51 protein-coding genes and 1 pseudogene are annotated in these 56438 nt (G+C 71.1%); 27 read left to right on the top strand and 25 right to left on the bottom strand.

Features of this window, described 5'->3' with window-relative positions; translation table 11 throughout:
- Window positions 1–40 precede the first annotated feature (40 nt).
- Window positions 41–1177 (top strand): PLP-dependent cysteine synthase family protein, encoded by a 1137-nt coding sequence (locus ACWDR4_RS26520; RefSeq protein ID WP_450412280.1) that lies wholly within the window; start codon window positions 41–43, stop codon window positions 1175–1177.
- 80 nt (window positions 1178–1257) lie between these two features.
- On the opposite strand, the gene ACWDR4_RS26515 is transcribed toward ACWDR4_RS26520, so the two are convergent.
- Complete coding sequence (locus tag ACWDR4_RS26515) at window positions 1258–2073, bottom strand: DeoR/GlpR family DNA-binding transcription regulator (RefSeq protein ID WP_450412278.1); 816 nt, start codon at window positions 2071–2073, stop codon at window positions 1258–1260.
- 379 nt (window positions 2074–2452) lie between these two features.
- Between ACWDR4_RS26515 and ACWDR4_RS26510 the strand changes: the two genes are divergently transcribed.
- Window positions 2453–4834: a hypothetical protein gene (locus ACWDR4_RS26510; RefSeq protein WP_450412277.1), complete on the top strand. Its 2382-nt coding sequence runs from the start codon at window positions 2453–2455 to the stop codon at window positions 4832–4834.
- Here ACWDR4_RS26510 and ACWDR4_RS26505 read toward each other — a convergent pair.
- The 4 genes from ACWDR4_RS26505 to ACWDR4_RS26490 form a co-directional block, all read right to left on the bottom strand.
- Entirely contained in the window at window positions 4804–7242 is a 2439-nt protein-coding gene (locus ACWDR4_RS26505; protein WP_450412368.1) for a right-handed parallel beta-helix repeat-containing protein, read from the bottom strand. The two genes, ACWDR4_RS26510 and ACWDR4_RS26505, sit on opposite strands and share 31 nt — an antisense overlap.
- 117 nt (window positions 7243–7359) lie before the next feature.
- Window positions 7360–7965, bottom strand: a complete 606-nt coding sequence (locus tag ACWDR4_RS26500; protein WP_450412276.1) for an Rv1733c family protein — start codon at window positions 7963–7965, stop codon at window positions 7360–7362.
- A gap of 159 nt (window positions 7966–8124) precedes the next feature.
- Window positions 8125–8949: an MOSC domain-containing protein gene (locus ACWDR4_RS26495; protein ID WP_450412274.1), complete on the bottom strand. Its 825-nt coding sequence runs from the start codon at window positions 8947–8949 to the stop codon at window positions 8125–8127.
- A 40-nt stretch (window positions 8950–8989) separates the two neighbouring features.
- Window positions 8990–9433, bottom strand: coding sequence for a DUF6643 family protein (locus ACWDR4_RS26490; RefSeq protein ID WP_450412272.1), 444 nt, complete (start codon window positions 9431–9433; stop codon window positions 8990–8992).
- A 290-nt stretch (window positions 9434–9723) separates the two neighbouring features.
- Here ACWDR4_RS26490 and ACWDR4_RS26485 point away from each other — a divergent pair, with 290 nt between their 5' ends.
- On the top strand, window positions 9724–11013 hold the full coding sequence (locus tag ACWDR4_RS26485; protein ID WP_450412367.1) for a TerD family protein: 1290 nt from the start codon (window positions 9724–9726) through the stop codon (window positions 11011–11013).
- A gap of 10 nt (window positions 11014–11023) precedes the next feature.
- On the opposite strand, the gene ACWDR4_RS26480 is transcribed toward ACWDR4_RS26485, so the two are convergent.
- Complete coding sequence (locus tag ACWDR4_RS26480) at window positions 11024–12190, bottom strand: glycosyltransferase (protein ID WP_450412366.1); 1167 nt, start codon at window positions 12188–12190, stop codon at window positions 11024–11026.
- 70 nt (window positions 12191–12260) lie between these two features.
- On the opposite strand from ACWDR4_RS26480, the gene ACWDR4_RS26475 reads away from it, so the two are divergent.
- Together ACWDR4_RS26475 and ACWDR4_RS26470 are read left to right on the top strand one after the other, a co-directional pair.
- The gene (locus tag ACWDR4_RS26475; protein WP_450412270.1) at window positions 12261–13046 is read left to right on the top strand and encodes a glutamate racemase; all 786 of its coding nucleotides are present in this window, start codon (window positions 12261–12263) and stop codon (window positions 13044–13046) included.
- 107 nt (window positions 13047–13153) lie between these two features.
- A complete protein-coding gene (locus ACWDR4_RS26470; protein ID WP_450412269.1) occupies window positions 13154–13705 on the top strand; it encodes a hypothetical protein in 552 nt (183 codons plus the stop codon).
- Window positions 13706–13729: 24 nt separating this feature from the next.
- Here the strand turns inward: ACWDR4_RS26470 and ACWDR4_RS26465 are convergent, their stop codons facing one another.
- Window positions 13730–14782 (bottom strand): O-antigen ligase family protein, encoded by a 1053-nt coding sequence (locus tag ACWDR4_RS26465; protein WP_450412267.1) that lies wholly within the window; start codon window positions 14780–14782, stop codon window positions 13730–13732.
- A gap of 219 nt (window positions 14783–15001) precedes the next feature.
- Between ACWDR4_RS26465 and lnt the strand changes: the two genes are divergently transcribed.
- Both lnt and ACWDR4_RS26455 read left to right on the top strand, forming a co-directional pair.
- A complete protein-coding gene (gene lnt, locus ACWDR4_RS26460) occupies window positions 15002–16612 on the top strand; it encodes an apolipoprotein N-acyltransferase (RefSeq protein WP_450412265.1) in 1611 nt (536 codons plus the stop codon).
- A 66-nt stretch (window positions 16613–16678) separates the two neighbouring features.
- Window positions 16679–17173 (top strand): NUDIX hydrolase, encoded by a 495-nt coding sequence (locus ACWDR4_RS26455; protein ID WP_450412264.1) that lies wholly within the window; start codon window positions 16679–16681, stop codon window positions 17171–17173.
- A 97-nt stretch (window positions 17174–17270) separates the two neighbouring features.
- Here ACWDR4_RS26455 and ACWDR4_RS26450 read toward each other — a convergent pair whose 3' ends face one another.
- Complete coding sequence (locus tag ACWDR4_RS26450; protein WP_450412262.1) at window positions 17271–18455, bottom strand: PucR family transcriptional regulator; 1185 nt, start codon at window positions 18453–18455, stop codon at window positions 17271–17273.
- Between the two features lie 105 nt (window positions 18456–18560).
- Window positions 18561–19826 carry an alpha-L-fucosidase gene (locus ACWDR4_RS26445; protein WP_450412260.1) on the bottom strand — a complete coding sequence of 422 codons (1266 nt, stop codon included), beginning with the start codon at window positions 19824–19826 and terminating at the stop codon, window positions 18561–18563.
- 80 nt (window positions 19827–19906) lie between these two features.
- Here ACWDR4_RS26445 and ACWDR4_RS26440 point away from each other — a divergent pair, with 80 nt between their 5' ends.
- Together ACWDR4_RS26440 and ACWDR4_RS26435 are read left to right on the top strand one after the other, a co-directional pair.
- Window positions 19907–20035, top strand: coding sequence for a hypothetical protein (locus tag ACWDR4_RS26440; protein ID WP_450412373.1), 129 nt, complete (start codon window positions 19907–19909; stop codon window positions 20033–20035).
- A gap of 122 nt (window positions 20036–20157) precedes the next feature.
- Window positions 20158–20568: an SseB family protein gene (locus ACWDR4_RS26435; RefSeq protein ID WP_450412258.1), complete on the top strand. Its 411-nt coding sequence runs from the start codon at window positions 20158–20160 to the stop codon at window positions 20566–20568.
- 12 nt (window positions 20569–20580) lie between these two features.
- Here the strand turns inward: ACWDR4_RS26435 and ACWDR4_RS26430 are convergent, their stop codons facing one another.
- The 3 genes from ACWDR4_RS26430 to ACWDR4_RS26420 are packed head-to-tail and all read right to left on the bottom strand — an operon-like array spanning window position 20581 to window position 23755.
- Window positions 20581–21951 carry an FAD-binding oxidoreductase gene (locus ACWDR4_RS26430; RefSeq protein ID WP_450412256.1) on the bottom strand — a complete coding sequence of 457 codons (1371 nt, stop codon included), beginning with the start codon at window positions 21949–21951 and terminating at the stop codon, window positions 20581–20583.
- On the bottom strand, window positions 21948–23138 hold the full coding sequence (locus ACWDR4_RS26425) for an acyl-CoA dehydrogenase family protein (RefSeq protein ID WP_450412255.1): 1191 nt from the start codon (window positions 23136–23138) through the stop codon (window positions 21948–21950). Before ACWDR4_RS26425 ends, ACWDR4_RS26430 begins: the two co-directional genes overlap by 4 nt.
- Window positions 23135–23755, bottom strand: a complete 621-nt coding sequence (locus ACWDR4_RS26420; protein WP_450412254.1) for a hypothetical protein — start codon at window positions 23753–23755, stop codon at window positions 23135–23137. Before ACWDR4_RS26420 ends, ACWDR4_RS26425 begins: the two co-directional genes overlap by 4 nt.
- Before the next feature lie 168 nt (window positions 23756–23923).
- Here ACWDR4_RS26420 and ACWDR4_RS26415 point away from each other — a divergent pair, with 168 nt between their 5' ends.
- Complete coding sequence (locus ACWDR4_RS26415) at window positions 23924–24115, top strand: hypothetical protein (RefSeq protein WP_450412253.1); 192 nt, start codon at window positions 23924–23926, stop codon at window positions 24113–24115.
- Between the two features lie 74 nt (window positions 24116–24189).
- On the opposite strand, the gene ACWDR4_RS26410 is transcribed toward ACWDR4_RS26415, so the two are convergent.
- The 6 genes from ACWDR4_RS26410 to ACWDR4_RS26385 form a co-directional block, all read right to left on the bottom strand.
- Complete coding sequence (locus ACWDR4_RS26410) at window positions 24190–25296, bottom strand: LLM class flavin-dependent oxidoreductase (RefSeq protein ID WP_450412251.1); 1107 nt, start codon at window positions 25294–25296, stop codon at window positions 24190–24192.
- A gap of 23 nt (window positions 25297–25319) precedes the next feature.
- A complete protein-coding gene (locus tag ACWDR4_RS26405) occupies window positions 25320–26291 on the bottom strand; it encodes an ABC transporter substrate-binding protein (protein WP_450412249.1) in 972 nt (323 codons plus the stop codon).
- Window positions 26288–27007 (bottom strand): ABC transporter ATP-binding protein, encoded by a 720-nt coding sequence (locus tag ACWDR4_RS26400; RefSeq protein ID WP_450412248.1) that lies wholly within the window; start codon window positions 27005–27007, stop codon window positions 26288–26290. Before ACWDR4_RS26400 ends, ACWDR4_RS26405 begins: the two co-directional genes overlap by 4 nt.
- Window positions 27008–27012: 5 nt before the next feature.
- Entirely contained in the window at window positions 27013–27891 is an 879-nt protein-coding gene (locus tag ACWDR4_RS26395; RefSeq protein WP_450412247.1) for an ABC transporter permease, read from the bottom strand.
- A 68-nt stretch (window positions 27892–27959) separates the two neighbouring features.
- Window positions 27960–28832 carry a sulfurtransferase gene (locus ACWDR4_RS26390; protein ID WP_450412246.1) on the bottom strand — a complete coding sequence of 291 codons (873 nt, stop codon included), beginning with the start codon at window positions 28830–28832 and terminating at the stop codon, window positions 27960–27962.
- Entirely contained in the window at window positions 28829–29545 is a 717-nt protein-coding gene (locus ACWDR4_RS26385; protein WP_450412244.1) for an alpha/beta hydrolase, read from the bottom strand. The genes ACWDR4_RS26390 and ACWDR4_RS26385 overlap by 4 nt, the downstream gene beginning before the upstream one ends.
- 352 nt (window positions 29546–29897) lie before the next feature.
- Between ACWDR4_RS26385 and ACWDR4_RS26380 the strand changes: the two genes are divergently transcribed.
- Window positions 29898–30746, top strand: coding sequence for a LysR family transcriptional regulator (locus ACWDR4_RS26380; protein ID WP_450412242.1), 849 nt, complete (start codon window positions 29898–29900; stop codon window positions 30744–30746).
- Window positions 30747–30804: 58 nt separating this feature from the next.
- Here the strand turns inward: ACWDR4_RS26380 and ACWDR4_RS26375 are convergent, their stop codons facing one another.
- The 5 genes from ACWDR4_RS26375 to ACWDR4_RS26355 all read right to left on the bottom strand — a co-directional run bounded on the left by ACWDR4_RS26375 (window position 30805) and on the right by ACWDR4_RS26355 (window position 35433).
- The gene (locus ACWDR4_RS26375) at window positions 30805–31203 is read right to left on the bottom strand and encodes a MarR family winged helix-turn-helix transcriptional regulator (RefSeq protein WP_450412240.1); all 399 of its coding nucleotides are present in this window, start codon (window positions 31201–31203) and stop codon (window positions 30805–30807) included.
- Window positions 31204–31266: 63 nt separating this feature from the next.
- Window positions 31267–32298 (bottom strand): LacI family DNA-binding transcriptional regulator, encoded by a 1032-nt coding sequence (locus ACWDR4_RS26370; protein ID WP_450412238.1) that lies wholly within the window; start codon window positions 32296–32298, stop codon window positions 31267–31269.
- Window positions 32295–33200, bottom strand: a complete 906-nt coding sequence (locus ACWDR4_RS26365) for a carbohydrate ABC transporter permease (protein WP_450412236.1) — start codon at window positions 33198–33200, stop codon at window positions 32295–32297. The genes ACWDR4_RS26370 and ACWDR4_RS26365 overlap by 4 nt, the downstream gene beginning before the upstream one ends.
- Window positions 33197–34120 carry a carbohydrate ABC transporter permease gene (locus ACWDR4_RS26360; protein ID WP_450412234.1) on the bottom strand — a complete coding sequence of 308 codons (924 nt, stop codon included), beginning with the start codon at window positions 34118–34120 and terminating at the stop codon, window positions 33197–33199. The genes ACWDR4_RS26365 and ACWDR4_RS26360 overlap by 4 nt, the downstream gene beginning before the upstream one ends.
- A complete protein-coding gene (locus tag ACWDR4_RS26355; RefSeq protein ID WP_450412233.1) occupies window positions 34117–35433 on the bottom strand; it encodes an ABC transporter substrate-binding protein in 1317 nt (438 codons plus the stop codon). The genes ACWDR4_RS26360 and ACWDR4_RS26355 overlap by 4 nt, the downstream gene beginning before the upstream one ends.
- A gap of 200 nt (window positions 35434–35633) precedes the next feature.
- Here ACWDR4_RS26355 and ACWDR4_RS26350 point away from each other — a divergent pair, with 200 nt between their 5' ends.
- The 13 genes from ACWDR4_RS26350 (at window position 35634) to ACWDR4_RS26290 (ending at window position 50771) form a co-directional block, all read left to right on the top strand.
- Window positions 35634–37655 (top strand): beta-galactosidase, encoded by a 2022-nt coding sequence (locus ACWDR4_RS26350; RefSeq protein ID WP_450412231.1) that lies wholly within the window; start codon window positions 35634–35636, stop codon window positions 37653–37655.
- A gap of 114 nt (window positions 37656–37769) precedes the next feature.
- The gene (locus tag ACWDR4_RS26345) at window positions 37770–39353 is read left to right on the top strand and encodes a glycoside hydrolase family 53 protein (protein ID WP_450412229.1); all 1584 of its coding nucleotides are present in this window, start codon (window positions 37770–37772) and stop codon (window positions 39351–39353) included.
- A 198-nt stretch (window positions 39354–39551) separates the two neighbouring features.
- Window positions 39552–39839 (top strand): helix-turn-helix domain-containing protein, encoded by a 288-nt coding sequence (locus tag ACWDR4_RS26340; RefSeq protein ID WP_450412227.1) that lies wholly within the window; start codon window positions 39552–39554, stop codon window positions 39837–39839.
- A 153-nt stretch (window positions 39840–39992) separates the two neighbouring features.
- On the top strand, window positions 39993–40421 hold the full coding sequence (gene crcB, locus ACWDR4_RS26335) for a fluoride efflux transporter CrcB (protein ID WP_450412226.1): 429 nt from the start codon (window positions 39993–39995) through the stop codon (window positions 40419–40421).
- A complete protein-coding gene (gene crcB / locus ACWDR4_RS26330) occupies window positions 40418–40774 on the top strand; it encodes a fluoride efflux transporter CrcB (RefSeq protein ID WP_450412224.1) in 357 nt (118 codons plus the stop codon). The genes crcB (ACWDR4_RS26335) and crcB (ACWDR4_RS26330) overlap by 4 nt, the downstream gene beginning before the upstream one ends.
- Before the next feature lie 85 nt (window positions 40775–40859).
- Window positions 40860–41693 (top strand): undecaprenyl-diphosphate phosphatase, encoded by an 834-nt coding sequence (locus tag ACWDR4_RS26325; protein WP_450412222.1) that lies wholly within the window; start codon window positions 40860–40862, stop codon window positions 41691–41693.
- 142 nt (window positions 41694–41835) lie between these two features.
- On the top strand, window positions 41836–42525 hold the full coding sequence (locus tag ACWDR4_RS26320; RefSeq protein WP_450412364.1) for a FadR/GntR family transcriptional regulator: 690 nt from the start codon (window positions 41836–41838) through the stop codon (window positions 42523–42525).
- Window positions 42522–44030, top strand: a complete 1509-nt coding sequence (locus tag ACWDR4_RS26315) for an amino acid permease (protein WP_450412221.1) — start codon at window positions 42522–42524, stop codon at window positions 44028–44030. The genes ACWDR4_RS26320 and ACWDR4_RS26315 overlap by 4 nt, the downstream gene beginning before the upstream one ends.
- Window positions 44031–44080: 50 nt before the next feature.
- Window positions 44081–45103, top strand: coding sequence for an asparaginase (locus ACWDR4_RS26310; RefSeq protein ID WP_450412362.1), 1023 nt, complete (start codon window positions 44081–44083; stop codon window positions 45101–45103).
- Window positions 45104–45239: 136 nt separating this feature from the next.
- A complete protein-coding gene (gene aspA / locus ACWDR4_RS26305) occupies window positions 45240–46670 on the top strand; it encodes an aspartate ammonia-lyase (RefSeq protein ID WP_450412220.1) in 1431 nt (476 codons plus the stop codon).
- 145 nt (window positions 46671–46815) lie between these two features.
- Window positions 46816–47748 carry a glutaminase gene (locus ACWDR4_RS26300; protein ID WP_450412218.1) on the top strand — a complete coding sequence of 311 codons (933 nt, stop codon included), beginning with the start codon at window positions 46816–46818 and terminating at the stop codon, window positions 47746–47748.
- A gap of 240 nt (window positions 47749–47988) precedes the next feature.
- Window positions 47989–49392, top strand: a complete 1404-nt coding sequence (mptB, locus tag ACWDR4_RS26295) for a polyprenol phosphomannose-dependent alpha 1,6 mannosyltransferase MptB (protein WP_450412360.1) — start codon at window positions 47989–47991, stop codon at window positions 49390–49392.
- On the top strand, window positions 49389–50771 hold the full coding sequence (locus ACWDR4_RS26290) for a glycosyltransferase 87 family protein (RefSeq protein ID WP_450412216.1): 1383 nt from the start codon (window positions 49389–49391) through the stop codon (window positions 50769–50771). The genes mptB and ACWDR4_RS26290 overlap by 4 nt, the downstream gene beginning before the upstream one ends.
- Window positions 50772–50854: 83 nt before the next feature.
- Here the strand turns inward: ACWDR4_RS26290 and ACWDR4_RS26285 are convergent.
- Window positions 50855–51691 (bottom strand): annotated as a pseudogene (locus ACWDR4_RS26285) (D-alanyl-D-alanine carboxypeptidase family protein); the annotation flags it as partial.
- A 237-nt stretch (window positions 51692–51928) separates the two neighbouring features.
- Window positions 51929–53077 carry a transcription termination factor Rho gene (rho, locus tag ACWDR4_RS26280; RefSeq protein ID WP_450412215.1) on the bottom strand — a complete coding sequence of 383 codons (1149 nt, stop codon included), beginning with the start codon at window positions 53075–53077 and terminating at the stop codon, window positions 51929–51931.
- 574 nt (window positions 53078–53651) lie between these two features.
- Here rho and ACWDR4_RS26275 point away from each other — a divergent pair.
- The 3 genes from ACWDR4_RS26275 to ACWDR4_RS26265 are packed head-to-tail and all read left to right on the top strand — an operon-like array spanning window position 53652 to window position 56392.
- Window positions 53652–54431, top strand: a complete 780-nt coding sequence (locus ACWDR4_RS26275) for an SDR family NAD(P)-dependent oxidoreductase (RefSeq protein WP_450412213.1) — start codon at window positions 53652–53654, stop codon at window positions 54429–54431.
- Between the two features lie 6 nt (window positions 54432–54437).
- Entirely contained in the window at window positions 54438–54851 is a 414-nt protein-coding gene (locus ACWDR4_RS26270; RefSeq protein WP_450412212.1) for a VOC family protein, read from the top strand.
- Window positions 54848–56392, top strand: a complete 1545-nt coding sequence (locus ACWDR4_RS26265; protein WP_450412210.1) for an MFS transporter — start codon at window positions 54848–54850, stop codon at window positions 56390–56392. Before ACWDR4_RS26270 ends, ACWDR4_RS26265 begins: the two co-directional genes overlap by 4 nt.
- Window positions 56393–56438: the final 46 nt, after the last annotated feature.

The raw sequence follows: 56438 nt of genomic DNA, 5'->3' as shown, positions 1-56438 counted from the left end.
GCAAGGACGCCGTCGGCACGCGCATCGCAAGGAGTCCGACGTGAGCATCCCCGACCCCACCGGGACCGCCGAAACCCTCGACACGCTCGATGTCGACCGCAGCGACGCCGACTACCGAGCCTGGCTCAAAGAGGCCGTCCGCAAGGTCCAGGCCGACGCCAACCGCTCGGCCGACACGCATCTGCTGCGCTTCCCGCTGCCCGAGAAGTGGGGGATCGACCTGTATCTGAAGGACGAGTCGACCCACCCCACCGGCAGCCTCAAGCACCGCCTCGCCCGCTCGCTCTTCCTGTACGGACTGTGCAATGGCTGGATCTGCCCCGGCCACCCGGTGATCGAGGCGTCCAGCGGCTCCACGGCCGTCTCCGAGGCCTACTTCGCGAAACTGATCGGCGTGCCCTTCATCGCGGTCATGCCCCGCACGACCAGCGCCGAGAAGTGCCGCCTCATCGAGTTCCACGGCGGCCGGTGCCACTTCGTGGACGACTCCCGCAAGATGTACGAGGCCTCGGCGGCCCTCGCGGCGGAGACCGGCGGCCACTACATGGACCAGTTCACCTACGCGGAACGGGCCACGGACTGGCGCGGAAACAACAACATCGCCGAATCCATCTTCCGCCAACTGGAGTTGGAACGTTTTCCGGAGCCCGCGTGGATCGTCGCCACGGCCGGCACCGGCGGCACCTCGGCGACCCTCGCCCGCTACGTCCACTACACCCAGCGCGACACCCGCATCTGCGTGGCCGACCCCGAGAACTCCTGCTTCTTCGAGGGCTGGACCACCGGCGATCCGGACGTCACCTGCGACTGCGGCTCCCGCATCGAGGGCATCGGCCGCCCCCGCATGGAACCCAGCTTCGTCCCCGGCGCGGTGGACCGCATGATGAAGGTCCCCGACGCGGCCAGCATCGCCGCGGTAAGAGTCCTGGAACAGGCAATCGGGCGCAAGGCGGGCGGATCCACGGGCACGGGCCTGTGGAGCGCCCTCAAGATCATCGCCGAGATGGTGGCAGAGGGCCAACAGGGCAGCGTGGTAACCCTGTTGTGCGACCACGGCGACCGCTACCTGGACAAGTACTACTCGGACACCTGGCTGAAGGAGCAGGGCCTGAACATCGCGCCCTACGGGTCGGCGATCGAGGCTCTACTGAAAACAGGCGTGTGGGCGACTCCCTAGGGGCGCCTTTCAGGGGCGCGGGGAACTGCGCGACAAGCCACAACGGCGCCGCACCCGCAAACCCACCCCCAAGGCACCCTTTAGGCGCCCTCACCCGCAACAACCAGCCTCCGCAAATGCTCAGAAACCTCATCCCGAGCCTCAGAAGCCAACCCCGAGTCCGTGACCAACGTATCCACCTGCTCCAACGCCGCGAACGAACTCAACCCCACCGTCCCCCACTTGGTGTGGTCGGCAACGACAACAACCCGCCGAGCGGACTGCACCAGCCGCCGGTTGGTCTCAGCCTCCGCAAGATTCGGCGTGGACAACCCCGCCTCCACCGATATCCCGTGCACGCCAAGAAACAGCACGTCGAAATGCAGCGACGCGATCGCCTGGTCGGCCACCGGCCCCACCAGCGAGTCGGACGGCGTCCGCACCCCACCGGTCAGCACCACCGTCGCAGCCCCCTGCCGCTGCCCCGACACCCGCTGCGCGGCATGGAAGACATCCGCCACCCGCACGGAGTTGGTCACCACCGTCAGATCCGCCACGTCCAGCAGCTGATGCGCCAGCGCGTACGTCGTCGTACCGCCCGACAGCGCGATCGCCGAGCCCGGCGCGACCAGCTCCGCCGCCGCCCGCGCGATGTCCTCCTTGGCCGTCAGCTCCAGGCCCGACTTGGCCTCGAACCCCGGCTCGTGGGTGCTCGCCTCGACCACTGGAACCGCACCGCCGTGGACCTTCTCCAGCACGCCCTGACGGGCCAGCGCGTCGAGGTCGCGGCGGACCGTCATGTCCGACACGCCGAGCTTGCGGGTCAGTTCGTTGACGCGAACGCCCCCGCGCCGCCGTACCTCGTCCAGGATCAGGGCGCGCCGCTGCTCCGCAAGGAGATTCTGGTTGTCATTCACGACCGCTCCACGTCCTTCCGGGGTTCCTCCGGGCCTGTCGGTCCACTCGCCCCCACCAACTCCGACACGTCCCGCACACCCGCTGGGAACCTGCTGCGCACCCGCTCCGACAAGGACATTCCTCCTGCTACCGGCCCGGCGGACGTCCCATACTCGCATGGGCCGGTACGCGTCGCGCCACTGCCCGTCACGACGCGAACATGTCACCCTGGCAACACGGGCTCCTCGCACGTCACACGGATCGGGGAGATTCCGTGACGAGAGGTGTACGGAGCCCACTCGGCGGAGATCCTCCAGTCCCGCACGGCATCGTTCCCGACCGGACGACGGCCGTCGGTGTGACACGGGGGAAGTACGAGCAACGGGGGAAGTGCGAACAGTGGAACAAGCACAGGAACGGGCCTCGAAGTCCGGGGCGAACGGCACGGCCAGACCGCCCGAGGAGACCGGGGCGACCAGCGCCATCGCCCTGGAACTGCTGGTCCACGGCGTGGGCGGCGCCACGCCCGAGAAGATGCTCAACGATCCACGGACCGTCCGCGTCACCGGCGACGACACGGCCGCCGTCTTCCGGCGCGTGGACGACGCGGACGCGGAGGACCGCCCCGTCGACCCGGACGGCGCACCGGTGCGCGAGGCGTACGTCTGGTGCAACCTCACCTCCGGCAACGGCACGCGCGCCCTGTGGCTGTTGCTGCTGCCGTTCATGGTGGTCAACCTCGCCCATTGGATGCGCCCCACCGCCCGCAACCGGCCGGGCACGGTCCGGCTGTACGGCCTGCTGGTGCGCCTCGCCGGTCTGACCCTCACCGTTCTGCTGGTCGCCGCCGCCTGCGAGGTCGCCCTCGACCTGACGGCCTGGCAGTGCGCGGGCACGCGCGCGTGCGCCGAGGCGCACTCCTGGCTGGGCTTCCTCTCCCCGACCGAGTCGGACGGCGGCTGGTGGAGCGAGCCCGGCCGCCGCCTCGCCCTGGCCGCCGTGGTGCCCGCCGCCCTCACCGGCCTGCTGTGGTTCCTGTCCCGCCGCACCTGGAGCGCGTACGAGTCCCAGAAGCCGCTGACCCACGCTCCCGAGGCCGCCGCCGACAACATCCGTACGGCGCTGGGGCGGCCCGGGTTCTGGTACGGGCGGCGACTGGTCGCCCGGCTGCGCGCCGCGCACACCGCGGCCGGCCTGCTGACGGTCGCCGCCGCCCTCGGCTCCGCCGCCGCCCGCCACGATCGCGAACCCGGCGGTCCGGCCACGCTCGCGGCTCTGGCCCGGCTCCTCGACGTGGCACTGATCGCCGGAGCCGTCGCCGTGGTGTGGGTGGTGTGCCGCCGGGGGCGCAGCGAAAGACGCCTAGACCAGGAGGTCGACGCCCGGCTCGTCCGCCTCCTCCCGGGCGCCGCGCTCGCCCTGCTGCTCCTGACGGCCGTGTACGCCGGCTGGTCGCGTCCCGGGTGGCGGTCGGCGGGGATGCTGCCGGGCGACACGACCTTCGGCACCCTCGCGCTGCTCCAGGGCCTCATCGTCCTCGGCCTGGCCGTCGTCGCCCACCTGCTGTACCGCGCCCACCCCGACCCGCGTGCCGCCATGCGCGGCTTCGCCGGACCTGCCGTCGCGACGCTCGCCTGCGCGCTGGGCGGTGTGATGTCGGGCGGCGTGTCCCAGCGCGTCGCCGACTGGCTGGACGGCACCGGCGGCACCATCGAGGGCCCGCCCGTCCTGCTGACCTGGCAGGCGTCCGTGATCCCGGCCGTCCTCCTGGTCGTCCTGGGCCTGGTCGGCTGGCTGGCCCGGCGCACTCTGCAACTGCGCCGCGGCGAGCTGGACGCCGTGGAACGGGACTACGACGACGGTTCCGGGGAGCGCATGGACGACGCGCGCACCCGCCGGATCGCGAGCACGCGCGCGATGGCCGCCCTCACGGACCGGGCGCCCCGCATCCTCGGCATCACCTCCGCGGTGACGCTGCTCCTGGGCGCCGCCGCACTGGCCGGAGCCCAGCTCACGGACGACACGCCCGGAGACGCCTCGCACGGCTCGTACGCCGTCGTCCAGGGCGCCGCCGAGACGGCCCAGGCCCTCGGGTCCTGGCTGATCGGATTCGGCTTCCTGCTGTTCGTCACCTGGGGGCGGCGCGCCTACAAGGACGCCTCCGCCCGGCGCACCATCGGCATCCTCTGGGACGTCGGCACCTTCTGGCCGCGCGCCGCACACCCCTTCGCACCGCCCTGCTACGCCGAGCGCGCCGTGCCCGACCTGACCTGGCGGATGGCCACCTGGACCGAGGAGACCGGCGGCCGTCTGGTCATCTCCGGGCACTCCCAGGGCAGCGTCCTCGCGGCGGCAGCCGCCTGGCAGCTGAAGCCGTCCGTGCGCAAGCGCGTCGCGCTGCTGACGTACGGCTCACCGCTGGAGCGCCTGTACGGGCGCTGGTTCCCGGCCCACTTCGGCCCCGCCGCGCTCACCTCGCTGCACCACGACGTGGCCTGCTGGCGCAACCTGTACCGGCTCACCGACCCCATCGGCGGTCCCGTACACCTGCCCGGCGACTGCGGTCCCGAGGTGGACCGCGCGCCGCTCAAGGACCCGCTCGCCTACGGCCGTACCAAGGAGCACCCGCTGCCCGCGCCGATCCTCGGCCACTCCGACTACCAGGCCGATCCGGCCTTCGTCGAGGAGCGCGAGGAGCTGCTGGCGCGGCTGCGGCCCCGGGAGGGGGTGCCCGGGCCGCGGCCCGAGGCTCAGGGCAGCTCGGGCAGGTCCTCCGGGTAGAGCAGGGTCAGGTCGTCCGTGCTCGGCTCGGCGTGCTGGGCGACCCGGCCCGCGTGCCGCTCGACCATCGCCTCGAACGTCTGCCGAGCCGTGCGGCCGTTGCCGAACGTCGCTCCCTTGGGGATCTCCGTGAAGTACTTCAGGAGGGCCTCGGGGGAGCCGGGGCCGAGCCGGTACTCGTGCTCCTCCGACTGCTGCTCCACGATCCGCAGCAGCTCCTCGGGGCCGTAGTCACCGAAGGTGATGGTCCGCGAGAAACGGGACGCCACACCGGGGTTGACGGAGAGGAAGCGGTCCATCTCGGCGGTGTAGCCCGCGACGATCACCACGACGGCTTCCCGGTGGTCCTCCATCAGCTTCACCAGCGTGTCGATGGCCTCCTTGCCGAAGTCCCGGGCGGAGTCCTCCGGGGACAGCGCGTACGCCTCGTCGATGAACAGGACGCCGCCGCGCGCCCGGTCGAAGGCCTCCTGGGTGCGGATCGCCGTCGAACCGATGTGCTCGCCGACCAGGTCCACCCGGGACACCTCGACGAGGTGGCCCTTCTCCAGGACGCCGAGCGCGGCCAGGATCTCGCCGTAGAGCCGGGCGACCGTCGTCTTGCCGGTACCGGGGGAGCCCGTGAAGACCAGATGGCGGCGGGCGGAGGCCGCCTTGAGGCCCGCGAGCTGGCGGCGCCGGCCGACCTCGATCATGTCCGTGAGGGCCCGCACCTCGCGCTTGACGCTCTCCAGGCCCACCAGCGCGTCGAGTTCACCGAGTACGTCCTTCGAGGACCGCGCGGCCTTCTCCGGCTCCGGTGCGGTGACCGCCTGCTCCTGCTCGGTGGTGCGCTGGCCCGGGATCGAGCCCAGCAGCCCCGGCGACTGCGTGACCGTCTGGACGGCCGTCTCCGGCACCGGGGACGGCCGCAGCGCCGCGCTCTCGTCGCTGGTGCAGTCCTCGACGACCGGCCCGCCGCCGGGGGCCGTGCCGGGCCCGCCCTCCGCGAACTCGTAACCACCGCGCGCGCACCGCTCCGTACGGCACTTCGTCAGTGTCGTACGGCAGCCGTCTATGACATGGAAGCCATAGCCCTCACTGCCCGTCACCCGGCAGTTCAGGAAGCTGCCCCGGCCGCCCGCCGACACATAGAAGCCCGCCTCGGCGGGGGAGTCGACCGTGCAGCGCTCGACGGTCGGGTCGGCGCCCTTGGTGACGATCACACCCGTCTGCGTACCGACGACCGTGCAGCCGTTGAGCGTGCCGCCGCTGCCGTGGTCGCGGAACCAGGCGCCTGTCGCCGCGTCCTTGATCCGGCAGTCGTCGAGCTGGGCGGTCGCGCCGTCGCTGACCGACACGGCCGTGTTGCGGACCTGTGTGAGGTCGCTGTCGACGACGTCCGCGCGGGAGCCCCTGTCGAGCACGAACAGCGCGTCCGGCACGTCGTGCACCCGGCAGGACTCGAGGACCGCCGTGGCGCCGTCGCTGATCCACACCGCGGGGTAGTCGCCGGTGCTGTCGAAGATCTCGCACTGGTTGGCGTCCACGCGCGTGCCCGGGTCCCACACCGACAGCCCGTTGCGCCCGAACTGACGCACCGTCGTGCGGGTCAGCGTGAGGACCGAGCGGGACCGCAGATCGACCGCGTTCTCCGGGATGTCGTGGATACGGCAGTCGGCGAGCGTCAGTACGGCGTCGGTGTCGAGCGTCACGCCGTCCGCGGACGTGCGGTGCACATCGCAGTCGGTGAGGTGGGCGGTGGCCCGGCCGGTGACCTGGACGCCGCTGCCCTTGACCTCGTACACCTCACAACCGATGCCCTCCAGCGCCGAGTTCTCGCCCGAGACGGACAGCCCGACGCCCGAGGCGTGGTGCACCCGGCAGCGCTCCAGACGCGGATGCCCGCCGTCGCGCACGGTCACGCCCGCCTGCCCGGCCGCGACGACCTCGCACTCCTCGAACACCCCGCCCGCGCCGTCCAGTACGGCGATTCCGGCACCCGCTGGGTTGTCGACCGTGCAGCGCCGGACCGTCGGGCGCGCGCCGCCGCGCACCTCGATGCCGGCGGCGGACCGCGTCACGATCCGCAGGTCCAGCAGTTCCGGCGTGCCCTCCTCGACGAGCAGGGCGGGCGCGGTCGAGTCCTGGCCCTCCACATGCAGGTCCTGGACGACCGCGGAGGCGCGCACGGTGAGCGGCACTCCGTCCACGGGCGCGATGCGTACGGAGCCGGGGGAGCCCTCGGGGCCGCGCAGGGTCACCGCCCGCTGGACGACGAGGTTCTCCCGATAGGTGCCGGGGGCGACCGTGAGGACGTCACCGTCCGCCGCGGCCTCCAGGGCGGCGGCGAGCGACGCGTACTCACCCGTGCGGCGCCGCCACCTCGATGTGCCGGTGTGCGTCACCTGGACCGTGCCCTGTGCCATGGCGCTGCTGTGCCCCCACCTCGTGGAACGCGGGATGTCGCGGAAGGTGCCGAACGATGTCGGCCGGTCCACCGTAGCGTGCGCGGGCACGGTGGGTTGACCAGAGCCGGAACGAGGTCAACTCCCGGTCCCGGTCCGGCCCCAGTCGGGTCCGGCCCGGTCCCAGGCCTGGTCCCAGCGGGCGTACCGACGACGGACCATGCGCCAGACGATCAGGCGCCGACAGCCCTCGACGAACCCGGCCGACAGGACGGTCGCGCCGAACCCGGCGAGAACCGCGTGCGTCGTCGCGGTGGCGGTGTCCAGTGGGCGGGCGGTTATTCGCCCCTGTCCGTCCGTCCACAGCGTGAAGTGGTCGCCGGGGTGCGGGGACTTGAGGTTCGCCAGGACCTTGCCGTGCTGCTCGGTGCCGTCCGGCCCCGTCCAGTCTGCCTCCACGCGGCTTCTCGCCTCCCGCGCGGAGGCCGTCTCGGGGTCGGGCTCCAGCGGGGAGCGGGAGAGCTTCTTGACCACGGTGGCCGTCACGAGATGCCGGGCCTCGCGCTGGTCCCGTACGGCCTGTTGCAGCGCGTCCTGGGCGACACCGCCGATCAGCAGGCCGATCAGGGGCGCCGCCAGCAGGATCAGCAGCAGGGCCGTCAGCGCCAGCCAGGCCTCGGCCAGGTCGGTCGCGCGGCGCAGTGGATTGTGCCGCCAGCGCCAGAGTCCGCCGATCGCCCGCACAGCCGCACCCCCTTCCCGCTCCGTGATAACCCCGGTCGGAGCAGTTCACGCACAAAGCCGGTCGAAGAGAGAGCGAAATCACCTCTCACCGGTTCTTACCGGCCGTCTCATGAACTTCTCACCAAAGCCAACGGTCAGGCCCCGCGCCGGTGTTCCCGCCTAAGCGAGGATCCTGAACGGATCGCCGACACGGATCGTCCCGGGATTCTCGGGAACCAGGTTCTGGCCGAAGACCAGCTGGTTGCCGAAGCGGCGATGACGCCCGAGCGTGCGCAGCGGTTCCCGTCCGCGTTCGGCGGTCTCCTGGTCGGTGGTGGTCACCACGCACCGCCCGCACATCTTGGCCACCCGGAAGCCGACCTCACCGATGGCGATCCGGGACCAGCCGTCCTCGGCCCACGCGGCGGTCCCCGACACCACCACGTTGGGCCGGAAGCGGTTCATGGGCAGCGGGCCCTCCTGCGCGTGATCCCCTCCCGCGATCAGGGAGTTGAGGGCGTCCAGCGACGCGAGCGTGGTGAGCAGCAGCGGGTAGCCGTCGGCGAAGCTCACGGTCTCGCCGGGGCGCGCGAACTCGGGGTCGACCGCGCGGCGCGTGGCCGGGTCGTCCATGTGCAGAAGACGTACGTCCTCGCCCAGATAGCCGCTGCACCAGCCATGGGCCCCGTCCCCGGCGGGCACGGCCTCCACCTTGGTGCCGAAGATGTCCACCGTCGTCGTGCCCGCCACCTCCGGGACGGGCACGGTCAGGGGCGCGCGACCGGGCGCGGACAGACGAATTCCGCCGCCGGGCAGAAGCTCGGCGGCGGCCTGTGCCAGACGCGGTTGCTGGCGCTGTGTGACGACCTTTCCCCCGGCGTCAATCAGTACCCAGCGTCGGTCTCCGGCCAGCCCCCAGGGCTCCACCTCGGCTTGCCGGGGCGACTCGCCCCGGAACGCCTTGACCGGATGGATGTGAATCGAATACAGCTCCGCGTTCCCCATACCGCCATCGTGCCAAGGCACGGACACTCCGGGGGCCGGATCAGTACCCGCGGTACTGCTGGTTGTTGTACGGCTCCTGGTACGGCGCGGGGGCCGGGCGGGGAGCCGCCGGGCGCATCGCCTCGTAGCCGGTGGCCGCCGCCGGACGCTGCTGCTGCATCGGCTGGCCCGCGCCGGCGGGGTAACCGCGCGGCGGTGCCTGCTGCGGGATGTACGCGGCCGGCGCCTGCTGCAGCGGCGAGGGCTGCTGCGCCTGCGGGTAGCCGCCGTAGGAGGGGGCCTGCTGGGACGGGCCGGCCGGCAGCGCGGGGAGCGCGGACGGCAGCGCGGGCAGGTTCAGGCTGCTGCCCGTGTCGTACGCGGCGGGGACCCGGATCGGAGCGATCTGCGGGGTCCCCCGCTCGGCGACGAGCGAGTCATAGATCGGAGTGTCCGGGAAGGCGGAGTAGTAGCCGCCGCCGTAGGTGGAGCGGGGGGAGGTCATGGCACATAAGTTAAGCCCACGATGAGCTGGTTGGGGAGACCGATAAGAGGGTTGTTTTCCGTGTCGGCAGTGACGTGGGACCCCCAATGCGAGCGAACTTGCCAAAAAGGGGCACCAGCTCATGCTGAGATCAGGTAAATGCCAGGTTCCGACGGGGTTACCGACGGGTCGCCCCGCGTTCCTCAGTCGTTCGCCAGGGGGGTTCAACAGGAGTTCACAGGCCCGGGAGAATAGGTTGGGCCGCGAGGCGATCAGAGTCGGAGATGGGGGCAGCCATGGCAGCCGTGTCAATGTCCAAGGGATCGAACGTTCCGGTGCCCACGGCGGCGCTCCGGGTCGAGCTGGGCTGGCGCTCCGGGCCGGGTGTCCCCGACGCGGACGCCTCCGCGCTGCTGCTGGTGGCCGGAAAGGTCCGTTCCGACGGTGACTTCGTCTTCTACAACCAGCCCGTGCACTCCTCCGACGCGGTGCGGCACGAAGGCAAGCGGGACAGCGGGGGCCGGGTGACGGACACCCTGCTCGTCGACCTCGCGCGCGTGGAGCCCGCCGTCGAGACCGTGGTCCTCGTCGCCTCCGCCGACGGAGGAACGTTCGGGCAGGTCCCCGACCTGTACATCGAGGTCCGGGACGCGGCGCAGGGCACGGTGGTCGCCCGCTTCGACAACGCGGGCGCCAGTGTCGAAACGGCCTTCGTGCTCGGCGAGTTCTACCGCAGGCAGGGCGCCTGGAAGTTCCGCGCGGTCGGACAGGGCTACAGCAGCGGCCTGGCGGGCCTGGCCACGGACTTCGGCATCACCGTGGACGAGCCCCAGCACACGCCCGCCCCGCAGACCGCCGCCCCCGCGCCTCCGCCCGTCGCGCCTCCCGTGACCATGTCCCGGCCGGTCGCCCCGCCCGTGACCACGCCCCCACCTGCTCCGCCCGCCCCTCCCGCGACGCCGGTACGCCTGACCAAGGTGACGCTCACCAAGGAGGCCCCGTCCGTCTCGCTCACCAAGCAGGGCGGCACCTCGGGCGCGCTGCGCGTCAACCTCAACTGGCAGGTGCACAAGCAGTTCTCGGGGTGGGGCAGCAAGCTCGGCCGCGCGATCGCCCAGCACTCCGATCTCGACCTCGACCTGTGCGCCCTCTTCGAACTCTCCGACGGCAGCAAGGGCGTCGTACAGTCCCTCGGCAACGCCTTCGGGGCGCTGCACCAGCCGCCGTACATCCACCTCGACGGTGACGACCGCACCGGGGCCATGTCCAGCGGGGAGAACCTCACCGTCAACCTGGACCACAAGCAGGCCTTTCGGCGCATCCTCATCTTCGTGACCATCTACGCGGGCGCGCGTTCCTTCGCCGACCTGCACGCCACGGTCACCCTGACCCCGGCGAACGGCGCGGCCGTCGACTTCTCGCTCGACGAGTGCACGGTGCCCTCCACGGTGTGCGCGCTCGCCCTGATCACCAACACGGGCGGCGATCTGATGGTGCAGCGCGAGGCCCGCTATCTCGTGCCCGAGCGCGGAGTGAGCCCGCAGCGGACCGTCGACCACGTCTACGGCTGGGGCATGAACTGGACCCCGGGCCGCAAGTGAGGCAGGCCGGTCAGCTCTCGTCCGTGGCGGCCTCCGGACGCGTGTACGTCCGGCCCTTCCAGGCCGCGCCGCGCCCCCGGTAGTGCTGCACCGCCGAGTCGACCGTCATGAGGAGGTACAGGAACGCCGTGAACGGCAGCAGCGGAGCGAGCCACAGGGGCTGCCCGTAGTAGCGCAGCATCGGGACGTACGTCCCCGCCATCACGAGCCACGCGAGCCCGCCGCACACCGTCGCGGCCGTCGTCCCGGTGACGAGGCCGGCCACCAGGGCGAGCGGCGGCACCAGATACACCAGGGCGAGGCCCAGCACCGTACCGAGCAGGAGGAGCGGGCTGTGGCGCAACTGCGCGTACGCGCTGCGGGAGACCATCCGCCACAGGTCGTGCAGTCGCGGGTAGGGCCGCACACTGTCCACCCGGTCGGCGAGCCCCAGCCAGATGTGGCCCCCGCCGCCCTTGACGGCCCGCGCGAGCGCCACGTCGTCGATGACGGCCTGCCGGATGGCGTCCGGGATCCGGGCCCGCTCGGCCGCCTCCGTACGCAACAGCACGCAGCCGCCTGCGGCAGCCGCCGTCCGCGACCCCTTCCGGCCGATCCGGCGGAAGGGATAGAGCTGCGCGAAGAAGTACACGAACGCCGGTACGACGAACCGCTCCCAGACGCTCTCCACCCGCAGCCTGGCCATCAGCGACACGGCGTCGTAGCCGCCGCCCCGCGCCGCCGCCACCAACTCCCGCAGGCTGTCCGGCGCGTGGGCGATGTCCGCGTCCGTCAGCAGCAGGAACTCGGGTCCACGCGCGCGTGCCAGCCCGATGCCATGGCGTACGGCCCACAGCTTGCCCGTCCAGCCCGGGGGCGGTTCGCCGGGCGAGTCCACGGTCAGCGGCAGCCCACCGTGGCGCCGTGACAGCTCCCGGGCCAGCTCCCCGGTGCCGTCCGAACTGCCGTCGTCGACCAGGAAGACCTCGGCCCGCCCCGGATAGTCCTGCGCGAGCAGCGACGGCAGGCTCGCGGGCAGCACGGCGGCCTCGTCACGGGCCGGCACGACGACGCAGACGGGCGGCCAGGTCTCCGGCTCCCGGTCGTACGACGGCAGCCTGACGTCCGTACGCCAGAAGAAGCCCTGGCACAGCAGCAGCCACAGCCAGGCGGCGAGTGATCCGACGGCGATCCACACAACGGCGCTCACCTGCCGCAGTCTGCCCCACCCCAAAGGGGTGCAGGGGCACGCCGTTTATAGTGACCGGGTGAAGATCGCGCTCATGGACTCCGGAATCGGACTTCTGCCGGCGGCGGCAGCGGTTCGGCGGCTGCGGCCCGACGCGGACCTCGTGCTCTCCCTGGACCCCCAGGGCATGCCCTGGGGCCCACGCACCCCGGAGGATCTCACCGAGCGCGCCCTGGCCGTCGCCGAGGCCGCCGCCGCACAGCGGCCCGACGCACTGATCGTCGGCTGCAACACCGCGACCGTGCACGCCCTGACCGCCCTGCGCGCCCGCCTCGAACCGGAGCTGCCGGTCATCGGCACGGTCCCGGCGATCAAGCCCGCCGCAGCGGGAGGCGGGCCCTTCGCGATCTGGGCGACCCCGGCCACCACCGGCAGCCCCTACCAGCGCGGCCTCATCAAGAACTTCGCCGAGGGCGTCGCGGTCACCGAGGTCCCCTGCTGGGGACTGGCCGAAGCCGTCGAACACGCGGACGAGACGGCGATCGACGCGGCGATTGCCGCCGCTGCCGCTCTCACCCCCGACGAGGTAACGACCGTCGTCCTGGGCTGCACCCATTACGAACTCGTCGCCGAACGTATCCGCGCGGCCGTCCAGCAGCCCGACCGCCCGCCGCTCGTCCTGCACGGCTCGGCCGGTGCGGTGGCCGCCCAGACGCTCCGCAGGCTCGGCGCCCACCCCGCCCCCGAGGCGCCGGCCGACGGCACCCTCACCGCGCTGCTGAACGGCGTCGCGAGCCCGCTGCCCGCCCCCGCGATGGCCTACGAGGAAGGCCGCCTGCTGCAGGCGGCCACGCCCGTCCGCTGACCGACGGCCGTGCGCCGGTGGCCCTTGGGGCCACGGGGCGGCCAGGCGGAGCAGTCACACTCCGCAAGCCGGTGCCCGCGGAGCGGAACCTGAGTAGTCTCATAGCCATGAGGGACCACCCCCACGACGAACACGTCGAAACCACGCCGACCGAGGTCTGGACCGGCCGGGCGACCAACCGCGCCCAGTGGATCCTGGCCCTCGGAGGCTGCGCCTTCATGGCTCTCGGCATCGAACTGGCCGTCGACTCCGCGTGGACGTCCGGTGTCGCGCCGCTCGCCATGTCCGTCGTGGGCTGCATCGCGGCCGGCCTGCTCGTCCTCTTCGGCACCCTCGCGTTCGTGCACGTCGCCGTGAAGGTCGACAAGGACACCCTCGAAGTGCGCTGCGGCCACATCGGCCTGCCGCGCCGCAGTATCCCGCTGTCCCAGATCGTCGGCGCCGACTTCGTGGCCAGGGTCACCCCGCGCCAGTGGGGCGGCTGGGGCTACCGCTGGCGGCCCCACCAGGGCACCGCGGTCGTCGTACGCCGGGGCGAGGGCGTGGTGCTGCGCCTCGGGGACGGGCACACGTTCACGATCACGGTGGACAACGCGGAGGCGGCCGTACGCGTCATCCGGGACCTGCTGCGGTCCGGCGCGGCGGGGGCCACGCACTGACGCTCCCGTCGCCCTCGCGGTGGTTCAGCGGTGCTCCCGCGCGCGTGTCGTCGTCGTGTCCGGTGTCTCGTAGCCCAGGGGGCGGGCCGTCGCCAAGCCCGCCAGGAGGCCCGCGCCCGCCGTCACCGTGGTGAAGCTCAGTACGTTGCCGACCGTCGCCAGGACGGCCAGACCCGTCAGGGCCGCGCCCGCGGTCAGCGCGACGGGCGTGGGGCGCGGGGTGCGCCACAGGGCGTACAGCACCCAGCAGAAGACCGCCGCCAGCAGGACCACGCCGACCAACCCCTGCTCGGCCGCCTGCTGGAGCGGCGCGGAGTGCGGTCTGGTCTCGGCAGGCAGCGCCTGCGATGCCGTCCGGCTGAGTTCCGCGAACCTGCCAGGGCCCACACCCAGCGCCGGGTCCCGGTGGGCCAGCAGCAGGGCGTCGCGCCACAGACCGACCCGGTGACCGCTCAGCTGGCCCTCCAGCGAGTCGGCGAGCCCGTCCGGCAGGACGTTCTCGGCGACCGCCCAGGCCGTCCCGGTCACCACGGCCGTCGTCAGCGCCAGCCCGGCCAGGCCCACGCCCCGGCGCATGTGGTCGGCGGCGAGCGAGCACAGCAGGACAGCCGCACAGAGGACGGAACCGGCGATCGGGCCGAGGACCAGGGACGCCGCCGTGCTCCCGGCGGCCAGGGCACGCAGCGCCAGTCGCAGCAGTGGCGGCCGGGCCGCCCAGGCCGCGCAGCAGGCGGCGCCGGTGGCCAGCACCAGCAGCGCGGACACGGCCCCGAGATGCCCGGGCGGGGTGGCGATCTGCGGCCCCGGCAGGGTGTGCGGGGCGGCCACCGCCAGACCGAGCCCGGCCAGCGCCGCCGCACAGGGGGCGGCGACCGGCAGCAGCGCCCCGCAGATCCGTCCCGACGCGTAACCGGCGGCCACCGCGAGCACTGCCAGGAGCACGCCCTCGGGGCGGCCGTCGTGCGTGGCCGCAGTGATCAGCGACCAGGCGGCACACGCGCCCAGCACGACGACGCCCGCCGCGTCGGAAACGTTTCGTCTCTCACCGTCCGCCGCCGCACCGGCCGCGGACGTCATCCCCGTGGACCTCAACCCGCCGCCCCCCGAACGTGACGGGCCCCGACCGCACGGGCCGTCACCGGCGCGCACGTCAGAGGCTCCGCACACCGTAACGGCTGATGCGTCATTTGTGGACGAGTTGCGCAGGAACGATGCTGCGGACGGGGCCGGGGCCAGCCCCGGCCACGGGCCGGACCGTGCTGTCGGCGCCCGGGGCAGGCGCCGTACACTCCCGGAGTGACCGCCACCGCTCCTTCCACAACCGGGCCCGACCAGCTCGAACCGCAGCTCGCGCCCGCTTCGCGCCGCGCGCGGCTGCTCCGTCTCTGGCCGGCCGCCACCGCTGCGCTCGCCGGAGTGCTGCTGTACGTCAGCTTCCCGCCGCGCACCCTGTGGTGGCTCGCCCTGCCCGCCTTCGGCATCTTCGGCTGGGTGCTGCGCGGCCGGTCCTGGAAGGCCGGACTCGGCCTCGGCTACCTCTTCGGTCTCGGTTTCCTGCTGCCCCTCCTGGTGTGGACCGGCGTGGAGGTCGGCTCGGGGCCCTGGCTGGCACTGGTCGTCATCGAGGCGATCTTCGTCGCGCTGGTCGGCGCGGGCATCGCGGCCGTGTCCAAGCTGCCCGGGTGGCCGCTGTGGGCGGCGGCCCTGTGGATCGCGGGCGAGGCGGCACGCGCGCGCGTGCCCTTCCGCGGCTTCCCCTGGGGCAAGATCGCCTTCGGCCAGGCGGACGGCGTCTTCCTCCCGCTCGCCGCGCTGGGCGGCACCCCGGTGCTCGGCTTCGCGGTCGTTCTGTGTGGATTCGGCCTGTACGAGGTTGTCCGCCAGGTGATCGAGTGGCGTCGTACCGGTGCCGTACCGCACGTTGCGGTGGTCGTCGCCGTGCTGAGCGTGGTCGCCCCCGTGGTGGGCGCCCTGGCCGCGCGGACGCTGGTCAGCGACAAGGCTGAGGTCGGCACCGCGACGGTCGCCGTCATCCAGGGCAACGTCCCGCGCGCGGGCCTCGACTTCAACTCCCAGCGGCGTGCCGTCCTCGACTACCACGCGCGGGAGACCGAGCGGCTGGCCGCCCAGGTCAAGGCGGGCAAGGTGGCCCAGCCCGACTTCGTCCTGTGGCCGGAGAACTCCTCCGACATCGACCCCTTCGCCAACCCCGACGCCGCAGCCGTCATCGAGAACGCGGCCAAGGCGATCGGCGCGCCCATCTCGGTCGGAGGGGTCGTCGAACGCGGCGGCAAGCTCTACAACGAGCAGATCCTGTGGGACCCGGAGAAGGGCGCGACCGACACCTACGACAAGCGGCAGGTCCAGCCCTTCGGCGAGTACCTCCCGCTGCGCTCGCTGCTCGAACACATCAACAAGAACTGGACCACCATGGTCCACCAGGACTTCAGCCGCGGTTCAAAGCCCGGTGTGTTCACCATGGACGGCGCCAAGGTCGGCCTCGCCACCTGCTACGAGGCCGCCTTCGACTGGGCCGTGCGCGACACCGTCACCCACGGCGCCCAGATGATCTCCGTACCGAGCAACAACGCCACCTTCGACCGCAGCGAGATGACCTACCAGCAGCTCGCCATGTCCCGGATCCGCGCCGTCGAACACAGCCGGACCGTCACCGTCCCGGTGACCAGCGGGGTGAGCGCGATCATCATGCCGGACGGAAGGATCACGCAGAGGACCGGCATGTTCGTGGCCGACTCGCTCGTCCAGAAGGTGCCGCTGCGCTCCTCCGAGACGCCCGCCACCAAGCTCGGCATCCTGCCCGAGATGCTCCTCGTGCTGGTCGCCGCCGGCGGTCTCGGCTGGGCGATCGGCGCCGGTGTGCGCGGGCGGCGCGCCGGTGGCGTGTAGCCGTACGCCGGTTGCACGCCCCCTTGATCAACAGGGGTGACGGGGCTGCCCCGTTAGGGTCGTGGCATGGCTACTCCTGACTTCATCAGTGCCCTCCGTGCCTCCGCCGGGCGCCAGTTGCTCTGGCTCCCCGGTGTCACCGCCCTTGTCTTCGACGACGAGGACAGAGTGCTCCTGGGCCGGCGCACCGACACCCGCAAGTGGTCGGTGATCGGCGGAATCCCGGACCCGGGAGAGCAGCCGGCGGCGTGCGCGGTGCGGGAGGTCTACGAGGAGACGGCGGTCCGGTGCGTGCCCGAACGGGTCGTGCTCGTCCAGGCCCTTGACCCGGTGACGTACGAGAACGGGGACGTCTGCCAGTACATGGACATCACCTTCCGTTGCCGGGCCGTCGGCGGGGAGGCGCGGGTCAACGACGACGAGTCCCTGGAGGTCGGCTGGTTCACGGTGGACGCGCTGCCGGAACTGAACGAGTTCGCGTTGTTCCGGATCAAGCAGGCGATGTCCGACGCCGATGCGCCCACCTGGTTCGACACGACGGGTTTCGCCAGTTTCGAGTGACCCGCGAACCACCTGCGAGTGACCCGCGAACGGCCCCGGCCGCGACGGCACGGTGAGCGGGCCCGCCGGACACTCCGGCGGGACCCCGTGGGCACGCTCAGCCGCGCGCGAGCGAGCGTGTCACGACGACGCTGAGGACCCGTACGCCGTGGGTGGAGCCGGGTTGGATGCCGGTGAGTTCGTGGGCGCGCTGGAGGCGGTAGTCGAGCGTGCGGGGGTGGACGTTGAGGGCCGCGGCGGTGCGGGTCCGGTCCATGTCGTGGCGGTAGTAGCTGTCCAGCGTGGCGATGAGGTCGGGTCCGCGGGAGAGGTGCCCGGCCAGCTCGCGCAGCCAGTCGTCGACCTCCGGCAGCCGGGTGACGCCCAGCTCGACGAAGACGTCGTTCATGGTGTGCGGGTGCTGCCGCCCGGACTGCATCGGCGCGACCCGGCTGATCCGCCGGGCCCGGTCGAAGGCACCGGCCAGCGCGCCGGCCGCACCGACGCTCGTACCGATGGCGCAACTGCCGCCCACCGCCTCGGTGATGTCGTGTACGACGGTCAGCGCGCGGTCCTGCCGGGTCGGTACCGTCGGCGCGTCGGCCGGCTCATCGGCGTACTCGGGTGTCAGGGCCACCAGTTCCTCGGGGTCGCGCCACATGATCGGCACCTGCCGGCGGCGCAGGAGGGACTCGGTGATCTCCTCGCGGCGGGTACTCGTGGGGCGCGGACGGCCGGGCAGACGGATGACGGTCACCCGATAGCGCGGGTGGACGCGCATCCCGACGCCGGATGCCAGGCCCGACGCGGCCGGGTCGTCGCAGAGCAGGGCCTCGGTCAGCAACCGGACCCTGGCCACCAGGGACATACGGCGGCCCTGCCCCGACACGAACCCCGACAGGTAGGCCTCACCGCCGCGCGTGCCCTGCGGGCCGAACCAGCGCATCAGACGCATGAGGTCGTCGCCGTCGTCGGGGCCGGTCGACTCGTTGATCTCGCGCAGCATCAACCGGGTGTGCGCGACGACCAGTTGCTGATGGCCCGGCAAGGACAGCCCCTTCCCGGCCCGCTGTTCGCCCACCGAGGCCATCAGCCTGAGGTCGTCCGTGCCGAGGGGCTCTTCCTTCGCCGCCAGTTCGACGGTCCGGCGCCGTAACCACACCGAGTACTCAAGGGCTTCACGGCGCGAGCGTCCGTCCCGCTCCAGTACCTGGTACTCGGGGACCTCGCGCCGGTAGACGTCGGTCGCGTGCCGTGCGTTGCTGTCGAGCTGTCTGAGCAGTTTCGTGAAGAGATTCCCCATGTCACCCTCCTCATGGCACCGTCGGCGGGGCGTCCGCCCAGGAGCTGTTCGTTCGAACTCCTGTTTTGGATGTCATGTCCTGGGTGACATGGGCGACATCGGGTGTCAGTCGCGTCCCGTGCCCCGGTAGAGGTCCAGCTCGCCCTCCAGCTCCACGGCCAGGACGGTCGCGTACTCGTCGAGGTCGGCCGCCCCGGGCGCGTCGATCCAGGTCACGCCGGGCACCTGGTCCAGGCCGCCGGTGACGTGATGGCCCAGCTCGGTGCCCGTACCGACGACGGAGACACGCCGTACGGCGTTGCGCAGGCCCCGGATCGACACGGCCTCGCGCGGCGCGTCGAAGCAGATCAGGTACAGGGTGCGCCGGTCGGCGGAGAGGGTGCTCGGCCCGTAGTGGTGCCCGGCGGGCAGGCCCGCGACCGTGCCGTACACGGCGTCGGCGTGCTTGGTGACCCAGGAGCCGAGCCCCTCCAGACGCTCGACCTGCTCCTCGGGGATCGTGCCGTCCTCCGTCGGGCCGGCGCCGAGCAGCAGATTGCCGCCCATGCCGATCGTCTCCGTGAAGTAGCGCACCAGCTGGCGCACCGACTTGAAGTCGCGGTCCTTGGCCCGGTAGCTCCACGAGTCGTTGATCGTCAGGCACAGCTCCCACGGGCCGTCCGGGGCGATCAGCGGAACGCCCTGCTCGGGGGTGGCGTAGTCGCCGTAGCTGAGCATGCGGGCGTTGAGGATGGTGTCCGGGTTGCCCGCGAGGATCAGCTCGGCCAGCTCCCGCATCCGCCACTGCTCCTCGGTGCGCTCCCACTCGCCGTCGAACCAGAGGATGTCGGGGCGGAACCGCTCGACCAGCTCGCCCACCTGGCCGTCGCGGTAGGCGAGATAGCGCGCCCAGGCCTCCGGGTCCTCCTCGCCGGGGCGGGCGTGGGAGTAGTCGTTGCCCGGCACGATGTGAGGGCCGGGGTGGCGTTCGCTCGCGTAGTCCGGGTGGTTCCAGTCGGAGTGCGAGTAGTAGAGGCCGACCTTCAGGTTCTTCTCGCGCAGGGCGTCGACGAAGCCGGTGACCAGGTCGTGGCCGGCCGGGGTGTCCCGGACGACGTCCAGATTGCGGTGGTCGGTGTCCCACAGGGCCACGCCGTCGTGGTGCTTGGTGGTGAGGACCGCGTACTGGGCGCCGACGCGGGCGAACAGCTCCGCCCAGGCCTTCGGGTCGTAACGCGAAGCCGTGAAACGGTCGAGCTGTTTCATGTACTCCTCGTGCGAGACCTCGCCCGTGTAGAAGGACCAGGACTCGGCCCAGCCGTCCACGGCGTAGATGCCGTAGTGGATGAAGATGCCCAGCTTGGCATCGGGGAACCAGGGTTGCATCGGCATACGACCACGCTAGGCACGGGCCCCCGGAACGCGCGTGGGCGCGGGTCACCACTACTGGTCCGTTTTCACCATCGGTGCTGGTGGGAGCGGTCCCGCCGGACACGGCGAACGGCACGCCGACCGTGGCGGCGCCGGGGAAGGCCAACCTGCGGGTGTACGTCCTGAACGGGCCCGGGAGGATCGGGACCGCCGGGCCGTACCTGAAGTAGCGACGGGCCGGGTCCCGGGCCACGCATGGCCGGGACCCGCTCGGGTAAGCGACTCCGTACCGTGCCCGGAACCGTCGTGTCCCGGGCGGCCCGTACGACCCGCCGCTATCAGGGGACCCGACATGGAGACACCCACGCGCCACCACACCGCCACACCGGCCCGGCGGGCGCTCGACGTCCTGGCCGGCAACAACGAGGACCCGGCCGCCCTGGACGTCCTCGCCAGGAGCGACGTGCTGGTGCCCGTACCGGACGACGTCAGCGACGCGGACGCCGGCGATCCCTCGATGGTGGCGCTGCCCGTCCTGGAGGAGCCCGACGGGCGGGAGGCCGTGCCCGTGTTCACCTCGGAGTCCGAGCTGGCCGGGCTGCTCCCGGCCGTCTCCCGCTACCGTCTCGTCCCGCTGGGCGCGCTCGCCGACCAGTGGCCCACCGGCGACCTCGCCCTCACCATCGACGCGGCCTCCCCGCACGGCCTGACGATCACCTCCGAGGGCGTACGCAACCTGCTGGCCAGGCCGTACGAGTACTGAACCCCCGCCCGCCTAAAGGGACTTGCCCGGGTTGAGGATGCCCCGGGGATCGAACGCGTCCTTGATCCGCCGCTGCAGCGCATGCGCCGCAGGCCCCAGCTCGTCGGCGACCCACTGCCGCTTCAGCACCCCCACCCCGTGCTCGCCCGTGAGTGTCCCGCCGAGCCGCAGCGCCAGGGCGAAGATCTCGCCCGCCGCCTCCCAGGCCGCGTCCGGCAGCCCGTCCAGGGTCGGGTCGACCACGATGATCGGGTGCAGGTTCCCGTCCGCCGCGTGCGCGATGGTGAACACCGGGACGTCATGGCGCCGCGAGATCTCCCGGATCTCCCGCGCCGCCTCCGCCAGCCGTGAGCGGGGTACCGCGATGTCCTCGATCAGCGGGCGGCCCAGCCGCTCCAGCGCTGGCAGCGCGCCCCGGCGGGCGGCGAGCAGGGCCTCCGCCTCGGCCGGATCCTCGGTCGTCTCGACCAGAGTCGCCCGGGTGAGCACGCCGGCGACCGCCGCCGCCTCCGCCCCGGCACCCGCCCCGTCGCACTGCACCAGCAGCAGCGCCGCGCCCCGCTCCCGCAGCGCCGGGTCGACGGCGTGCAGCACCGGCCCGTCGACCAGCTCCGCCAGCGCCGGTACGACCCCGGCCCTGCCGATCGCGTACGAGGCCTCGGCTGCCTCCTCGAAGGTCGGGAAATACGCAGCGACAGTGGCCGTGGCCACCGGCAGCGGGCGCAGCCGCAGGGTCGCCGAGGTGATCACCGCGAGGGTGCCCTCCGAGCCGGTGAGCAGCGCGGTCAGGTCGTAGCCCGTGACGCCCTTGACGGTACGGCGGCCCGTGCGCACCACCGTGCCGTCCGCGAGGACCGCCTCAAGGCCGAGCACGCTGTCCCGCGTCACGCCGTACTTGGCGCAGCGCAGCCCGCCCGCGTTGGTGGCGATGTTCCCGCCGATCGTCGACAGAGCGGCGCTCGCCGGATCGGGCGCGTACCGCAGGCCGTGCGCGCCCGCCGCCCGGTCCAACTCGGCGGTGATGACGCCGGGTTCGACGACGGCGAGCTGGTCGTCCACCGACAGTTCGAGGATGCGGTTCATACCGGAGAGGTCGAGTACGAGGGTGCCCTCGCCGGCCGTCGCACCACCCGACAGCCCGGTACCGGCTCCGCGCGGTACCACCGGCACGCGCAGGGCGTGCGCGTGCCGGAGGGTGACGGTGACGTCCTCGGTGCGTCGTGCGTGGACTACGGCGAGTGGACCGCCGTACGGCCGGGTGCCGGAGCGGTCGGTGGTGTGCGCGGCCAGCGTCAGCGGGTCGGTGGCCAGCCGGTCGGGTGGCAGGTCGCGGGCGAGGAGGCCGAGGAGCTGGGCGGAGGCGGTCGTGGTCGGGGCGGTCACTGGTCCTCCCGGTTCTCTGCGACGGCGGCCTTCCGCAGGGACTTCGTGCCGATCGCGAGTACGGAGATGTCCTCCTGGGGTGCGTGCACGGGCGCGCACTGGATGTCGCGGAAGTGCCGCTCCAGGGGGTTGCCCCGGGCCAGTCCCGGATTGCCGAGCAGCCGCACGGCCAGCCCGACGGCCTGTACGCCGTGACGGTCCGCCAACATCCTTGCCCCGAGGGCCTGTTCAGGGGCGTACGAGGGGTCTGCGGCGTCGACCCGGGCCGCGCCGCCGAACACCAACTGCTCGGCCCCGGCGAGCAGCACCTCGATCTCCCCGGCCGCCCGGCGGAAGCGCTCCGTACGGGCCACCGGATGGCCGAGGTTGGCGGGCACCCGGGTGTGCGCGAACGTGTGGAAGAACGCCTGCGCGGCCCGCGCGACCCCCAAGTACAGGGCGGCGAGCGGCAGATGGAGGGACGCGCCCGCCCGGTTGTGCTGCTCGGCGGCCGGACCGTACGGTGCGAGCCCGATGACCTGCTCGTACGGCACCCCGACATCCCGGAAGGTCACATCGTGGCTGCCGCTCGCCCGCAGCCCCAACTGGTCCCAGTGGCCGGTGACTTCGATGCCGGGGGAGTCGCCGGGCACCAGGAAGGTGCCCACGCGTGGCTCCGGCTCGTCGGTCGTCGCCCACACCAGGAACCAGTCCAGGCCCTCGGCGCCCGTGACGAACCGCTTCGTCCCGCTGATCGCCCAGCCGTCCCCGGTGCGCCGGGCCCGGGTGGCGGGCAGGCCGCCGCGCGCGGGGGAGCCCAACTCGGGTTCCACACGGGCGTGGTTGACGAGCACGGGACGTACTAGCGACTCCTTGACGACCCGCGCGTACAACTCCTCGGGCCAGTGCGGCTGTACGGCCTGCCGGCCATGGGTGGTGAGGGTCATCGCGGCGATCAGGGCGACGGACGGGTCGCCCTGGCCGAGGGTGTGCAGGATGTGCGCGGTCTCCTCGACGCCCGCGCCCCGGCCGCCGTACCGCTCACCGAGGGTGGCGGTGAGCAGGCCGGCCTCGTGGGCGACTTTGAGGGACTCGGCGGGGAACGCGCCCGAACGGTCGTACCCGGCGGCCAGTTCGGCGATGCGGGCGGTCACCCTGTCTCGGCCGGTCACGGCGTCCCGGGCAGTCACGGCTTCTCCGGTGGTCACAGATTCTTCTTCAGGTCGGCGGCCAGTTCGGTGTTGAGCTTGGTCGTCCAGAACAACTTCACGTCCAAGTGCTCCTTGAGGGCGCCGAGTTCGGTGAACACGTCCGCCACCTTCTGCTGCGAGGCGATGGTGTCGTCGCCGACCGTGCGGGCCTGGGTCGGGCGCTGGTTCTGCGCGTCGACCAGGTCCTTCTTCGCCTGGGCGAGCGGCTGGTGCGTGTTGTCCGACACGATCTTGGCGAACTCCGCCTCGCGGCCGTCCCTGACGTACGCGTACGCCTGGGTGATGCGGGCGATCAGGTCGGCCGTCGCCGCCTGCTGGGCGGGGTTCTTCAGCACGCTGTCGCGGGCCGTCCAGAGGAAGTTGCCCGACAGGATGTCCTCGCCGGAGCCGACCGTGGTGGCGCCCTGCTGGTGGGCGGTGATGATCGACGTGCCGTAGGAGGCGAAGGCGTCGATGCCGCCGCCGTTCAGGGCGGCGGTATCGACGTCGGACCCACTTCCGGCCCGCTGCTTCAGTAACTGGTAGAGGAGGTAGTGGGCGGTGGTGTTCTGGACTTGACGCCCTCTCCTGCCCGAGGGCTGGAGATTCCGGTCCGCACCGCTAGGCGGTACCACCGTGGGTTCCTGCTTCACTGGCCCTTGCCGGTCTCCAGGGAGCTCGGTCTTACAGGGGCCTCCACAGGCGTTACTTCCCGCCCGTCCGGCGGTAGATCCGACAACTTCGTCGTCGGATGAGGCGATCTTAGCCATGCCGCTGCGGCCCTCCAGGCTGCCATGGACAGGATGCCCTTCACCTCCACCCTGAAGGATGGAGCCCTGGACAAGTGTTCGGAAGCCGACCTCCTCGACCTTCCAGCCGGTCGCGCCGACCCGAAGGGTGACGGCGGACTGGTCGGACGACGACTCGGCCTGGGCCTGGCTCCCGCAGGCCGCCGTGAGGGCGAGCAGCAGGACGGCGGCGGACGTGCGCAATGAACGTGAGCGGCGGAACACGGAGTCTCCATAAGGGGATTCGCAGACAGGGGTGGGTGGACGGGGAGTTGACGGGATCAGGCGGCCTGGCTGGTCGTCGCCGCACGGTGGGCGAGTTCCTGCCGGACCAGCGGAAGGACGTAACGGGCGTAGTCGATCGCGTCGTTGAGCGGGTCGTAGCCGCGGATCGACAGCAGGTCGCAGCCGATGTCGACGTAGTCGAGCAGTGCCGCGGCGACCGTCTCCGGCGTGCCGACCAGCGCGGTCGAGGCGCCGGCGGCGTTGGTCGCCACCGCGGGGGCGGTCCACAGGCAGCGGTCGTGCACCTCGCCACGGTCCGCGATGTCGAGGAGGCGCTGGGAGCCGACGTTGGCGGGGCGGCCGGTGGTGCGGTAGTGGCGCAGCAGCTCGGTGTTGGCGGCCTGGTCCTTGAGCGCGCCCAGCGTGCGGTGCGCCTTCTCCCAGGCCAGTTCCTCGGTGGGCGCGATGATCGGGCGGAAGGAGACCCAGATACGAGGGTGGGGGCGCCCGGCGGCATCCGCGACCGCGTTGACGGCGGCGATCTGCTCGGCCGTCTCCTTCAGCGGCTCGCCCCACAGGCCGAAGATGTCGCCCTGCTGGCCGCCGACCCGGTAGGCGTCCTGCGAGGAGCCGCCGACCGAGACCGGGACCAGCCCGTTGTAGGGCTTGACGTCCGAGTAGTAGCCCTCGAACGTGAAGTACTTGCCCTCGTGTGAGACGGGCCCGTCGGCCTGCCAGACCTTCCGCAGGATCTGGATGTATTCGTCCGAACGCTCGTACCGCTCCGACTTGTTGAGGTAGTCGCCCTCCCGGTGCTGCTCCTCGTCGCTGCCCCCGGAGATGATGTGCAGCGACAGGCGGCCGTTGCTGATCTGATCCAGGGTTGCGAGCGCGCGGGCAGCGTGGGTCGGGAAGATCACGCCCGGCCGGTGGGCCAGGATCGGGCGGATGCGTTCGGTGTTGGTGGCGACGAACTGGGCGAGTTGGAGCGCGTCCGGGGACGCCGAGTGGTAGGCGACCAGGGTGTGGTCGAAACCGCCGTCGTCCAGGGTGCGGGCGTACTTGCGGACGAAGTCGGGGTCGAAGCCGCCGGTCCGGTTGCTGGAGGCGGGGCCGTTGGACCCGGAGTCGGTGTGGACGGCGCTGATGAACTCGACAGGCATGGTGAACTCCCTTGTCGTGAGGGCTACTTGAGGAGGGACGTGTCCGCCGACTTCGCCACGTCGACGTTCGGGTCCAGGACACCGATGCTGTTCATGAGGTCGGCCACGTCCTGGACGGTCTCGTTCACGTCGTCGGTGATCGGCAGGACCTGGCCGTACGCCGCCGAGGCCAGCGTCTTCGCCACCGAGGCGTCGGCGCCGTTGCGCTCCACGATGGCCTTCGCGTAGGCGTCCTTGTTCGCGCTGGTCCACTTCAGGGCCGTACCGAGGCGCTTCAGGAAGTCGGACAGCGCGGCCTTCTTCGCCGAGTCGGCGAGGGCCTTCTCGGAGGCGTTGACGAAGCCGTAGCCACTGACCCGGCCGTCCGCGCCGTCGACCAGCAGCTTGCCGCCCTGCTCCAGGGCGACGGCCTGGTAGACGCCGAAGATCGCCCAGACCTTGATCTTGCCGGAGGAGAACGCGGCCTGGGCGTCGGTCGGCAGCAGGTACTGCACCTTGACGTCCTTGTAGTCCAGGCCGTTCTGCTTGAGGACGTTGGCCAGCAGGTACTCCGAGATACTGCCCTTGGCGGAGGACACCACGACCTTCTGGCCCTTGAGATCCTTGATGCTGTCGATGCCGGAGTCCTTGCGGGCGACGATCCCGACGTGGGTGCCGTCGTTCTTCAGCGCGGCGACGTTCTTGATCTTCACCCCGCCGCTGAGGGCCTGGAGCGCCGGCAGGTCGGCGGAGAAGCCGGTGTCGGCGGCGCCCGCCTGCACCGCCTGGTAGAGCGGGGCAGCGCCCTCGAACTCGGCCCACTTCACCTTGTACTTGGCGCCCTTGAGGGCCCCGGAGGCGGCGACGATGGTCTGGAGGGTCTTGGCCTGGTCACCGATGGTGAGGGTCACTTTGGAGCCGCTCCCGGCGGCGTCCGCCGAGGAGTCCGCGCCGCAGGCGGTCAGCGCCAGCAGTGCGGTCGCGCTCAGCGCGGCGGTGGCGAGTCTGCGTATCACGAGGGGGTCCCTTCGAGGGTGTGTGCGGTGACACCGAGCCAGCCGAGGAGGTGGGCCCGGAGGGTGACGAACTCGGGCGAGGTGAGATCGCGCGAGCGGGGCAGATCGACGGTGAGGTCGTGGGCGATACGGCCCTCGTCCATCACCAGGACCCGGTCGGCGAGCAGCAGCGCCTCCTCCACGTCATGGGTGACCAGGAGGATCGCGCAGCCGTGCCGCTGCCACAGCTCGGCGACCAGTTGCTGCACCTTGCCCCGGGTCAGCGCGTCGAGCGCGCCGAACGGCTCGTCGAGCAGCAGGAGTTCGGGCTCGCGGACCAGGGCACGGGCCAGCGAGACCCGCTGGGCCTGACCGCCGGACAGGGTCTTGGGCCAGACGGTCGCGCGCTCCTCGATGCCGACCTCGGCGAGGGCCTTGTCGGCCAGGGCACGGTCGGGCCGCCCGGGCAGTCCGAGCACGACATTGCGCCACACCTTCAGCCAGGGCAGCAGCCGGGGCGACTGGAAGGCCGCGCTGCGCCGCGCGGGCACGGTCACCTCGCCGCCGATCTCGTCGTCGAGCCCGGCGAGGATCCGCAGCAGCGTCGACTTGCCGCAGCCGCTGTGCCCGAGCAGGGCGACGAACTCGCCCTCCCGGATGTCGAGATCCAGCTCGTGCAGCACGGTGTTGCCGTCGAAGGCCCGCGAAAGCCCCCTGATTTCCACGCTGTTGGCCATGGGGATCACGCCTCGCCCTCGAAGTTGGCCCGCCAGGTCAGCAGCCGGCGCGACAGGACCCGTACGGCGAAGTCGCAGGCGAGGCCGAGCAGCGCGTACACGGCGAGGCAGAGCACGATGATGTCCGTACGGAAGTACTGCTGGGCGTTGCTCATCAGATAGCCGAGCCCCGCGTCCGCGTTGATCTGCTCGGCGAAGACGAGCGCGAGCCAGGCGGTGGAGAGCGCGTACCGGAGCCCCACGAGGGCGCCGGGCAGTGCGCTCGGCAGGATGACGTACTTGATCAGACCGAACCGGCCGAGCCCCATCATCCGTGCCGCCTCGACGAGTTGGGCGTCGGTGGACCTGATCCCGCCGTAGATGTTGAAGTACAGCGGGTAGGTGACACCGAGGGCGACCAGGGCGATCTTCGGGGTCTCCTCGATGCCGAACCAGACGATGAACAGCGGGATCAGACCCACCCAGGGGATCGCCCGGAACATGCCCATCGAGGAGTCGATGACGTCCTCGCCGAGCCGGAACAGCCCGGCGAGCAGGGAGAGTCCGAGGGCGACCGTCGCTCCGATGAGGAAGCCGGTGGCGGCGCGGCGGCCCGACGCGGCGATGGCGCTGGGCAGTTCACCGTTCTTCGTCAGGTCGACGGCCTGCTTCAGGACGTCCACGGGGGAGGCGAGCACCGACTCGGGCAGCACACCGGTGGCCGAGGTCAGGAACCAGAGAAGTACGAGGCCCACGGGTCCGGCGGCCCGGCGCACGGAGCGGGGCAGCCGGCGCCGGCGGGTGGTGCGGGCGGCGCCTCGGATGGTGATCCGGGGTGCCGGTTCCGGGAGAGTGTCGGTGCGCGGCGGGGCCAGGGGCGCCGCGTCGAGCGGTTTGGTGGTCATGGCGGGTTCCTCTCGCGGGGCTCGGGGTGGCGGAGAGCCACCGGGCGGCCTCCGGGACGGCGCTCGGGTCAGGAGGGCTCGGGGCCGGTCGCGGCCGGGCGGGTGGGATCGGTGGACCAGGCGGACCAGGAACCGGCGAAGAGGGTCGCCTCGTAACCGGCGAGGGCGAGGGCGGCGATCTGGTGGGCGGCGGTGACACCGGAACCGCAGTACACGCCGATGCGTGACGCGTCTCCTGCGCCCCGGTCCTCGAACCGCTTGCGCAGCAGCTCGGGCGACAGGAAGGTCCCGTCGGCCGCGAGGTTCTCCCCGGTGGGCGCGGAGACCGCTCCCGGGATGTGCCCGGCGCGGGGGTCCACCGGCTCGACCTCACCCCGGTACCTTTCGCCCGCACGGGCGTCCAACAGCAGCCCCTCGCTGGCGAGTTCGGCGGCACCGTCGGCATCCGTGAGCGGCAGCCCGCCCGCGTGCAGGACGACATCGCCGGGTTCCGGACCGGCCGGGATGCCGGACTCCAGCGGCAGTTCCGCCGCCCGCCAGGCACCCAACGCCCCGTCCAGCAAGGTCACGTCGGCGACCCCGGCGTACCGGAGCAGCCACCAGGCCCGAGCGGCGGCGGTGTTGCCCAAGTCGTCGTAGACCACGACAGGTTGGCCCTGCCGGAGCCCCCAGTCACGGGCCGCCGCCTGCAACTCACCGATCTCCGGCAGCGGATGGCGCCCGCCCTCCGTGCTCGGCGGCGCGGCAAGCTCGGTGTCCAGGTCGACGTACACCGCACCCGGGATGTGCGCGTCCGTGTAGTGGTCGCGGCCGTACGGGTCGCCGAGCGCCCAGCGGACGTCGAGGACCAGGGGCGGCTGCTCGGAGGCGAGGGCGTCGCGCAGCTCGGCGACGGTCGTGGTCACACGCGGGCCGCTGCCGTTGTTCGTGAGCCCGCTCATGCGAGGCCCTCCGCGATCACGGGCAGCTCGGGGGAGAGGCGCAGCCGTTCCAGGAAGAGGACGACCGCGGCGGCGGCGGTGCGGTGCAGCGCGTCGTTGAGCACGTCGTGCCGGCCGCCGTCGAAGGTCACGGTCCGGACGTTCGCGTGCCCCGCGTAGACGCCGAGTGCCTGGTCGAGCGGGCTGACCTGGTCGTCCTTGCCGTGCAGGGCGAGAACCGGCACCTCGACCCGGTCGAGCCGCAGCTCCGGCAGGTCGACGGCCGCGTCGATCGCCCCGCGCCGGAACGCGGAGTCGCCGGCGAGGCGCCCCTGATGGGTCGGGCAGGCGGTCCGCGCAGCCAACTCGCCTTCCCAACTCCCGGACTCCCAGGGGCCGGTGGGCAGGCCGACGAGGATCAGTGCGTCGACGGCCGCCGGGTGCTCGGCGGTGAGCTGAACGGCGTACCGGGCACCCGTGTCCGAACCGACCAGGACCTTCGGGCCCGGCAGCGACTCGTCGGCGAGGAGCTTGGCCGCCTCGTCGAGCACGGACGGATCGGCGGACGGGTCGCCCAACGCCCGTACCCGGTAGGCGTCGAAGGCGAGCCGACGGCCGAACCGCTCGTACAGACCGCCGTGTTCGCCCCGGCCGGGCAGCACGATCAGTGTGCCGCGCGCTGCGAGACCTTCGGGTTCGTCCCAGGAGGCGGGAGAGGGCAGGGAAGAGGGCATGAGGAAGCAACTCCCGTTTCAGGGAAGGGAAAAGGGCGGGCGGAGAACGCGAACGGAGCGGGGACAGGCAACGGCCTACCGGTGCGCGGGCAGCGCGGAACCGGTCAGTGGAGGCCGTACGGAAACGCCGGGAGGGGGCGTGGGATCAACGACAGCGCGCAGTGCACGCCACGCCGAAGTCGATGACTCGGCGCTGCGTGAGCAGGGCAGCAGGTGCGGTCGGATACGCCATGCCCTCATCATGACCGGCACATGTGTGCGACGTCCAACGACGATTCCGCATCGAAATCGATCGCAATCCGTGATCGATCGAGAATAGCGATCGATGACCCGCGCGGGCTACGGTCACGGTATGCCCCAACCAGTCCTCGACATCGTGGCCCTGCGCAGCCTGACCGCGATCGCCGACCACGGCGGTTTCCACCGCGCGGCCCAGGCGCTCGCCCTCAGCCAGTCCGCGGTCAGCCAGCACGTCCGACGGCTGGAGAAGATGCTGGGCCGGCCCGTCGTCGAGCGCGAGGGCCGGGGCACACGGTTCACCCCGGAGGGTCGGCTGCTGCTGGAACAGGCCAGGCGTGTCCTCGCCGTCCACGACGAGGCCGTACGCACCCTGCTCGACGTCGACGGCGACACGATCACCCTCGGCTCCACCGAGCACGCCGCCGACCAGTTCCTGCCCCGGCTGACCGCGGCCGTCGAGGCGGTGCGCCCCGGCTGCCGGGTGCGGTTCCGGATCGACCGGTCGGCACGCCTTGTGGAGGCGGTGGAGCGCGGCAGCGTGGACGTCGCGGTGTACGTCACGGAGGCCGCGGCGACGGAGGGCACGCCGGTCGGCGGCCTGCCCCTGACCTGGCACGCTCCGCCCGGCTGGGCGCCCCCGGCCGCCCCCGTACCCGTACCCCTCGTGGCGATCGAGGACCCCTGCGCCATCCGCCGCCGCGCCATCGCGACCCTGGCCGAGCAGGGCGTCCCGGCGTCGGTGGTAGGCGACGCGGGCTACCTGGCGGGCGTCCTCGACCTCGCCCGCACGGGCAGGGGAGTGGCCCTCCTGGCGGCGGTGGGCCCGGCCCCGGACGGCCTCACCCCGTACAAGGGCCTGCCCCCGGTCCCTTCGATCCCGATGAGCGCCTTGGCCCGCCCAGGAGCAGACCCGGCAACGGTAGAGGCAGCGTTCGCGGCGGTAAGACAACTACTGACCTAAGCCCTGATGGGGGCGCGAGGAACTGCGCGAGAAGCCCCACAGGCGCGCACCAAACGAACTACCTGTCTCCCAACGACCGCTCCAACGCGGCCCGTTGAAGCGGCAGAACCTCACCATGCAGCTCCCGACCTCGCGCGGTCAGCGCAACCCGCACCCCCCGCCGATCCTCCACACACATGCTCCGCTCAACCAGCCCGTCCTTCTCCAACCGCCCGATGAGCCGAGAAAGCGCACTCTGACTGAGATGAACCCGGCCAGCGATGTCCTGCACCCTGCACTCCTCGCCCGGGTCGGAGGCGTCCGCCTCGGAAACAAGGACGTCGAGCACCTCGAAGTCGCTGGCCCCCAGGCCGTGCGGATGCAGCACACGATCGATCTCGCACATCGTGCGCGCATGCGCCGCCAGGATGTCCCGCCACTGGTCCGCCAGCCCCGCACCGGCCCTGTTCACTGCCATGCACCCCATGTTAATGCGTATGCATAAAAACCGACGTGGCGGGACCGACGCGACCTGAGCGACTCAGGCGGACCCTCGCTTGATCAGCTCGGTGGGCAGGATCACCGCCGCCGGGTCCTCGCCGCCGATCTGCGCGAGCAGCACGCGGACCATCTCGGCGCTGATCCGGTCGTACGGCTGCCGGATGGTCGTCAGCTGGGGGCGGGCGGCCAGCGCGGCCGAGGAGTCGTCGAAACCGCCCACGGACACGTCCCCGGGAACGGACCGCCCCGCACGCTCCAGTGACGTCAGCACACCCTGGGCCATCAGGTCGGACGCGACGAACACGGCGTCCAGGTCCGGGGACCGGTCCAGGAGCCGCTCCGCGCCCGCCTCGCCGCTGGCCCGGCTGTAGTCGCCGGAGACGACGAGACGGTCGTCGTACTCGATGCCCTCCTCGGCCAGGATCTCGCGGTAGCCGGCGAGGCGTTCCACACCGCCCGGGGTGTCGAGCGGGCCGGTCACCACGGCGATACGGCGGCGGCCCAGCGACAGGAGATGGCGGACCATGTCCCGCGCGCCGTCGCGGTCGTCCGCCGCCACATAGCTCACCTTGGAGCCGAGGCCGATCGGCTTGCCGCACGCGACCAGCGGGACGCCCGCCTCGCACAGCTCCTGCGCGACCGGGTCGCCGGAGTGGCTGGAGACCAGCAGCACCCCGTCGACATGACCGGCGGTGATGTACCGCGTGATGCGGCGCCGTTCGTCCTCCGTGCCGGCCAGCATCAGCAGCAGCGGGATGTCGTGCGCCGCCAGTGCCTGGGTGCAACCCCGCAGCAGGACATTGAAGTTGGGGTCCTCGAAGAACCGTTCCTGAGGCTCCGTCAGCAGAAAGCCGATCGAGTCGGAGCGGCCGGTGATGAGCGAACGGGCGTGCCGGTTCACCACGTAACCCGTCTTGCGGATCGCGGCGTTCACCGCCTCCTGGGCGGTGGGGCTGACGTAGTGCCCGCCGTTGAGCACGCGCGAGACGGTGCCTCGGGAGACCCCCGCCTCGCGCGCCACGTCGTGGATCGTCGGCGGTTTGCGCCGGCCCCCGGTATTGCTCATGGTCATGACTTTACGGCTCCGGAGAGCAGGTCGAGGCTCCAGAACCGCTGGATGACCAGGAACAGCGCGATGAGCGGGATGACCGCCAGGAGCGCGCCCGTGATCACCAGCGTGTAGAGCGCCGGAGTGTTCGCTCCCTGTTCGAGAAGCGTGAACAGACCGAGCGTGATCGGGAACTTCTCGTCGTCGCTGAGCATGATGTAGGGGAGCAGGAAGTTGTTCCACACGGCCACGAACTGGAACAGGAAGACTGTCACCAGACCCGGGATCATCATCGGCAGCGCGACCCTGGTGAAGATCCGCCACTCGCCCGCGCCGTCCATCCGCCCGGCCTCGACGACGTCCGCCGGTACCGCCGCGGCGGCGTAGATCCGCGCGAGGTAGATGCCGTACGGGGAGAGGATCAGCGGCAGCAGCACGGACGCGTACGAGTCCGTGATGTCGGCCTTCGCCAGCAGCAGGTACTGGGGGATCGCGAGGATCACCGGCGGCATCAGCACGCCCGCCATCAGGATGCTGAACACCGTCTCCCGGCCGCGGAAGCGGTAGATCGCCAGCGCGTAGCCGCTGATCGCCGAGACGGCTGTCGACAGGAGGGCGCCGAGGCCGGCGTAGAGGGCGGAGTTGCCCATCCACTTCCAGTAGACGCCGTCGCGGTAGGCGCTCAGCTCCTTCACGTTGTCCGTGAAACCGCTGCCGGGCAGGAACGTGAACGTGGAGAACAGCTCGCTGCCCGACTTCGTCGCCGCGATCACCACCCACGCGACCGGGAGCAGGCAGTACAGCGCGCCCAGCAGAAGCGTGATCGTCGGGATCAGGGCGATCCGGCTGCGCAGGGGCGGGCGTTGTGCGGTGCCGGGCCTGGTGCCCGTCGCCGCTTCCGCCTTGCCCACGGCAAGAGAACTCATCGTGCTGCCTCCTGCTTGTTACGGGAGTTCGCGGCGCGCAGGAAGCCGAACGAGAGGACCAGCGTGACGATCGCGATGAGCGTCGCCTCGGCGGCGGCCGAGTAGATGTCACCCTTGCCGAAGGCGTCCTGGTACACCTTCATCAGCGGACTCCACGTCGTGGGCACGGAGTTGGTGAGCGGCTTGAGGGTGGTCGGCTCGCTGAACACCTGGAGCGTCGCGATGATCGAGAAGAAGAAGGTCAGCACCAGCGAGGGCGCCACCATCGGGATCTTGATCCGGAGCGCGATCTGCAGCGGGGTGGCGCCGTCCAGCTTCGCCGCCTCGTACACCTCGGCCGGGATGGACCGCAGCGCGGTGTAGATGACGATCATGTTGAAGCCGGTACCGCCCCACACCGCGATGTTGGAAAGGGCGATGTACAGCGGACCGCCGTCCAGCAGGTCCGGCTGCGGCAGCCCCAGCTTGTCGAGGACGAAGTAGAACGGGCTGACGTCGGGGAGGTAGAGGAAGCCCCACAGCAGCGCGGCGACGACGCCCGGGATGGCGTACGGCAGGAAGATCGCGAGCCGGGTGAAGGGCGTGAACCGCACCTTGTCCGCGTCGAGCATCAGCGCGAAGACAAGGGCGAGACCCAGCATCACCGGGACCACGATCGCGCCGTAGCCGACCACGCGCAGCGCGCCGGCCAGCAGCTCGCTGTCGGTGAGGGCGTCGGTGTAGTTGCCGATCCCCGCCCAGACCTCTTTGCGTGCCCCGGCGCCGAGGCCCAGGCCGGACACCTTCACCTTGTGCAGGCTCAGCCAGAGCGCGTAACCGATGGGCAGCGCGAAGAACAGGGCGAACAGGATCACCGCGGGCAGGAGGAAGGCGTACGGGGCCCCCTTGACCCCGTACGACGTCCGGCGTGCGCTCGTCACTCCGCGACTCCGAAGCCCTGCTTCTTCAGGTCGGCGACCGTGTCGTCCTGCATCGTCGTCAGGGCGGCACCGAAGTCCGACTTGTTCTTGGCGGCGGCGGCGAACGCGTCCTTGAACGACGTGTACGCCACGTTCACGTTCGGGCCCCACGCGGACGGCGCCGTGGTCTTCGCGATCTCGGCGGCCTTGGTGTAGAAGTCCGCCTGGTTGGAGAAGAAGTCGGGGGACTTGAGGAACGCGCCGCTGAGCTGGGCGCCCGAGGCGGCCGGGTAGATCCCGCCCTCCTTGGCGAGCGCGGCCAGCGCGTCACTGTCGGTGTTCAGCCAGGCGGCGAACTTCGCGGCGGCAGCCTTGTGGCCGGAGTCGGTGGTGACGGCGGTCGACGAGCCGCCCCAGCTGCCCGTCACCTCCTCGCCGGTCGACCACTGGGGGAGCGGGGCCATGGCCCACTTGCCCTTGGTGTCCGGCGCGGCTGTGGTCAGCGTGCCCGGCGCCCACACCGCGCTGACCCACGCGATCTGCTTGCCGGTGTTGAGCGCCTTGTTCCAGGCCGGGGTGTACATCGGCTGGTTGTCGATGGCGTCCTCCTTGACGAGGTCGCCCCAGAACTTGGCGACCTTCTCGGTCGCCGCGTCGTCGATACCGACCTTCCACTTCTCGCCGGAGGTCGTCCACCACTTGGCGCCGGCCTGCTGGGCCAGGCCCGCGAAGAGACCGGAGTCGTTGGCGGAGAAGGTCGTGAGGTCCTTGTCCGGGGCCTTCTTCTTCAGGTCACGGGCGGTCTGGGCGAACTCCTCCCAGGTCGTCGGGACCTTCAGGCCGTACTCCTTGAAGAGGTCCTCGCGGTAGTAGAACATCATCGGCCCGATGTCCTGCGGCACCGCGTACACCGCGTCCGTGCCCAGCGTCGTCTGCTGCCAGACACCCTCGGCGAAGTCCTTCTTCGCGTCGCCGACCTCGCCCGAGATGTCGGCGAGCGCGTCGTTGCTGACCAGCGTCGGCAGCGCCTGGTACTCGGCCTGCACCAGGTCCGGCGCCTTCTTGGCCTTGTGCGCGGTGAGGATCTTGGTGACCAGCGTGTCGCCGGACGCCTGCTTCTTCACCGTGACGGTGATCTGCTGCTCCTTGCCCGGCCCCTTGTTCCACAGGTCGACGACCTTGTCCATGCCGGGCGTCCAGGTCCAGTACGTCAGCGACACCGGGCCGGACTGGGCTTCGCTGTCGTCGTCGGACCCGCATGCGGCGAGTGTGGTGGCGCCGAGCGTGACGGCGACCGCGGTTGCCACGAGGCGCCACTGCTTCGTGTTCGGCATGGAACGTTCTCCCCTGACCATGGGGCTCCCGCCTGCTGCGAAAGCCCGCCATGCTTCTGTGAGCGTTCACAGTAGAGAAACATCCTCGACACTTGTCAATGGTTGTTGCCATGAGGTTATCTAGGGCCCGCGCTGCTAAAGCTGTGTGTGCACGTTCCCAAGATATGTTCCAGAGCGACAGACCGATCGGGAGACAATCCATGCCGGAGACCACCCCCACGGGCCTCACCAGGCTGGCCTTCGGCGGGGACTACAACCCCGAGCAGTGGCCGGAAAGCGTCTGGCGGGAAGACGTCCGGCTGATGCGCGAGGCCGGCGTCACGATGGTCAGCGTCGGAATCTTCTCCTGGGCCCTGCTGGAGACCGCGCCCGGGGTGTACGACTTCGGCTGGCTCGACCGCCTCCTGGACCTCCTGCACGAGAACGGCATCCGCGCCGACCTCGGTACGCCCACGGTGGCGCCGCCGGCCTGGTTCTACCGCGAGCACCCGGACGCACTGCCGGTCACTCCCGAGGGCGTGCGCTACGAGTTCGGCTCCCGCGCCGCGATCTGCCACAGCAACGCCGACTACCGGGCCGCCGCCGCCAACATCACCACGCAGCTCGCCGAGCGCTACGGTTCCCACCCGGCGCTCGCCATGTGGCACGTCCACAACGAGTACGGCGTCCCGGTCTCCGCCTGCTACTGCGACTCCTGCGCCGCCCACTTCCGCCGCTGGCTGGAGACGACGTACGGGACGGTCGACGGCGTCAACGAGGCCTGGGGAACGGCATTCTGGGGCCAGCGTTACGCGACCTTCGAGCAGATCAACCCGCCGCGCGCCACGCCCACGGTCGGCAACCCGGGCCAGGCCCTGGACTACAAGCGGTTCGCCGACGCGACGATGCGCGAGAACTTCGTGATGGAGCGGGACATCCTGCACCGTCTCGCGCCCGGCATCCCGGTCACCACCAACTTCATGACCGCCCTCAGCCAGTGCGACTCCGTCGACTACTGGGCCTGGGGCCGCGAGGTCGACATCGTCACCAACGACCACTACCTGATCACCGACGGCCGCCGCACCCACGTCAACCTCGCGATGGCCGCCGACCTCACCCGTTCCGTCGGCGGCGGCGCTCCCTGGATCCTCCTTGAGCACTCCACCTCGGGCGTCAACTGGCAGGCCCGCAACCCCGCGAAGGCACCGGGCCAGATGGCCCGCAACTCCCTCGCCCACGTGGCCCGGGGCTCCGAGGGCGCGATGTTCTTCCAGTGGCGCCAGTCCCGGCGCGGCGCCGAGAAGTTCCACTCGGCGATGCTCCCGCACGGCGGCACGGAGACCCGCGTCTGGCGCGAGGTCGTCGAACTCGGCGCCGCCCTCGACTCGTTGGCCTCCATCCGCTCCACCCGCACCGTCGCCGACGTGGCCGTCCTGTGGGACTGGCACTCCTGGTGGGCGCAGAACCTCCAGTGGCGCCCCAGCGAGGACCACGACCCGCGCGAGCGTGCCGACGCCTTCTACGAGGCCCTGTACGACCGCCACCTCACGGTCGACTTCGCCCACCCGGAAGCCGACTTGTCGGCCTATCCCCTTGTCGTCGTACCCGCCCTGTACCTGATGACGGAGGCAGCCGGGAACAACCTCCGCGAGTACGTCGAGAACGGCGGCACCCTCGTCGTCTCGTACTTCTCCGGCATCGTCGACGAGCACGACGCCGTCCACGAGGGCCCCTACCCGGGCGCCCTGCGCGACGTACTCGGCCTGACCGTCGAGGAGTTCGCGCCGCTGCTCCAGGGCGACGCCGTACGTATCACCGGCCCCGACGGCTCCGAGCTGACCGGCGACGTGTGGACCGAGTTCGTCGTCCCGCGCGGCGCCGAGACCGTGTGGACCTACGCCGACGGACTCACCGCCGACCAGCCGGCCGTCACCCGCCACCGCCTCGGCGAGGGCACCGCCTGGTACGTGTCGACCCGCCTCGACGCGCACGGACTGGACGCCCTGCTCGGCTGGGCCACCGAGGACGCCGACCTCGCGCCCCGCGCAGACCTCCCGCACGATGTCGAACTCGTCCGCCGCACGGGCGAGTCGGGCACCTATCTGTTCGCCGTCAACCACACCGCGTCGGACGCCAAGGTGCCCCTGGAGGCCCCCGGCACCGAACTGCTGACCGGCGAACGAGCCTCGGGCCGCCTCGCGCTGCCCGCCGGAGCCGTCCGGGTCGTACGACTCGACGGCTGAGCCGCAAGTTCCCCTCCGCCCGTGCGTGCCACGAGAGCCGCGGGCGGAGGGGCCCCTCCTTCCCCTCGGGAGGGACACCCCCAACCCATCACGTCGAAGGGACGACGGACGACGATGTTCCATCCCAGACGCACACCAGGGCGCACCACCAGGCGCGCACTCAAGGCCCTGCTGCTCCCGCTCGCCGCAGGCCTCGCCCTCACCGCCCTGCCCGCCACCTCGGCCCAGGCGGCCAGCACCCTCACCAACGGCGGCTTCGAGGCCGACGGTTCGGGTGCGGCCGTGCCCAACGGCTGGTCGGAGTACGGCAGTACGGCTGCCTCGTACGTGGAGTCCGGTGGCCACGGCGGCAGTTACCGCCTGTCCCACTACTCCGCCTCCGCCTACAAGGTGGAGACCTACCAGTACCTGTCCGGGCTGACCAACGGCAACTACAAGCTCACAGCGTGGGTGCGCTCGGGCGGCGGCCAGAACTCGGCCTACATAGCCCTGAAGAGCTGCGGCAGTTCGGAACAGCGCACTGACCTGCCCGTCTCCGCCAGCGGGTGGATCCGGATCGTCGTGCCGATCGCCGTGACCAACAACCAGTGCACGATCAGCATCAACTCCGATGCCAACGCGGGCAACTGGATCAACGTCGACGACCTGACCTTCGCCTCCGGCACGGGCGGGCTGTCGATCAAGGGCGCGGACATCTCCTCGCTCCCCAAGAGCGAGGCGCTGGGCGGTACTTACAAGACCAGTGGCGGGACGACGAGCGACGCGCTCACCGTCCTCAAGAACTCGGGCATGAACTACGCGCGCGTCAAGGTCTGGGTCAACCCGGCCGACGGCTACAACAACAAGACGCGCGTCCTCGCCATCGCCAAGCGCATCAAGGCGCAGGGCATGAAGCTGCTGGTCGACTTCCACTACTCGGACACCTGGGCCGACCCGGGCGCCCAGTCCAAGCCGGCCGCCTGGGCCGGACACTCGTACAGCCAGCTGAAGACGGACGTCTACAACCACACGTACGACGTCCTCAACGCCCTCAAGGCGCAGGGCACCACCGCCGACATGGTCCAGGTCGGCAACGAGATCAACGGCGGCATGCTGTGGTCCGAGGGCTCGACCGACAACTGGTCGCAGCTCGCCGGGCTGCTCAACTCCGGCTACGACGCGGTCAAGGCGGTCAACTCCGGTACGACCGTCGCGCTGCACCTGGCCAAGGGCGGCGACCTGTCGGGCACCCGCTGGTGGTTCGACAGCGCGGTCTCCAACGGCGTGAAGTTCGACGTGATCGGCCTGTCGTACTACGGCTACTGGCACGGCTCGCTCTACGACTTCCAGACCACCCTGGACGACGCGGCCTCCCGCTACGGCAAGCCGGTGTACGTCGCCGAGACGGCCTACCCCTTCCGTCTCGACAGCGAGGACTCGCACGAGAACATCATCGACCTGAGCGGTGAACTGGTCTCCGGGTACCCGGCGTCCACGGCCGGGCAGTCGGCCTGGTTCCGGGACATCCTGAACATCGTGGAGGCCGTTCCGAACGGCCGTGGCCTGGGCGTCTTCTACTGGGAGGCGACCTGGACCGCGGTCACCGGCAACGGCTGGGACCCCACGGACTCCTCCTCCGGCAACGGCTGGGAGAACCAGGCCCTGTTCGGCTACGACGACAAGGCGCTCCCCGCGATGACGTGGTTCAGCCACCGCTGAGCCCGAAGTGACAGGGGCCCGGACGCCTGAGGGGGGCGGCCGGGCCCCTGCGCATTGCTGTGCAAGGGCTTGCTCGAACTCACGTACGCGACGAGGAGGGTTCGACGTCGGCCAAGAGGTGCGAAGCCCCGGACGCGGTGGCCCGAACTGAGGGACATTGGGAAGTGCGGCACGCGGTGACCGGGACGAGGAGGCGCGATGCTGAAGAGACCGGCGGGCGGGCAACGCCTGGAGATCCTGGAGTGGCTGAAGGACCCGGCCGCGCACTTTCCGCCCCAGCGGCACGGGGATCCGGTCGAGGACGGGGTCACGGCTGCGGCGGTGGCCGCGAAACTCGGGGTTCCGCGGTCTGTCGCCCATTCGCATCTGGGGCTGCTGGCGGGGATCGGGATGGTTCGTACGAAGCGGATTCGGTGGCGGACGTTCTATCGGCCTGACGAGGTGCGGATTGCTGAGGTGGCTCGGATGTTCGAGAAGGGGTGGTGACTTGGTGTGTTGAGTTGGCTGCCGGCCGGTGGGGGCTTGTCGCGCCCCGCGGCGGAGCCGCAGATCGATACAGCCCGCGCCCCTGTCGGGGCGCGTTACTCTGCTGGCCAGCCGTGATTCTCGTTCGCGGCGGTGAGTAGGAGACGTACGACCATGACCGCCCCCGCCACCCCCGTCCTGCGCGGGCAGGCGCCTGTCGTCGCCGTTGTCGCGGTGGGTGGTGCGATCGGGGCCTGTGCCCGGTACGGGGCCGCTCTGCTCTGGCCCGCGCAGACCGGTGGATTTCCCTGGACGACCTTCTGGGTCAACGTCGTCGGCTGTGCCGTGATCGGTGTGTTCATGGTCGTCGTCACCGAGATCTGGGCCGTCCACCCCCTCGTACGGCCCTTCTTCGGCACCGGGGTGCTCGGCGGGTTCACCACCTTCTCGACGTACGCCGTCGACATCCAGAAGCTGATCGACCACGGCCACCCCGGCACCGGGCTCGCCTACCTCGCCGCCACCCTCCTCGCGGCGCTCACCGCCGTGACGCTCGCGGCGACCGCGACGCGCCGGGTCCTGAAGGGTAAGAAGTCGTTGTGAACTGGCTGCTCGTGATCGCGGGCGGAGTGGTCGGCGCGCCCCTCCGGTATCTCACCGACCGGGTGGTCCGGTCCCGGCACGACAGCGCCTTCCCCTGGGGCACCTTCGCCGTCAACATCACCGGCTGTCTGATCCTCGGCCTGCTGACCGGCGCAGCCCCGGGCCAGCACCTCCAGCTGCTCCTGGGTACGGGTTTCTGCGGTGCGCTGACCACGTACTCGACCTTCTCGTACGAGACCCTGCGGCTGGCCGAGGACGGGGCCGGTCTCCTCGCCGCCGCCTATGTGATCGTGAGTGTGGTGGCCGGGTTCGGGGCCGCTTTCGTGGGCGTATGGCTGGGTGGGGCGCTGTAGGGGCGGTCGGAGGGCGTCCGGGTCTTGCCGGCGTGTAGTAGGACTGGCCGCCGCAGCCCGCCCCTCCCCAGCAGAACTGGATTCCATGAGCGCCATCTCCGTCGGTCAGGCCGTCGTCCTCGGAGCCGTCGAGGGGGTGACCGAGTTCCTGCCGGTCTCCTCGACCGGCCATCTGAAGATCACCGAGGGGCTGATGGGAATCCCCGTCGACGACAACGCCGTCGTCGGGTTCTCGGCCGTCATCCAGGTCGGCGCGATCGCCGCCGTGCTCGTCTACTTCTTCAAGGACATCGTCCGGATCGTCTCCGCCTGGGGGAGGGGCCTCGTCAACCGCGACGAGCGCCATCACCACGACTACAAGTTCGCCTGGTGGGTCATCTGCGCCACGATCCCGATCGTCGCCGTGGGCCTCGCCGCCAAGCCGCTGATCGAGGGCCCGCTGGCCTCGCTGTGGGTGGTCGCCGCCTCGCTGATCGTCGGGAGCGGGGTGATGTGGGCCGCGGACCAGATGGGCCGACACAAGCGCGGCGAGGACGACACGTCGTTCAAGGACGCGATGCTGGTGGGCAGTTCACAGATCCTCGCCCTGCTCTTCCCCGGCTTCTCCCGCTCCGGCGCCACCATGTCGACGGCGCTGATCCTCGACCTCGACCGGGTCACCGCCACCCGGCTCTCCTTCTTCCTCGGCATCCCCGCCCTGACCGGCGCCGGGCTGTACGAGCTGAAGGACGCCCTGGGCGCGGGCGTGGGCGTCGCGCCGCTGGCCGTCGGCACGGCGGTCTCCTTCGTCGTCGCCTACGCCTCCATCGCCTGGCTGCTGAAGTTCGTCGCCAAGCACTCCTTCGACGCGTTCGTGATCTACCGGATCGTCGTCGGAGTACTGCTCTTCGGGCTGCTGGGCGCGGGCGTACTGAACTGACGCGGGGCGGGCTGTGGGGGCCGGTGTGAGGATGGCCCCCACCCCGCACCCTTGACAGCCCCGTCCCGGCACCCGGAGTATCACCCCCGTGAACCTGTCAGACAGCCAGACAGGTGGCTCGGTGCCGCGGCGCGTCAGCGCGATGGAAGCGGTCCTCGGTCATCTGCGCAGCGCCATCGAGCGCGGAGACTATGCCGTGGGGGACAAGCTCCCCTCCGAGGCCGAGCTGTGCCGACGCCTGGAGGTGAGCCGGCCCGTGCTGCGGGAGGCCCTGCGGGCCCTGCAGACCATGGGCCTGACCGTCTCCCGGACCGGCAAGGGCACCTTCGTGGTGTCCAGCACCGTCGAGGACCCCACCTTCGGCGACTACGCAGCCAGCGACCTCCTCGAAGTCCGTCGGCACGTAGAGATCCCGGTCGCCGGCTACGCGGCCGTACGACGCACCCCCGAGGACCTCGACCACCTCGCCCACCTGCTCGACCGTATGGAGCACGAGACCGACACCACCGCGTGGGTCGCCATGGACACCCTCTTCCATCTGGCCGTGGCGCAGGCCGCCCAGAACCCGGTGTTCCGCCGGGTGATCGAGGAGATCCGGGACGCGCTGGCCCGTCAGTCGGCCTTCCTGAACGAGCTGGGCGGCCGGCGCGAGCAGTCCAACCGCGAACACCGGGCGATCGTCGAGGCCCTGATCGACCGCAGTGAGGACGACGCGGTGGACGCCATGTCCCACCATCTCGACCGGGTCTCCCGGACCCTCACCGACATCGTGCGCCCCGCGCACACGGACACCCCCCACGAGACATCCCCGGAAGGCGGACCCGAGGCGTGAGCGAACAATCCCTGCAAGACGGGCCGGCGGACCGCACGGCGACGACAAAGGCCGTGCACGTCGACGCCGGTGACGCGGGCTACAGCAAGTCGCTGAAGTCCCGGCACGTCAACATGATCGCCATCGGCGGTGCCATCGGCACCGGCCTGTTCCTCGGCGCGGGCGGCCGGCTGGCCGACGCCGGCCCGTCCCTGTTCATCGCCTACGCGGTGTGCGGAATCTTCGCCTTCCTCGTCGTCCGGGCGCTGGGCGAACTCGTCCTGTACCGGCCCTCGTCCGGCGCGTTCGTGTCGTACGCCCGTGAGTTCCTGGGCGAGAAGGGCGCGTACACCGCAGGCTGGATGTACTTCCTGAACTGGGCCACCACCGGCATCGCCGACATCACCGCGGTGGCCACCTACACCCACTTCTGGGGCATGTTCTCCGACATCCCGCAGTGGGTGATCGCGCTGATCGCCCTGGCGGTCGTCCTCACCGTGAACCTGATCTCGGTGAAGATCTTCGGCGAGCTGGAGTTCTGGTTCGCCATCGTCAAGGTCAGCGCCCTCGTCATCTTCATGCTGATCGGCATCTTCCTGCTGGTCACCCAGCACGAGGTCGACGGCACCACCCCCGGCCCGTCCCTGATCACCGACAACGGCGGCGTCTTCCCCAACGGCCTGCTGCCCATGCTGCTGATCATCCAGGGCGTCGTCTTCGCCTACGCCTCCGTCGAACTGGTCGGTGTCACGGCGGGCGAGACCGAGAACCCCGAGAAGATCATGCCGAAGGCGATCAACTCGATCATGTGGCGCGTGGGCATCTTCTACGTCGGCTCGGTGCTCCTCCTGTCGATGCTGCTGCCGTGGAACAAGTACACGTCGGGCGAGAGCCCCTTCGTGACCGTCCTCTCCAACATCGGCATCCCGGCGGCCGGCGGTGTGATGAACCTGGTCGTCCTCACGGCGGCCATGTCGTCCCTCAACTCGGGCCTGTACTCCACCGGCCGCATCCTGCGCTCCATGGCGATGTCCGGCTCCGCGCCCAGTTTCACCGGCAACATGAGCCGCAGCCAGGTCCCGTACGGCGGCATCCTGCTCACCAGCGGCGTCTGCGTACTCGGCGTCGGCCTCAACTTCGTCGTCCCCGACGACGCGTTCGAGATCGTGCTCAACTTCGCGGCGATCGGCATCCTGGCCACCTGGGGCATGATTATGGTCTGCCACCTGGTGTTCTGGCGGAAGACCGAGAACGGCGAGCTGACCCGCCCGAGCTACCGCCTCCCCGGCTCCCCCTGGACCGAACTCGTGACGCTGGCCTTCCTCGCCTCCGTCCTGGTCCTGATGTACGCCGACGGCGGCGCCGGCCGCACCACCGTGCTGTGTCTCCCGCTGATCGCCGGGGCACTGGTCGCGGGCTGGTACGGCGTCCGCGCCCAGGTGGCCCGCAAGGCCGCCGAAGGCACCCCTTCCACCCCTTCCAACCCGTCCACCGGATCGAGCGGGTCGGCCGGGGCCGACGCGTGAACCACGCAGTGATGCAGGATGCAGTAATGCAGGAAGCAGCGCAGGCAGGCATGTACGGCAGTTCTCTCGCGGACGCTCCCGCGATCCGCGAACCCCTCCACTCTCCCGTCGCGCACCTCGTGCGCGGCGGGGTCATCGAGGGCATCCACTACGGTTCCGTCGTCGTCCTCGGCGCCGACGGCCGGGTGGAGCTGCAGGTCGGCGACATCGAGGCGGCCTTCTATCCGCGCTCGGCGCTGAAGCCGGTCCAGGCGGTGGCGATGCTGCGGGCGGGTCTGCCCCTCGACGGCGAGCTGCTGTCCCTGACCGCCGCCAGCCACTCCGGCGAGGAACGCCACCTGGCCGGCACCCGCCGCATCCTGGAGCTGGCCGGTCTCACCGAGGACGACCTGCGCAACGTCCGGGACCTGCCGTTCGACCCGGTCGTCCGGGACACCTGGATACGCGAGGGCCGGCCGCCGTCCCGCCTCGCCCAGAACTGCTCCGGCAAGCACGCGGCCATGCTCTACACCTGCAAGCTCAACGGCTGGTCCCTCGACACCTACCTCGACCCCGCCCACCCCCTCCAGCAGGCGATCGCCGAGATCGTCGAGGACCTCACCGGTCAGCGCATCGCCCAGGTGACCGTCGACGGATGCGGCGCGCCCCTCTTCTCCATCTCCCTGCACGGCCTGGCCCGCGCCGCCGCCCGGATCACCACCGCCGCCCCGGACACCCCGGAGGCGCTCGTCGCCGACGCGATGCGCGACCACGCCGAGATGGCCTCCGGCTCCGGCCGGGACGTGGCCGCGCTGATGCGGGCGGTGCCCGGGCTGCTCAGCAAGGACGGCTTCGAGGGCGTCGAGGTCGCCGCCCTGCCGGACGGCCGCTCCGTCGCGGTGAAGATCGCCGACGGTGCGAACCGGGCCCGTGTGCCGGTGACGGCGGCGGCGCTTGTCCGGGCCGGTGTCGATGCGTCGGCGCTCACCGGGTTCGCGGGTGAACCGTTGCTCGGCGGCGGCGAACCGGTCGGTAGTGTCCGTGTCGTCCGTGCCCTGGACCCGCTTCCGGCTCATCAGGTCCGGCCCGCGTAGTTCTTCGGCCCCCGGCCGGTGCGGGCTGGTCGCGCCCGCGCGGCGGAGCCGCATATCGACACAGCCCCGCGCCCCTTCGGGGCGCGTCCACAGCACGCCCATCAGGACCACCCACCCGAAAGAGGCCCGCCCCACCATGACCGCAGCAGCCCAGCGCAGCGCCGCCGCAGTCCACCGCAGTGAACACGATCTGCTCGGCGACCGTGATGTTCCCGCCGAGGCGTACTGGGGTGTCCACACCCTGCGTGCCACGGAGAACTTTCCCATCACGGGTATGACCATCTCCGCCTACCCGCACCTCATCGACGCCCTCGCCGCCGTCAAGGAGGCCGCCGCCCTCGCCAACGAGGAACTCGGCCTCCTCGAACCGAAGAAGGCCGCCGCGATAGTCGAGGCGTGCCGGGAGATCCGCGGTGGCAGGCTGCACGACCAGTTCGTGGTGGACGTCATCCAGGGCGGGGCCGGCACCTCGACGAACATGAACGCCAACGAGGTCGTCGCCAACCGGGCGTTGGAGCTGCTGGGCCACGAGAAGGGCCAGTACCAGCACCTGCACCCCAACGAGGACGTCAACCTCGGCCAGTCCACCAACGACGTCTACCCGACCGCCGTCAAGGTCGCGACCGTCTTCGCCGTGCACGAACTGCTCAAGGCGATGGCCGTCCTCCAGGACGCCTTCGCCCGCAAGGCAGTCGAGTTCCACGACGTGCTGAAGATGGGCCGTACGCAGCTCCAGGACGCGGTGCCGATGACGCTCGGGCAGGAGTTCTCGGCGTACGCCGTGATGATCGAGGAGGACCGCAGCCGCCTCGCGGAGGCGGTCGAGCTGATCCACGAGATCAACCTCGGCGCCACCGCGATCGGTACGGGCCTCAACGCCCCCGCCGGATACGCCGAGTCGGCCCGCCGCCACCTCGCCGCGATCACCGGACTGCCGCTCGTCACGGCCGCCAACCTGGTCGAAGCCACCCAGGACTGCGGGGCGTTCGTCCAGATGTCGGGCGTGCTGAAGCGGATCGCGGTCAAGCTCTCCAAGAGCTGCAACGACCTGCGCCTGCTCTCCTCCGGGCCGCGCGCGGGCCTCGGCGAGATCAACCTGCCGCCGGTGCAGGCGGGTTCGTCGATCATGCCGGGCAAGGTGAACCCGGTGATCCCCGAGGTCGTCAATCAGGTCGCCTTCGAGGTGATCGGCAACGACGTGACCATCACGATGGCCGCGGAGGCGGGTCAGCTCCAGCTCAACGCCTTCGAGCCGATCATCCTGCACTCCCTCTCGGAGTCCATCACCCACCTGCGCGCCGCCTGCCTCACGCTCGCCGAGCGCTGCGTCGACGGCATCACCGCCAACACGGAGGCGCTGCGCGCGAGCGTCGAGAACTCCATCGGCCTGGTCACCGCCCTCAACCCCCACATCGGCTACACGGCGGCCACCGACATCGCCAAGGAGGCCCTCGCCACCGGCCGGGGCGTCGCCGAACTAGTCCTGGAGAAGGGTCTGTTGCCGGCGGAGCGCCTCGCGGAGCTACTGCGCCCGGAGATAGTGGCGGGCACGGGCGCGCCCCTTTAGGGGCGCGGGGCTGTGTCGATATGCGGCTCCGCCGCGCGGGCGCGACAAGCCCCCACCGGGCCGCGGATTCATCACCACCTCCCCAACGAAGCGCCCAGCACACACAAACGCGCACCAGGACCGGCCCAGAGGGACAATGGCGATCATGGAACCCGCTCAGTCGCCCCCGACCTTCCAGCCGGTCCTGGACCGAATCGCCGAGGAGATCGCCCGCACCCCGGGATGCGGGCGCCCCGCCGACTACATCCCGGCCCTCGCGTCGCAAGACCCCCGCAGCTTCGGCATGGCCGTCGCCGAACTCGACGGCACGGTGTACGGCGTGGGGGACTGGCGGCAACCGTTCTCCGCGCAGTCCGTCACCAAGGTCTTCACCCTCGCCCTCGACCTGGCCCGCGAGGGCGACGAACTCTGGGAGCACGTGGGCCGCGAACCCTCGGGAAACCCCTTCAACTCCCTGATCCAGCTGGAGTACGAGAACGGCATCCCGCGCAACCCGTTCATCAACGCGGGCGCCCTCGTCGTCACCGACCGCCTGCACACCCGTACCGGCGACGCGGCCGGCGCACTCCTCGACTTCCTGCGCACGGAGTCGGGCAACGCTGGCCTGACCTTCGACAAGGAGGTGGCCGCCTCCGAGGCCGGACGCGGCCACCGCAACGCCGCCCTGGCCCACTTCATGGCCTCGTACGGCAACATCGACAACCCGGTCCCGGACCTGCTGGAGCAGTACTTCCGCCAGTGCTCGGTCGAGGCGTCCTGCGCCGACCTGGCCCTCGCGACCGGCTTCCTGGCCCGCCACGGCGTCCGCGCCGACGGTACCCGCCTCCTCACCCGCAGCCAGGCCAAACAGATCAACGCCATCATGCTGACCTGCGGCACGTACGACGCCGCAGGCGACTTCGCCTACCGAGTGGGCCTCCCCGGGAAGAGCGGAGTGGGCGGCGGCATCATCGCCGTGGTCCCCGGCCGCTGCACGCTGTGCGTATGGAGCCCCGGCCTGGACGAGAGGGGCAACTCGGTAGCAGGCGTGACAGCTCTGGCCCGCTTCACCACACTGACGGGAGTGTCCGTCTTCTGACCAGGAAGCGGACGGCTTTCAGGAGGGGGCGAGTCGTGGCTTCTCAGGGTCACGAGCGGCCACTTGCAGGCGACGGCGAGGTGTCGCTTTCAGGGGCGCGGGGAACTGCGCGACAAGCCCCCACCGGCCGGCAGCCGACGAACCACCCACAGACGCTCACCCGCCGGTAACTCCCAGGCCCCCACCCGGATCGCACCCCGTAGCCTCCCGGCCACCCACCCTTGCCACCCTGACCAAGTGCTGGCCAAGGCTCCCCCGACCACCCTCCCCCGCTGCCAGGCCGTAGGCCTGATCGGCACCGCATGCCTCGCGCTGGGAGGCGAGACCGCCGGGGCCCTCCCCGTACGAGAACTCATCGCCCCCTCCACCGGCCGCGCAGCGCTGGGCCTCGTCGGTGTCTACTTCGGCGTCGTCCTCCTGATCGCCGCCTGGGCCCTGCTCGGCAGACTGGTCCGCGGCCCGGAGCCGCCCACCGTACGGTCCCTGATGCTCGTCCTCGCCGTCTGGGCGACCCCGCTCCTCCTCGCCCCGCCCCTCTTCAGCCGCGACGTCTACAGCTATCTCGCCCAGGGCGCGATGGTCGAGGCGAACATGGACGTGTACACACACGGCCCGGCCCTGCTCGGCGGCCCGCTCGCCGCCGAGGTCGCCCCGGTGTGGCAGCAGACCGGCGCCCCGTACGGCCCCGTGTTCCTCGCCGTCGCGTCCGGGCTCTCCGGACTGACCCGGGGCGAGATCCCGGCAGGACTGTTCGGCATGCGGCTGGTCGCGCTGCTCGGCGTGGCCCTGATGGCGGCGGCCCTGCCCCGCCTCGCCCGGCACAGCGGCGCCGACCCGGCCGCCGCGCTCTGGCTCGGCGCCCTCAACCCGCTGGTCCTGCTGCATCTGGTGGCCGGCGCCCACAACGACGCGATCATGCTCGGGCTGCTGGGCGTCGGCCTGGTCGCCGCACTGGGCCGGTGGCCGGTCCTGGGCGCCGTACTCGTCACGCTCGCCGCCCTCGTCAAGGCACCGGCAATCCTGGGCCTCGCGGCGGTCGTGGCCCTGCAGATCCGCGCGGGCCGCGGTCCGGTGCGGGCGGTACTGACCACGGCGGGCGCGGCAGCCGCCACCACTGTGGCTGTCACCACGCTGACCGGCACCGGATACGGCTGGATAGGCGCCCTGAAAACCCCGGTGTCACCCCAGAACTGGGCCCTCACCAGCCTCCTCGGCCGCGCCACGGCCGCCGTGCTCACGGAGATCGGCAGCGATCTCGCGCCGATGGCTGTCCCTGCCTGGCATCTGCTGGGCATCGCGCTCACCGTCCTCGCCATCGCCCACATATGGCTGCGCCGTCCACGCCTCAGCCCGGTGTACGCGCTCGGTCTGAGCCTGGCCGTCGTGGTCGTCCTCGGCCCGGCGATCCGGCCCTGGTACGCCCTGTGGGCCCTGTTCCTCATCGCCGCCGCCGCGCCCAGCACCTCGGTACGGCACCGGCTCGCGGCCGTCACGGGAGTCGTCGCGCTCCTCGCCCTGCCCAGCGGCGCGCCCGCCGGCACCGGGGAACTGGTCCTGGCCGTCTCCGGCGGCGCGCTGGCCGTCGTCGTCCTCTGGCAGGCCCACCAGGCGGCCCAGGCACCCCTGCGGGAGAGCACGGTATGAGCACTGTCCGACTGCCCCGGACCGACCGGGGACGGCTCCTCCTCGTGCTCGCCCTCGCCGTCGCGGTGACCGTGTTCACGGCGACCGTGCCCCTGCTGCGCGGCTGGTTCGACCTGCGCGTCTACTACGGAACCATCGACACCTGGGTCCACCACGGCGGCCGGATCTACGACTACCGGGTGCCCGGCACCACGTACGGCTTCACCTATCCGCCGTTCGCCGCCGTCAGCATGCTGCCGATGGCCCTGCTCGGGCTGCACGCCGCCATCACGGCCGCGCTGCTGCTCAACCTGGCGGCGCTCGGCGCGGTGGTGTGGATGACGGCCGGGCCGGTGCTGCGCCACCACGGCTGGTACGGCTGGGCCTTGACCGGCTGCGCGCTGGCCCTGTTCGAACCCGTCCGTGACACCTTCAGCTTCGGCCAGGTGAACCTCGTACTGCTGGCCCTCGTCCTCGTCGACGCCTGGCTGCTGACGACCGGCAGGGCCCGCTGGGCGGGCATCGGGATCGGACTCGCCGCCGCCGTCAAGCTGACGCCCGCCCTCTTCATCGGGCTGCTGCTCCTCGCCGGGCGGCGGCGGGCCGCTGGGATCGCGACGGCCGTCGCCGGTGCGGCGACCGGGCTCGCGGTGTGGGTCGCACCGGACGCCTCGCGCTTCTACTGGAGCGAGGCCCTGTGGGACACCCAGCGCATCGGCAGACTCGCGTACGTCTCGAACCAGTCGCTCCAGGGCGTGCTGGCGCGGCTGGCCGTGCCGGGCGAACCGAGCCGTGCCGTGTGGCTGGTGGTGGTCGTGGTCGTCCTCGCCGTCTGGGCGTGGCGGGCCCGGCGGGCCGTGGCGGCGGGGGACTGGTGGGCCGCGTTCGCCCTCACCGGGCTGACCGCCTGTCTGGTCAGCCCGATCACCTGGGTGCACCATCTCGTCTGGCTGCTCCCGTCGTTCGCCGTCCTGCTGCGCACCGGGCACGCGCGCGTGGCGGGCGCCCTGTACGCGGTGCTGTGCACGAGCGTGGTGTGGCTGTGGTTCGACGACGCGTCCGGCGTCGACGGGTTCATCGGCGGCAGCGCGTACGTCTGGGTCACCCTCGGGCTGCTGCTGTGGCTGCCTGCGGGCGGCGCGGATCAGGCCCGCCGTACGCCCGCGATCCGCAGCGCCAGCGACACCGCTGCGGCCCCGAGCACGGCCGCGCCCACGATCGTCCAGGTCTCCGGCCAGCCCGGCCCGGTCCCGGACGCCACGGTGGCGGCCACCGGCACCGAGCGCGGCGCCTGCGGACCGGCCTGCGGTACGGGCCGTGAGACGGCCAGTGAGCCGACGGGATCGACGCGTCCGGCGGCTCCGAAGCCCCAGTCGAGCAGCGAGCGGGCCTCCTCGTAGACGGCGTATCCGCCGCCCTCCTGAGGGTTCATCACCGTGACGACCAGGGTGCGCCCGCCCCGGCGCGCGGCGGCGACCAGCGTGTTGCCCGCCTTGCTGGTGTAGCCGTTCTTGACGCCGACGACGCCGGGGTAGCGCCCGACGCCGTCGGCACCGGTCAGCAGCCGGTTGGTGTTCTGGATCTCGTACGACCAGCCGCCCCCGCCGGGGAACTTCGCCCGGGCCGTGCCGCAGTAGTCGACGAAGTCCGCGTTGTGCAGCCCCGCCCGCCCGAACACCGCGAGGTCGTACGCCGACGACACCTGCCCCGGCATGTCGTACCCGTCGGGTGAGCGCACGTGCGTGTCGCGGGCGCCCAGGGAGCGGGCCTTGGCCCGCATCCGGACGGCGGTGTCGCGCCAGCCCCCGCTCATGGCGGCCAGGACGTGCACGGCGTCGTTCCCGGAGTTGAGGAACACACCCCGCCACAGGTCGGCGACACGGTACGTACGCCCCGCCGCGACCCCGACCAGACTGCTGCCGGCCCCGATGCCCGCCAACTCGTCCTCGGTGACCTTGTGCCGGAGGCCGGCGGGCAGCGTCGGCAGCACGGTGAGCGCGAAGAGCGTCTTGAGCGTGCTGGCCGGGGGCAGCTTGCGGTGCGAGTTGTGCGCGGCGAGCACGTCACCGGTGCGGGCGTCGGCGACCAGCCAGGACAGTGCGGACACGTCCCGTGGGAGGCGGGGGGTGCCGGGGCGGAGGCGGGCATGGGTGCCGGAGCGGTACAGCAGCCGCGCGTCCGCCGCTGACGGCTTGGTCGCGTCGGCGGTCGTGTCGGTGGTGGTGCCGGCGGACGCCTGGGCGGGGGCGAGGGCCAGGACGCCTGTCGCGCACAGGGCGCAGCAGGAGATGGCGATGCGGGAGGAGAATCTGATCGTCATACCGCAAACGTAGGAATGGACGTGCCGTACGGGGTGGTGCCGGGGCCGAGGGCGGGGTCCGAACACCCGTATGCGCTAGCGCTCCGCTGCGTGGGGCGGTTTTTGGGTGCGGGTCTGTGGGGGCTGGTCGCGCCCGCGCGGCGGAGCCGCATATCGATACAGCCCCGCGCCCCTGTCGGGGCGCTGCGCGCCCCCGACATCGGTAGGACTGCCCCGCGCTCCTCCCGTCAGGCTCGTTCAGCTGGCCGTGGGTAGCGTCGGCTGGATTCGGCGTAGGAAGGTCGCGTTGTCCGGGGTGTCGCGGAGGCGTTCCAGGAGGGTTTCCATGCTCGACTGGCCGTCTCGTGTCTGGAGGGCTCGCCGAAGTCCCTGTACGGTCGTCAACTCGGTCGGGGGCAGTAGGAGTTCCTCGCGGCGGGTGCCGGACGGGGTGATGTCGACGGCCGGGTACACGCGCCGGGACGCCAGCTCGCGGCTCAGCCGCAGCTCCATGTTGCCGGTGCTCTTCAGCTCCTCGAAGAAGAAGTCGTCGGCGCGCGAGCCCGTCTCCACCAGGGCGGTGGCGAGGATGGTCAGCGAACCGCCCTCCTCGGCGAGGCGTGCGGCGCCGAACAGCCGCTTCGGCCCGTGCAGCGCGGCGGCGTCGACTCCGCCGCTGAGGGTACGGCCACCGGAGGCCGCCGCGTTGTTGTGGGCGCGGCACAGCCGGGTGAGGGAGTCCAGGAGGATGACGACGTCCTCGCCCGCCTCGACGAGCCGCTTGGCCCGCTCGATGACGAGTTCGGCGAGGGCGATGTGCTGCTTGGGCGCCTTGTCGAAGGTCGAGGCGTACACCTCGCCGCGCACGGAGCGCCGCATGTCGGTGACCTCCTCGGGCCGCTCGTCGAGCAGCACCACCATCAGGCGGCACTCGGGGTGGTTGCCGGCGACGGCCGCCGCGACCTGCTGGAGCAGTACGGTCTTGCCGGTCTTGGGCGGGGCCACGATCAGCCCGCGCTGACCCTTGCCGACGGGCGTGACCAGGTCGGTGACGCGTCCGGCGAGTCCGGCCGCCGGGTGTTCGAGGCGGAGCCTCTCACGCGGGTGCAGCGGGGTGAGGTCGCGGAAGTGGCGACGGCCGCGCAGCTCTTCGGGCGTACGGCCGTTGACCAGCCCGACCTCGGTCAGGGCACGCTGGGAGCCGCGGGCGCCGGCGACGAGGTCGCCCTTGCGCAGGCCGTACCGGCGGATGAGTGCCGGGGAGACCTGGAGGTCGGTGGGGGAGGGCAGGCAGCTGTCGGCGGCCCGCAGGTACCCCTTCCCGTTGCTGTCGATGTCGAGGACACCGGTCGCGATGCGGGTCGGGGGCAGTTGTTCCACAGGGGGGTGTTCGAGTGTGGTGGTCATGAGACTGGGGTCCTTTCACGGACGAGGACACATGCCGCACGATGCGTGAGGCACGCAGAGAAAGAGGAAGGGGGAAGCCGCTAGAACTGAGCGCGCCGAGCACACTGCGGGCGGCGAAGACAGCAACACCTCGGGTACGGCAGAACTACGTCGCCGCTGGTGAGGTGGTACCGGGAGAGCCGATGCGCCGATCGGAAACCGACGGGCGGATCAACGAACTGAGAAGGAAACTGCACCGGCGCCCAAGAGAGGGGCGTACACAAGTGCTGCTAGCACCGTACCACACGGTGCGCGGGTGCGACTGTGAGTTGCAACTCAGCGGCGCGCGAGGAGGCCGTACGGCAGCGGGAGTTCACCCGTGCGCTTGTGGAAGACGATGCAGTCGGGGGTATCGCCAGGCCCACGCGAACCCCAAACAGGTCACAGGAACCGCCAAGCCTCGACTTCCTGGACTCCGGGCCCGCATACCAGCCATACGAACCCCCGATGGACCTGAAGCGACGCATTTCTTGTTCTGCCCAATGGCCGTACCTACGCTTCCACCACCGCACTCCGGCGGCACTGGACAAGGGACATGGCAACCATGGGTCGACTCGCCGGGAAAATCGCTTTCATCAGTGGAACGGGGGCCGGAATAGGTCGCGCCGCGGCCCACGTATTCGCCGCGGAAGGTGCCACGGTATTCGGCTGCGATCTTGACGAGGACAGCGCGGCCGAAACCGTCGAACTCGTCGAGAAGGCCGGCGGAATCATGCGGTCCCTCGCCCCCGTGGATCTCTCCACCGAAAGCGGCGCCCGGGAATGGATCGACGCCGGGATCGAGGCCTTCGGCGGGATCGACATCCTCTACAACAACGCCTCCGCGCTACGGAACGGACCGTTCGAGTCCCAGCCCGCCGAGGACTGGTACTTCACCATCCGTAACGAACTGGACATCCCCTACTTCTGTACGCGCGCGGCCTGGCCGCACCTGATCGCGCGCGGCGGCGGCGTCGTCCTCAACGTGGCCTCCGTGGCCGCCGTACGCGGGGCGCCCTTCATGCCGATGGTGCCCCACGGGGCCGCCAAGGGCGGGGTGCTGGCGATGAGCAAGCACCTGTGCGCGGCCGGCGCCCCGCACCACATCCGCGTCAACACCATCGCCCCCGGCATGACCCGCACCTCGGCCACCGCCCCCTTCCTCGACGATCCGGACGGCCCCCGGGCCCAGTTGGAGGCCCGTATCCCCGTCGGGCGGGTCGGCGAACCCGAGGACATCGCCCGGGCCGCGGCCTTCCTCTGCTCCGACGAGGCGGCCTTCGTCAACGGCGCCAACCTCATGGTCGACGGCGGCGACAGCGCGATGGCGGGCTGAACGGACGTGACCACCCGACTCGACCACGTGGGCGTCAACGTACGCGATCTGCCCGCCCAAACCGCCTGGTACCAGGGTGCGTTCGGCCTGAAGACCGTCTTCGAGTTCCACCTCGAAGGACCCGGACTGAGGGGTGTCGTCCTTGAGCATCCCGACGGCTGGCGCCTCGAACTGCTCGCCCGGACCGGTTCCGCCCCGGGCCTGCGCGCACCGGACCCGCCGACCGCCGCGCTCACCGAGGGATACGGGCACTTCGCGGTCACCACCCCCGAACTCGACCCCGTTCACGACGCCTTGGTCGCCCATGGAGCGGGCGAGGTCACGAAACCGGGGCCGTCCCCCGAACCGGGCGTGCGTATGGCCTGGGTCAGTGACCCCGAGGGAAATCTCATCGAACTCATAGAGAAGAAGCCGCGATGACCCTGACAACGAAATCGATCTCCCCGAACAGACTCGACAGAGGAACGCTGATAGCCTGCTGCCTCGCGGTCGCGGCGGCGCAATTGTGCATTACCGTTCCCTCGCCCATCAACGGGGAAATCCAGGCCGCATTCGGGGCCTCCGGTTCCCAAGTGGCTTGGGTGACCTCCGCCTTCATTCTCCCCACCGCCATTCTGGAACTGAATTTCGGTGTGGTCGGAGATCTCTTCGGCCGTAAGCGCCTGCTGGTCCTCGGCGGACTGATCCTGGCCCTCGGTGAACTTCTCAACGCCACCGCGCAGAGCATCGGCATGCTCTGGACCGGCCAGGCCCTCGCCGGTATCGGTGCCGCCGCGCTCTTCCCCAGCTCCCTCGCGGTCATCGCCGCGGCCACCCCGGACCAGAAGGACCGGGCGAGAGCCGTGTCCACCTGGGCACTGAGCATCTCCCTCGCCTCTGCCGCCGGACCGCTGTCCTCCGGTGTCCTCGCCACGGTCGCCGACTTCCGCTGGGCGTTCGTCCCGCCGGTCGTCCTCGGACTGGTCGTCGCCGTCGCGTCCTGGAAGCTCGTCACCGACTCCAAGGCACCCGAGGGCCGCACACTCGACTGGCCCGGCCAGATCACCATCGCCGTCGGCCTCACCGCCCTGCTCTGGGGCATCATCGAGGGCGGCGAACGCGGCTGGAGCAGCGCGGCGATCGTCGGCTCCCTCTCCCTGGCCGCGATCGCCCTCGTCGGGTTCGTCGTCGCCGAACTGCGCGCCACGTCACCGATGTTCAACCTGGAGCTGCTGAAGATCCCCTCGTTCGCGGCGGCGGCCGTCGTCGCCCTCGCCGGGATGTTCGGCTTCATCGGCACCGCGTACTGCGTGTCGATCCGGCTCGGCGCGGTCATGCACCTGAGCGCCCTGAAGGCCGGCATGCCCTTCGTCATCCTCCAGTTGATCCCACTGCTCCTCGCCCCCGTGCTGAGCAGAATGCTGACCAGGATCGACGCCCGCTGGCTGCTGATGGGCGGGCTGCTGCCCATGGCCGCCGGCCAGTTCTGGATCGCCGCCCTGCCCATCACCACCACCTCCCTCGCGGCCTTCATCGGCCCGGTGCTGCTGCTCGGCGTCGGCTTCATCTGTGTGGTCTCCTCGCTGACCTCCGCCGCCGTCAACGCCGTACCGATCCACATGACCGGCATGGCCAGCGGCGCCACCAGCCTCGTCCGCGAGTTCGGGCAGGGCCTCGGTCCGGCCGTCATCAGCACGATCGCGATGAGCGCCGCGTCCTCCGCGCTGGTCGGCAAGCTCAGCGGGGCCGACGCGGGGATGGAGGCGGCGGCAGGACCGCTCGCCGTCGTCAACGCGGGCAGCGACAGCGCCCGGGCGGCAGCCCAGACAGCGCTCGGCCACGGTATGGCGGTCGGCGTGGTGATCTGCGGCTGTGCCTCCCTGCTCGGCGCGGTGGTCACCCTGCTGCTGGTCCGCAAGAACACCGCTCGGTCGGAGGTCGACACGACCGGGGAGACGGCGGTGCAGCCCGCGACCGCGTGAGCCGTAGGGCGTACACGAGGAGGAGGCCGGGGCAGCTGCCCCGGCC

This window comes from Streptomyces sp. NPDC000878, from assembly GCF_053599695.1.
Note: the sequence above shows the minus strand (reverse complement) of the source record. Positions and strands in the feature narration are given on the sequence as shown.

Excerpts from the sequence above, each read along its gene's own strand:
- ACWDR4_RS26415 (WP_450412253.1), top strand. The coding sequence starts at position 23,924 with ATGCCCTTCACCTCCACCCTGAAGGATGGAGCCCTGGACAAGTGTTCG.
- ACWDR4_RS26350 (WP_450412231.1), top strand. The coding sequence starts at position 35,634 with ATGCCGGAGACCACCCCCACGGGCCTCACCAGGCTGGCCTTCGGCGGG.
- ACWDR4_RS26495 (WP_450412274.1), bottom strand. The coding sequence starts at position 8,949 with ATGGGGAACGCGGAGCTGTATTCGATTCACATCCATCCGGTCAAGGCG.
- ACWDR4_RS26385 (WP_450412244.1), bottom strand. The coding sequence starts at position 29,545 with ATGCCCTCTTCCCTGCCCTCTCCCGCCTCCTGGGACGAACCCGAAGGT.
- ACWDR4_RS26275 (WP_450412213.1), top strand. The coding sequence starts at position 53,652 with ATGGCAACCATGGGTCGACTCGCCGGGAAAATCGCTTTCATCAGTGGA.
- ACWDR4_RS26455 (WP_450412264.1), top strand. The coding sequence starts at position 16,679 with ATGGCTACTCCTGACTTCATCAGTGCCCTCCGTGCCTCCGCCGGGCGC.
- ACWDR4_RS26505 (WP_450412368.1), bottom strand. The coding sequence starts at position 7,242 with ATGGCACAGGGCACGGTCCAGGTGACGCACACCGGCACATCGAGGTGG.
- ACWDR4_RS26450 (WP_450412262.1), bottom strand. The coding sequence starts at position 18,455 with ATGGGGAATCTCTTCACGAAACTGCTCAGACAGCTCGACAGCAACGCA.
- ACWDR4_RS26310 (WP_450412362.1), top strand. The coding sequence starts at position 44,081 with ATGTACGGCAGTTCTCTCGCGGACGCTCCCGCGATCCGCGAACCCCTC.
- ACWDR4_RS26490 (WP_450412272.1), bottom strand. The coding sequence starts at position 9,433 with ATGACCTCCCCCCGCTCCACCTACGGCGGCGGCTACTACTCCGCCTTC.
- ACWDR4_RS26340 (WP_450412227.1), top strand. The coding sequence starts at position 39,552 with ATGCTGAAGAGACCGGCGGGCGGGCAACGCCTGGAGATCCTGGAGTGG.
- ACWDR4_RS26465 (WP_450412267.1), bottom strand. The coding sequence starts at position 14,782 with ATGACGTCCGCGGCCGGTGCGGCGGCGGACGGTGAGAGACGAAACGTT.
- aspA (WP_450412220.1), top strand. The coding sequence starts at position 45,240 with ATGACCGCAGCAGCCCAGCGCAGCGCCGCCGCAGTCCACCGCAGTGAA.
- ACWDR4_RS26470 (WP_450412269.1), top strand. The coding sequence starts at position 13,154 with ATGAGGGACCACCCCCACGACGAACACGTCGAAACCACGCCGACCGAG.
- ACWDR4_RS26445 (WP_450412260.1), bottom strand. The coding sequence starts at position 19,826 with ATGCCGATGCAACCCTGGTTCCCCGATGCCAAGCTGGGCATCTTCATC.
- ACWDR4_RS26395 (WP_450412247.1), bottom strand. The coding sequence starts at position 27,891 with ATGACCACCAAACCGCTCGACGCGGCGCCCCTGGCCCCGCCGCGCACC.
- ACWDR4_RS26410 (WP_450412251.1), bottom strand. The coding sequence starts at position 25,296 with ATGCCTGTCGAGTTCATCAGCGCCGTCCACACCGACTCCGGGTCCAAC.
- ACWDR4_RS26380 (WP_450412242.1), top strand. The coding sequence starts at position 29,898 with ATGCCCCAACCAGTCCTCGACATCGTGGCCCTGCGCAGCCTGACCGCG.
- ACWDR4_RS26370 (WP_450412238.1), bottom strand. The coding sequence starts at position 32,298 with ATGACCATGAGCAATACCGGGGGCCGGCGCAAACCGCCGACGATCCAC.
- ACWDR4_RS26345 (WP_450412229.1), top strand. The coding sequence starts at position 37,770 with ATGTTCCATCCCAGACGCACACCAGGGCGCACCACCAGGCGCGCACTC.
- ACWDR4_RS26435 (WP_450412258.1), top strand. The coding sequence starts at position 20,158 with ATGGAGACACCCACGCGCCACCACACCGCCACACCGGCCCGGCGGGCG.
- ACWDR4_RS26290 (WP_450412216.1), top strand. The coding sequence starts at position 49,389 with ATGAGCACTGTCCGACTGCCCCGGACCGACCGGGGACGGCTCCTCCTC.
- ACWDR4_RS26300 (WP_450412218.1), top strand. The coding sequence starts at position 46,816 with ATGGAACCCGCTCAGTCGCCCCCGACCTTCCAGCCGGTCCTGGACCGA.
- ACWDR4_RS26265 (WP_450412210.1), top strand. The coding sequence starts at position 54,848 with ATGACCCTGACAACGAAATCGATCTCCCCGAACAGACTCGACAGAGGA.
- ACWDR4_RS26375 (WP_450412240.1), bottom strand. The coding sequence starts at position 31,203 with ATGGCAGTGAACAGGGCCGGTGCGGGGCTGGCGGACCAGTGGCGGGAC.
- rho (WP_450412215.1), bottom strand. The coding sequence starts at position 53,077 with ATGACCACCACACTCGAACACCCCCCTGTGGAACAACTGCCCCCGACC.
- ACWDR4_RS26325 (WP_450412222.1), top strand. The coding sequence starts at position 40,860 with ATGAGCGCCATCTCCGTCGGTCAGGCCGTCGTCCTCGGAGCCGTCGAG.
- ACWDR4_RS26365 (WP_450412236.1), bottom strand. The coding sequence starts at position 33,200 with ATGAGTTCTCTTGCCGTGGGCAAGGCGGAAGCGGCGACGGGCACCAGG.
- ACWDR4_RS26355 (WP_450412233.1), bottom strand. The coding sequence starts at position 35,433 with ATGCCGAACACGAAGCAGTGGCGCCTCGTGGCAACCGCGGTCGCCGTC.
- ACWDR4_RS26400 (WP_450412248.1), bottom strand. The coding sequence starts at position 27,007 with ATGGCCAACAGCGTGGAAATCAGGGGGCTTTCGCGGGCCTTCGACGGC.
- crcB (WP_450412226.1), top strand. The coding sequence starts at position 39,993 with ATGACCGCCCCCGCCACCCCCGTCCTGCGCGGGCAGGCGCCTGTCGTC.
- ACWDR4_RS26485 (WP_450412367.1), top strand. The coding sequence starts at position 9,724 with ATGTCCAAGGGATCGAACGTTCCGGTGCCCACGGCGGCGCTCCGGGTC.
- ACWDR4_RS26320 (WP_450412364.1), top strand. The coding sequence starts at position 41,836 with ATGGAAGCGGTCCTCGGTCATCTGCGCAGCGCCATCGAGCGCGGAGAC.
- ACWDR4_RS26390 (WP_450412246.1), bottom strand. The coding sequence starts at position 28,832 with ATGAGCGGGCTCACGAACAACGGCAGCGGCCCGCGTGTGACCACGACC.